The organism is Candidatus Fukatsuia endosymbiont of Tuberolachnus salignus (assembly GCF_964030845.1).
GTDB lineage: Bacteria > Pseudomonadota > Gammaproteobacteria > Enterobacterales > Enterobacteriaceae > Fukatsuia > Fukatsuia symbiotica.
This window is the reverse complement of the sequence record NZ_OZ034983.1, coordinates 2,475,924-2,532,688: the sequence shown is the minus strand read 5'-3', so window position 1 is coordinate 2,532,688 and position 56,765 is coordinate 2,475,924. Positions and strand designations below refer to the sequence as shown.

General features: G+C 44.0%; 59 protein-coding genes and 9 pseudogenes (2 of these 68 cut by a window edge). 35 read left to right on the top strand and 33 right to left on the bottom strand.

The genetic code is table 11. The features are described 5' to 3' along the window. Positions 1–727, bottom strand: partial view of a TcdA/TcdB catalytic glycosyltransferase domain-containing protein gene (locus AAHH42_RS12120; RefSeq protein ID WP_342221244.1) — the 5' portion only. 7,277 nt of this gene lie to the left of the window's left edge; only the first 727 of its 8,004 coding nucleotides appear in the window; its start codon is at positions 725–727; the stop codon falls past the left edge of the window. A 199-nt stretch (positions 728–926) separates the two neighbouring features. Here AAHH42_RS12120 and AAHH42_RS12115 point away from each other — a divergent pair, with 199 nt between their 5' ends. The 3 genes from AAHH42_RS12115 to AAHH42_RS12105 all read left to right on the top strand — a co-directional run bounded on the left by AAHH42_RS12115 (position 927) and on the right by AAHH42_RS12105 (position 3,261). Then, a complete protein-coding gene (locus AAHH42_RS12115; protein ID WP_342221243.1) occupies positions 927–1,292 on the top strand; it encodes a helix-turn-helix domain-containing protein in 366 nt (121 codons plus the stop codon). A gap of 357 nt (positions 1,293–1,649) precedes the next feature. Continuing rightward, positions 1,650–1,832, top strand: a complete 183-nt coding sequence (locus tag AAHH42_RS12110) for a helix-turn-helix transcriptional regulator (protein ID WP_119797068.1) — start codon at positions 1,650–1,652, stop codon at positions 1,830–1,832. Between the two features lie 606 nt (positions 1,833–2,438). Beyond that, positions 2,439–3,261 (top strand): IS5 family transposase gene (locus AAHH42_RS12105; protein WP_342221242.1). Its coding sequence is split into 2 segments (ribosomal slippage): positions 2,439–2,827 and positions 2,826–3,261, totalling 825 coding nucleotides; the frame shifts between segments, so codons are not numbered across the junction. A 1-nt stretch (position 3,262) separates the two neighbouring features. On the opposite strand, the gene AAHH42_RS12100 is transcribed toward AAHH42_RS12105, so the two are convergent. The 8 genes from AAHH42_RS12100 to AAHH42_RS12065 form a co-directional block, all read right to left on the bottom strand. Next, on the bottom strand, positions 3,263–4,093 hold the full coding sequence (locus tag AAHH42_RS12100; RefSeq protein ID WP_342221241.1) for a hypothetical protein: 831 nt from the start codon (positions 4,091–4,093) through the stop codon (positions 3,263–3,265). Between the two features lie 23 nt (positions 4,094–4,116). Next, positions 4,117–4,578 (bottom strand): hypothetical protein, encoded by a 462-nt coding sequence (locus AAHH42_RS12095; protein WP_342221240.1) that lies wholly within the window; start codon positions 4,576–4,578, stop codon positions 4,117–4,119. 311 nt (positions 4,579–4,889) lie between these two features. After that, entirely contained in the window at positions 4,890–8,174 is a 3,285-nt protein-coding gene (locus AAHH42_RS12090; RefSeq protein WP_342221239.1) for a hypothetical protein, read from the bottom strand. Positions 8,175–8,212: 38 nt separating this feature from the next. Continuing rightward, positions 8,213–10,486 carry a TcdA/TcdB pore-forming domain-containing protein gene (locus AAHH42_RS12085; RefSeq protein WP_342221238.1) on the bottom strand — a complete coding sequence of 758 codons (2,274 nt, stop codon included), beginning with the start codon at positions 10,484–10,486 and terminating at the stop codon, positions 8,213–8,215. A 427-nt stretch (positions 10,487–10,913) separates the two neighbouring features. Further along, a complete protein-coding gene (locus tag AAHH42_RS12080) occupies positions 10,914–12,095 on the bottom strand; it encodes an IS91 family transposase (RefSeq protein ID WP_342221137.1) in 1,182 nt (393 codons plus the stop codon). A gap of 15 nt (positions 12,096–12,110) precedes the next feature. Beyond that, entirely contained in the window at positions 12,111–12,359 is a 249-nt protein-coding gene (locus AAHH42_RS12075; RefSeq protein WP_342220947.1) for a hypothetical protein, read from the bottom strand. An 81-nt stretch (positions 12,360–12,440) separates the two neighbouring features. Further along, positions 12,441–14,639 (bottom strand): TcdA/TcdB catalytic glycosyltransferase domain-containing protein, encoded by a 2,199-nt coding sequence (locus AAHH42_RS12070; protein ID WP_342221237.1) that lies wholly within the window; start codon positions 14,637–14,639, stop codon positions 12,441–12,443. Between the two features lie 190 nt (positions 14,640–14,829). Further along, the gene (locus AAHH42_RS12065; protein WP_342221236.1) at positions 14,830–15,900 is read right to left on the bottom strand and encodes a helix-turn-helix domain-containing protein; all 1,071 of its coding nucleotides are present in this window, start codon (positions 15,898–15,900) and stop codon (positions 14,830–14,832) included. A 349-nt stretch (positions 15,901–16,249) separates the two neighbouring features. Here AAHH42_RS12065 and AAHH42_RS12060 point away from each other — a divergent pair, with 349 nt between their 5' ends. Further along, positions 16,250–16,648 carry a helix-turn-helix domain-containing protein gene (locus AAHH42_RS12060; protein WP_342221235.1) on the top strand — a complete coding sequence of 133 codons (399 nt, stop codon included), beginning with the start codon at positions 16,250–16,252 and terminating at the stop codon, positions 16,646–16,648. Positions 16,649–16,807: 159 nt separating this feature from the next. Here AAHH42_RS12060 and AAHH42_RS12055 read toward each other — a convergent pair whose 3' ends face one another. From AAHH42_RS12055 to AAHH42_RS12035, 5 genes are all read right to left on the bottom strand, one after another. Next, positions 16,808–17,053, bottom strand: coding sequence for a hypothetical protein (locus AAHH42_RS12055; protein WP_342221234.1), 246 nt, complete (start codon positions 17,051–17,053; stop codon positions 16,808–16,810). A 10-nt stretch (positions 17,054–17,063) separates the two neighbouring features. Beyond that, entirely contained in the window at positions 17,064–17,324 is a 261-nt protein-coding gene (locus AAHH42_RS12050) for a hypothetical protein (RefSeq protein WP_119797075.1), read from the bottom strand. Positions 17,325–17,435: 111 nt separating this feature from the next. Beyond that, positions 17,436–17,906, bottom strand: a complete 471-nt coding sequence (locus AAHH42_RS12045; protein ID WP_342222075.1) for a transposase — start codon at positions 17,904–17,906, stop codon at positions 17,436–17,438. Next, a complete protein-coding gene (locus AAHH42_RS12040; RefSeq protein ID WP_275887669.1) occupies positions 17,893–18,015 on the bottom strand; it encodes a hypothetical protein in 123 nt (40 codons plus the stop codon). Before AAHH42_RS12040 ends, AAHH42_RS12045 begins: the two co-directional genes overlap by 14 nt. Positions 18,016–18,459: 444 nt before the next feature. Next, positions 18,460–18,789, bottom strand: coding sequence for a hypothetical protein (locus AAHH42_RS12035; protein WP_342221233.1), 330 nt, complete (start codon positions 18,787–18,789; stop codon positions 18,460–18,462). A gap of 165 nt (positions 18,790–18,954) precedes the next feature. On the opposite strand from AAHH42_RS12035, the pseudogene AAHH42_RS14930 reads away from it, so the two are divergent. From AAHH42_RS14930 to AAHH42_RS12010, 4 genes and pseudogenes are all read left to right on the top strand, one after another. Continuing rightward, a pseudogene (locus AAHH42_RS14930) lies at positions 18,955–19,936 on the top strand (IS701 family transposase). A gap of 9 nt (positions 19,937–19,945) precedes the next feature. Then, a pseudogene (locus tag AAHH42_RS12020) lies at positions 19,946–20,176 on the top strand (transposase family protein); the annotation flags it as partial. Between the two features lie 104 nt (positions 20,177–20,280). Beyond that, the gene (locus AAHH42_RS12015; RefSeq protein WP_119797016.1) at positions 20,281–20,952 is read left to right on the top strand and encodes a hypothetical protein; all 672 of its coding nucleotides are present in this window, start codon (positions 20,281–20,283) and stop codon (positions 20,950–20,952) included. A gap of 502 nt (positions 20,953–21,454) precedes the next feature. Continuing rightward, positions 21,455–21,676: a hypothetical protein gene (locus AAHH42_RS12010; RefSeq protein ID WP_119797015.1), complete on the top strand. Its 222-nt coding sequence runs from the start codon at positions 21,455–21,457 to the stop codon at positions 21,674–21,676. A gap of 352 nt (positions 21,677–22,028) precedes the next feature. Here the strand turns inward: AAHH42_RS12010 and AAHH42_RS12005 are convergent, their stop codons facing one another. From AAHH42_RS12005 to AAHH42_RS11975, 7 genes are all read right to left on the bottom strand, one after another. Beyond that, entirely contained in the window at positions 22,029–22,517 is a 489-nt protein-coding gene (locus tag AAHH42_RS12005) for an antiterminator Q family protein (protein WP_342221232.1), read from the bottom strand. After that, complete coding sequence (locus AAHH42_RS12000; RefSeq protein ID WP_342221125.1) at positions 22,514–22,876, bottom strand: RusA family crossover junction endodeoxyribonuclease; 363 nt, start codon at positions 22,874–22,876, stop codon at positions 22,514–22,516. The genes AAHH42_RS12005 and AAHH42_RS12000 overlap by 4 nt, the downstream gene beginning before the upstream one ends. Positions 22,877–22,910: 34 nt before the next feature. Then, positions 22,911–23,876 carry an ATP-binding protein gene (locus AAHH42_RS11995; RefSeq protein ID WP_342221124.1) on the bottom strand — a complete coding sequence of 322 codons (966 nt, stop codon included), beginning with the start codon at positions 23,874–23,876 and terminating at the stop codon, positions 22,911–22,913. Beyond that, positions 23,788–24,666, bottom strand: coding sequence for a helix-turn-helix domain-containing protein (locus tag AAHH42_RS11990; RefSeq protein ID WP_119797011.1), 879 nt, complete (start codon positions 24,664–24,666; stop codon positions 23,788–23,790). The genes AAHH42_RS11995 and AAHH42_RS11990 overlap by 89 nt, the downstream gene beginning before the upstream one ends. Before the next feature lie 10 nt (positions 24,667–24,676). After that, positions 24,677–25,381, bottom strand: coding sequence for a phage antirepressor KilAC domain-containing protein (locus AAHH42_RS11985; RefSeq protein WP_425286325.1), 705 nt, complete (start codon positions 25,379–25,381; stop codon positions 24,677–24,679). A gap of 54 nt (positions 25,382–25,435) precedes the next feature. Continuing rightward, a complete protein-coding gene (locus tag AAHH42_RS11980; protein ID WP_342221230.1) occupies positions 25,436–25,879 on the bottom strand; it encodes a YmfL family putative regulatory protein in 444 nt (147 codons plus the stop codon). 67 nt (positions 25,880–25,946) lie between these two features. Next, positions 25,947–26,174, bottom strand: a complete 228-nt coding sequence (locus AAHH42_RS11975) for a helix-turn-helix domain-containing protein (protein WP_342221229.1) — start codon at positions 26,172–26,174, stop codon at positions 25,947–25,949. A 113-nt stretch (positions 26,175–26,287) separates the two neighbouring features. Here AAHH42_RS11975 and AAHH42_RS11970 point away from each other — a divergent pair, with 113 nt between their 5' ends. The 6 genes and pseudogenes from AAHH42_RS11970 to AAHH42_RS11945 all read left to right on the top strand — a co-directional run. Further along, positions 26,288–26,974, top strand: coding sequence for an XRE family transcriptional regulator (locus tag AAHH42_RS11970; protein ID WP_342221228.1), 687 nt, complete (start codon positions 26,288–26,290; stop codon positions 26,972–26,974). Between the two features lie 551 nt (positions 26,975–27,525). Then, positions 27,526–27,849: a hypothetical protein gene (locus AAHH42_RS11965; protein ID WP_342221227.1), complete on the top strand. Its 324-nt coding sequence runs from the start codon at positions 27,526–27,528 to the stop codon at positions 27,847–27,849. Positions 27,850–28,144: 295 nt separating this feature from the next. Further along, positions 28,145–28,480: a hypothetical protein gene (locus AAHH42_RS11960; protein ID WP_342221226.1), complete on the top strand. Its 336-nt coding sequence runs from the start codon at positions 28,145–28,147 to the stop codon at positions 28,478–28,480. A gap of 21 nt (positions 28,481–28,501) precedes the next feature. Then, entirely contained in the window at positions 28,502–29,185 is a 684-nt protein-coding gene (locus AAHH42_RS11955; RefSeq protein WP_342221225.1) for an ATP-binding protein, read from the top strand. Further along, on the top strand, positions 29,182–29,823 hold the full coding sequence (locus AAHH42_RS11950) for a DUF669 domain-containing protein (protein ID WP_342221224.1): 642 nt from the start codon (positions 29,182–29,184) through the stop codon (positions 29,821–29,823). Before AAHH42_RS11955 ends, AAHH42_RS11950 begins: the two co-directional genes overlap by 4 nt. A gap of 700 nt (positions 29,824–30,523) precedes the next feature. Further along, positions 30,524–31,021: pseudogene (locus AAHH42_RS11945) on the top strand (reverse transcriptase domain-containing protein); the annotation flags it as partial. Here the strand turns inward: AAHH42_RS11945 and AAHH42_RS11940 are convergent. Then, positions 30,938–32,731: a recombinase family protein gene (locus AAHH42_RS11940; protein WP_342221223.1), complete on the bottom strand. Its 1,794-nt coding sequence runs from the start codon at positions 32,729–32,731 to the stop codon at positions 30,938–30,940. The pseudogene AAHH42_RS11945 and the gene AAHH42_RS11940 sit on opposite strands and share 84 nt — an antisense overlap. 175 nt (positions 32,732–32,906) lie before the next feature. Here AAHH42_RS11940 and AAHH42_RS11935 point away from each other — a divergent pair, with 175 nt between their 5' ends. From AAHH42_RS11935 to AAHH42_RS11875, 14 genes are all read left to right on the top strand, one after another. Next, positions 32,907–33,725, top strand: a complete 819-nt coding sequence (locus tag AAHH42_RS11935; protein ID WP_119797158.1) for a group II intron maturase-specific domain-containing protein — start codon at positions 32,907–32,909, stop codon at positions 33,723–33,725. Between the two features lie 151 nt (positions 33,726–33,876). Beyond that, positions 33,877–34,368: a lambda exonuclease family protein gene (locus tag AAHH42_RS11930; RefSeq protein ID WP_342221222.1), complete on the top strand. Its 492-nt coding sequence runs from the start codon at positions 33,877–33,879 to the stop codon at positions 34,366–34,368. Positions 34,369–34,728: 360 nt separating this feature from the next. After that, complete coding sequence (locus AAHH42_RS11925; protein ID WP_342221221.1) at positions 34,729–35,979, top strand: ATP-binding protein; 1,251 nt, start codon at positions 34,729–34,731, stop codon at positions 35,977–35,979. A 193-nt stretch (positions 35,980–36,172) separates the two neighbouring features. After that, positions 36,173–36,475 (top strand): hypothetical protein, encoded by a 303-nt coding sequence (locus AAHH42_RS11920; RefSeq protein ID WP_342221220.1) that lies wholly within the window; start codon positions 36,173–36,175, stop codon positions 36,473–36,475. Further along, positions 36,472–37,245: an SIR2 family protein gene (locus AAHH42_RS11915; RefSeq protein WP_342221219.1), complete on the top strand. Its 774-nt coding sequence runs from the start codon at positions 36,472–36,474 to the stop codon at positions 37,243–37,245. Before AAHH42_RS11920 ends, AAHH42_RS11915 begins: the two co-directional genes overlap by 4 nt. A gap of 621 nt (positions 37,246–37,866) precedes the next feature. Then, positions 37,867–38,757, top strand: a complete 891-nt coding sequence (locus AAHH42_RS11910; RefSeq protein WP_205411477.1) for an Rpn family recombination-promoting nuclease/putative transposase — start codon at positions 37,867–37,869, stop codon at positions 38,755–38,757. Positions 38,758–39,213: 456 nt separating this feature from the next. After that, positions 39,214–39,978, top strand: a complete 765-nt coding sequence (locus tag AAHH42_RS11905) for a Rha family transcriptional regulator (protein ID WP_342221218.1) — start codon at positions 39,214–39,216, stop codon at positions 39,976–39,978. A 160-nt stretch (positions 39,979–40,138) separates the two neighbouring features. Further along, a complete protein-coding gene (locus AAHH42_RS11900; RefSeq protein ID WP_342221025.1) occupies positions 40,139–40,405 on the top strand; it encodes a transcriptional regulator in 267 nt (88 codons plus the stop codon). Positions 40,406–40,558: 153 nt separating this feature from the next. Continuing rightward, on the top strand, positions 40,559–41,245 hold the full coding sequence (locus tag AAHH42_RS11895) for a helix-turn-helix transcriptional regulator (protein WP_342221217.1): 687 nt from the start codon (positions 40,559–40,561) through the stop codon (positions 41,243–41,245). An 11-nt stretch (positions 41,246–41,256) separates the two neighbouring features. Continuing rightward, positions 41,257–41,400 carry a hypothetical protein gene (locus AAHH42_RS11890; protein WP_162920480.1) on the top strand — a complete coding sequence of 48 codons (144 nt, stop codon included), beginning with the start codon at positions 41,257–41,259 and terminating at the stop codon, positions 41,398–41,400. Between the two features lie 104 nt (positions 41,401–41,504). After that, the gene (locus AAHH42_RS11885) at positions 41,505–41,702 is read left to right on the top strand and encodes a hypothetical protein (RefSeq protein WP_342221216.1); all 198 of its coding nucleotides are present in this window, start codon (positions 41,505–41,507) and stop codon (positions 41,700–41,702) included. Between the two features lie 205 nt (positions 41,703–41,907). Continuing rightward, positions 41,908–42,294: a helix-turn-helix domain-containing protein gene (locus tag AAHH42_RS14925; protein ID WP_072551071.1), complete on the top strand. Its 387-nt coding sequence runs from the start codon at positions 41,908–41,910 to the stop codon at positions 42,292–42,294. After that, positions 42,183–43,316, top strand: coding sequence for a tyrosine-type recombinase/integrase (locus AAHH42_RS11880; RefSeq protein WP_425286328.1), 1,134 nt, complete (start codon positions 42,183–42,185; stop codon positions 43,314–43,316). Before AAHH42_RS14925 ends, AAHH42_RS11880 begins: the two co-directional genes overlap by 112 nt. A 217-nt stretch (positions 43,317–43,533) precedes the next feature. Further along, positions 43,534–44,775, top strand: coding sequence for a tyrosine-type recombinase/integrase (locus AAHH42_RS11875; RefSeq protein WP_342221214.1), 1,242 nt, complete (start codon positions 43,534–43,536; stop codon positions 44,773–44,775). Between the two features lie 75 nt (positions 44,776–44,850). Here the strand turns inward: AAHH42_RS11875 and AAHH42_RS11870 are convergent, their stop codons facing one another. From AAHH42_RS11870 to AAHH42_RS11860, 3 genes are read right to left on the bottom strand one after another with little or no spacing between them, the layout of a single operon-like run. Continuing rightward, entirely contained in the window at positions 44,851–45,309 is a 459-nt protein-coding gene (locus AAHH42_RS11870; RefSeq protein ID WP_342221213.1) for a lysis protein, read from the bottom strand. Continuing rightward, a complete protein-coding gene (locus AAHH42_RS11865) occupies positions 45,302–45,820 on the bottom strand; it encodes a lysozyme (protein WP_342221212.1) in 519 nt (172 codons plus the stop codon). The genes AAHH42_RS11870 and AAHH42_RS11865 overlap by 8 nt, the downstream gene beginning before the upstream one ends. Continuing rightward, on the bottom strand, positions 45,820–45,999 hold the full coding sequence (locus AAHH42_RS11860; protein WP_342221211.1) for a phage holin: 180 nt from the start codon (positions 45,997–45,999) through the stop codon (positions 45,820–45,822). Before AAHH42_RS11860 ends, AAHH42_RS11865 begins: the two co-directional genes overlap by 1 nt. A gap of 361 nt (positions 46,000–46,360) precedes the next feature. Here AAHH42_RS11860 and AAHH42_RS14920 point away from each other — a divergent pair. Then, positions 46,361–46,485, top strand: a pseudogene (locus AAHH42_RS14920) (IS200/IS605 family transposase); the annotation flags it as partial. A gap of 151 nt (positions 46,486–46,636) precedes the next feature. Here AAHH42_RS14920 and AAHH42_RS11855 read toward each other — a convergent pair. From AAHH42_RS11855 to AAHH42_RS11840, 4 genes and pseudogenes are all read right to left on the bottom strand, one after another. Beyond that, positions 46,637–46,804 (bottom strand): annotated as a pseudogene (locus tag AAHH42_RS11855) (integrase core domain-containing protein); the annotation flags it as partial. Positions 46,805–46,918: 114 nt separating this feature from the next. After that, on the bottom strand, positions 46,919–47,608 hold the full coding sequence (locus AAHH42_RS11850; protein WP_342222074.1) for an IS4 family transposase: 690 nt from the start codon (positions 47,606–47,608) through the stop codon (positions 46,919–46,921). Beyond that, complete coding sequence (locus tag AAHH42_RS11845) at positions 47,548–48,357, bottom strand: IS4/Tn5 family transposase DNA-binding protein (protein WP_342221210.1); 810 nt, start codon at positions 48,355–48,357, stop codon at positions 47,548–47,550. The genes AAHH42_RS11850 and AAHH42_RS11845 overlap by 61 nt, the downstream gene beginning before the upstream one ends. Beyond that, complete coding sequence (locus AAHH42_RS11840) at positions 48,358–48,738, bottom strand: transposase (RefSeq protein ID WP_342221209.1); 381 nt, start codon at positions 48,736–48,738, stop codon at positions 48,358–48,360. It abuts the gene before it with no gap. An 88-nt stretch (positions 48,739–48,826) separates the two neighbouring features. Between AAHH42_RS11840 and AAHH42_RS14915 the strand changes: the two are divergent. After that, positions 48,827–49,807: pseudogene (locus AAHH42_RS14915) on the top strand (IS701 family transposase). Positions 49,808–49,954: 147 nt separating this feature from the next. On the opposite strand, the pseudogene AAHH42_RS11825 reads toward AAHH42_RS14915, so the two are convergent. Continuing rightward, positions 49,955–50,377 (bottom strand): annotated as a pseudogene (locus AAHH42_RS11825) (transposase); the annotation flags it as partial. Positions 50,378–50,507: 130 nt separating this feature from the next. After that, entirely contained in the window at positions 50,508–51,092 is a 585-nt protein-coding gene (locus AAHH42_RS11820; protein WP_342221207.1) for a hypothetical protein, read from the bottom strand. A 522-nt stretch (positions 51,093–51,614) separates the two neighbouring features. Between AAHH42_RS11820 and AAHH42_RS14910 the strand changes: the two genes are divergently transcribed. The 5 genes and pseudogenes from AAHH42_RS14910 (at position 51,615) to AAHH42_RS11800 (ending at position 54,321) form a co-directional block, all read left to right on the top strand. Beyond that, positions 51,615–51,779, top strand: coding sequence for a hypothetical protein (locus AAHH42_RS14910; protein WP_425286334.1), 165 nt, complete (start codon positions 51,615–51,617; stop codon positions 51,777–51,779). Between the two features lie 320 nt (positions 51,780–52,099). Next, positions 52,100–52,396, top strand: coding sequence for a hypothetical protein (locus AAHH42_RS11815; RefSeq protein WP_342221206.1), 297 nt, complete (start codon positions 52,100–52,102; stop codon positions 52,394–52,396). Between the two features lie 180 nt (positions 52,397–52,576). Beyond that, positions 52,577–52,813 carry a winged helix-turn-helix domain-containing protein gene (locus tag AAHH42_RS11810; RefSeq protein ID WP_342221205.1) on the top strand — a complete coding sequence of 79 codons (237 nt, stop codon included), beginning with the start codon at positions 52,577–52,579 and terminating at the stop codon, positions 52,811–52,813. Between the two features lie 59 nt (positions 52,814–52,872). After that, positions 52,873–53,208 (top strand): annotated as a pseudogene (locus AAHH42_RS11805) (helix-turn-helix domain-containing protein); the annotation flags it as partial. Between the two features lie 138 nt (positions 53,209–53,346). Then, on the top strand, positions 53,347–54,321 hold the full coding sequence (locus AAHH42_RS11800; protein ID WP_342221038.1) for an IS110 family transposase: 975 nt from the start codon (positions 53,347–53,349) through the stop codon (positions 54,319–54,321). 1,231 nt (positions 54,322–55,552) lie between these two features. Here AAHH42_RS11800 and AAHH42_RS11795 read toward each other — a convergent pair. After that, a pseudogene (locus AAHH42_RS11795) lies at positions 55,553–56,227 on the bottom strand (hypothetical protein); the annotation flags it as partial. Beyond that, positions 56,193–56,765: the final stretch of an anthrax toxin-like adenylyl cyclase domain-containing protein gene (locus AAHH42_RS11790; protein WP_342221204.1), read on the bottom strand. The gene runs 5,097 nt beyond the window's last position; 573 of the gene's 5,670 nt are visible here — the last part of the coding sequence; its start codon lies off the right edge, out of view; its stop codon occupies positions 56,193–56,195. The gene AAHH42_RS11790 and the pseudogene AAHH42_RS11795, both read right to left, overlap by 35 nt.

Sequence of the window (56,765 nt, the reverse complement as noted above, 5' to 3'; positions counted from 1 at the left end):
TCGGCTTGTTTGGCTGAGTGGGCGTTCTAACACTCTGAGCAGCGTTAAGCTCAGCAACGGCCCGATTGAAAGCACGCTTATTCTCCGATTTTATTTGCTCTAGTTCATCTAGGGTACTCCACCCTTTGTCCCACAGGAATCGGGTAACACAGTCATCAAACGTTTCATTCGGACTGTTTTTTGCGAGGAGGTAACCTTTGTAAAATTCGTTTTGTAAATCTATGACCGCTCGAATACTCGTTGAGGCGGTGCTGTCTGGCCCCAAATTACCAATACCAATACCGAGTAGCGTGCCTGCGTAGAGCTTAATTTTTTTGCGCAGGACACCGGCAAGCAATGCGTCAGGATCGTGCCATAAATTGATGGCATAATCCGGGTTGTAATAAGTCCAGGCTTTCATGTAAGTGATTTGTACAGAGCCTATCGTGCCAATCCAGACGAAATGGATGTTTTTCTCTACCGGCGTTAATCGGCTGTGTTTTTCTTGTAAAACTTTGTCTAAAATGGTTCGGATTTTAGACATCAGTTGTAGATTAACCAGGTGGTAATCATAAATTAACAGTTTTTCCAGCTCAGTTTGTATACGTGCTAACACACTGAGTTCTTGGTCTCTGCCGACAGTACCCGATCCTTGGTATTCTTTTAGCAACTGATCGATTCGATAAAAAACCGCTTTGTCAGTACTGAGTACGTTCTGTATTTCGTGTATTAATGTTTCTTTGCTCATCGTTAATAATCCATTTAGTTGTTTTGCAAAAAGTCTAATGTTAAAAAATATTCGATAATGCTCCCTGAAGGCTACCTTTCTTAAATTTAGCTTTAACTAAATAATTAAAATTAGAGAAACTTAAGTCAAGGCGGTTTAAGATAACCTAATTATGCAAAATCCTGGTCAAAGAATTAAAAATAGGCGCCTGAAACTACAAATGACACAAAAGGAGTTAGCCAAGAAGGTAGGCGTAGCACAGGTTACTGTCTCGCAATGGGAGCGTAATAACAGGTCACCGCGCGGTGACCGCCTATTTTCTCTCGTAGAAGTTCTCAATTGTGAAGCTTCATGGGTATTACGTGGGGATGTGGTGCCTAGTATACCGTTAAGCAAAACACCTTCAGCAAAAAATGCGCTAACACCAAAAGAAAATGTATTACTTGATTTGTTTTCTGAACTTCCGACAAGTGAACAAGAGCAATTAATTAAAACTCTTAAAGAGAAAGAACAACATTATGCTCGATTTTTGACAGAGTTGTTAGAACCTATTCGAAATCTCTTGTGCTCGCCGTGTTTTGGCTAAGTAATTCGTCAAAAATGCGCTCAACATGCTCATTTACCCCTTTTTCCTCTTCTGATGAGCACAGCGAAAAAGATGTGGAACAGGTTCTAGACGCTAGGGATAAGAAAAGGTATAGAATCGAAAAAAATTGTTGTAGAACTGTCATTTATTATATGAAATCGAGGTGTTCTTATTATATTCAGCGTGTTTTTTATATTAAATTTAGTTTTAGCTAAATTCTGAGTTGACTTTATTTTTAGTTTATCCTAAATTTATGCCCATTAAGGCAAACATTGACTGTCGGCGGATAACAAGACTATCAAGCTGTCAAATATCAAGCATCATGACGGACATGGGAATGAACAACCTGGGATAATTATGACTACCAGATATATCGGACTAAAAGAAATGTGTAAACTCATGGGGAAAAGTCATCCAACGTTATGGCGGATGTACGCGAAAAAAGGAGAGTTTCCCAAGCCAAGCCGCAGTAAAAGCGGCTGTTTTCTTGGCTGGGCAGATAACATTTATGAAGAATGGGTGAAAGATCAAAAACCCTAAAAATTGTATTTAGCTATTCTTGTCTGTCAGCACTAATGCTAAAAGCCCGTAAATTGCTAATTTACATTGTCCACTTCCACTAGCATGTAGTTTCTTAGAACCTGTTCCAAATCTTTTTGAGCGACGCTTAGACGAGGAAAAAATGGGCGAAAAAGCGCAGTTTATTCTTTGTATACAAAAAGGGAGTCAATGCGCATTTTGAGCCCGTTTTTGACGCAGTATCAGCGAGCACAAAAGATTTTTCACAGGTTCCTTATAAGGTAACCAAACCAAGAAGGAAATAAGCATGCTAAGAAGAAAGAACCACAACATGATAAAACAATTCCATCAACGGACATATGTCACAGAATCAGGCTTAAGATCAGGGAAAATATCTTCGGCCTTATCGCGAGGAACACATTGACGCGCGATACCTAATAAATATTTATAACGTTCATTAGACCTCTTCGGAAACTATAGCAGGCGCCATGTAACGTGATCACTTTTGTTAATAAATATTAATTAATATCAATATGTTATTTCTGATTTTCATAATCAACTGATACGGCGCCTGCTATAGCATTCATGTAAGAATGTTGTTAAAAATCTCCTGAACAAGGAGCCCCCATGAAATATGAACAAATAAAGGTATTGGAAGAGGAAAAATTTCGGCGCTTAACCGGAGTTAAACGCAGTACATTTGAAAAGATGATAAAGATATTGAATGAAGCAGATAAATGTAAGCAAGGGAAAGGAGGTCGGAAACCCAAGCTGGGTTTAGAAGATCGCTTATTAATGGCCCTTGAGTATCTACGGGAATATCGCACTTATTTTCATGTTAGCCGAAGCGATGGGGTGAGTGAGAGCACCTGCTATGAAACGATTAAATGGATAGAAAATACGCTAATAAAGCATCCTGATTTTGCACTCTCTGGACGCAAAGCTTTATTAAAAAGTGATAGGGAGTATGAGCTCGTTCTTATTGATGCCACAGAAACGCCGATTGAACGTCCAAAAAAAACAAAAGCAGTTTTACTCAGGAAAAAAGAAACGACCCACCTTAAAAACCCAAGTGATCGTCGATAAAAAAAGCAAAGCAGTCATCTGTACAAGCTTTACTCATGGGAGGCGTCATGATTTTAGGTTGTTCAAAGAGTCTGGCGTGCGAATACATCCTGAAATCAAAACAGTGACAGATACAGGTTACCAAGGGCTTGGCAAGATCCATTCAAACTCGGCGTTGCCTAAGAAAAAGACAAAGAAAAATCCCTTAACAAAAGAAGATAAACGCAACAATCGTGAGTTATCAAGCCAGCGTGTATTAAACGAAAATGTCATTGGTATGATTAAACGATTTAAAATCGTATCAGATCGTTATCGAAACAGGCGAAAACGTTTTGGATTACGATTTAATCTGATTGCAGCAATTTATAACATGGAAATTAGATAAATCAGAGTTTCCGAAGAGGTCTATTATCTTTTTTGTCGGCAACCTTCTCTAAAAAATGCGATACGATTCCAGTTCTTTCTTCATCGCAATCACTTTTATTTGCATTTGTACTGATTGCTAAAACAGACTTAATAAAGAAATGAGAGTAATACTTGTATTCTTCATTCCAAAAACGTTCCCCCAAGCTTTTAACTATATCGTAACGGCCTATATTCATAGCGTGTTCTATGTGTTTGTTCATCCAACGTGACCATTCATGGGAGACAATTCCCATACTGGTAGTGATAGAACCTATTGCATTAGCAATGAATGCCTCATCTCTTGTAGTGTCTTTTTCTTCTGATAAACCCTTGTTTACTAGCTCGACTATCTGAGAACAGTCATGATACTTGACATCTATTTCCTTCAACCGGTCAAGCTCTCCTCTGCCCACTAAATGAGATATTATTCCTTCTTGTATAGGGTTAAGCTGTGAGAGATTGAGATGGTAGTTCCCGGGGGGGTTTCTAAAGAAATTTTTTGCAATAAAGAAGTATTGTTTCTCATGTCCTTCATCGAGAAGCTTTTTCATGAAATCCATGGCTACAGGGCTGCCGTCTACAATATATAGTATTTCTGATAAAACTTTTACTAAAGTACTGTTAGCATCTTTCGGAGTATAGCCTTCTAAATGTGTCTGCATAATTTCGTTGAATGATTTTGCATTACCCTTTATACATGCGTGCCCCATAATATATGAAAAAGGGACGTGAATTTCTGTATCTACATTACCGGTTGGATTGGATATTTTTGTGGATAAATTGGTTGAAAATTTTTTGAACGTAGCTGACATCTCGGTTTTACATAACTCTTTACCTACTTTGTTTCCCCTGCATATCGCAATTTATCTACGCACCAGAGACCATCATGTGAAGACCTTTTCTTCATGAAGAATGTGCTATAAGTCTCCGCCAGCTCGGATATTTCAATTGATGCTGAAAAAGCTGTACTTTCTCCGGGCAAAGCCAGAGTTACTAAAACCTTGTCTACATTCTTAAGATCAGGTTCCAAACTGAGTTTATCTTTGCTGTCGTCTGTAAGAGAAAGCATTAACTCCCACAATGCCTTTGCTTGTTCTGTTTTATCTACTGTTTCATTTTTGAATAGATTATAGAAAGCAACACAAATTTTCTTGCTGTCAGTTCCAGAGAAAAAGTCCTTAATTTTCTCCCATATTTTATGTACATCCCATTCTGATCCGGTTGATCCGGTTTCCAAATCACCTGTCCTGATAGATCTTTGATAATAAGTGCCCTGAAAGGTTAGTGTATTCTCCATAAAATTTAATCGCTCATTGAAAAATAGAAATGCCAACCACCACTTGTAACTGATTGCTATGCAACAAAAACAGAATAGGCGAGTCCGAGTCTAAAATCGCCTTCCATTTTAATATATCTAACAAGATTAGCTTATTGTTAAATAATATATTATTTGTAATAAATTATTATACCCACTGCTCATGGATTCTGCTCAGCCTGTTCGTTAATTTGTTAAAAATCGCCGACCACCGAAGTTATCTAATAGCACAGGTTAAAATATCATCAATCTTGCAGCACTTCGTTATACATGACGTCATTACGACTGTAGTATTAGGCGAGATCGATTAACAGATCATCCAGGAAATAAGTGGGATAGACTAGCTGATCATAAAATTTCTCCGATTTGTTGATTTTCCTGTTATATTCTTCAACCAGTTGACCCAGAGTAAAGGTAATCACATTCTCCGGTCTGACTGTTTTCAGGGTAATATCTTCAGGCACAGGATCTGGATTAAATACCTTGGCAATACACAGGGCAAATTCTCTTCTACGGTGGCTGATCCACAGATCAAGCCCTTCTCTTTGTACCTTATACTCCTCCAGATTGTCATTCTTAACAATCAGCTCAATATCTTCATCAAACTTTCTGCCATGAGCCTGAATGACGAAATTTATCTTTGACCAATCTTGCATGTTGATGCAGAGGGTCTCAGATTTACGCCCCAGATGTAAGGTTTTTATCTCTAGCATGTCTGAGAGAAAATCAGCAGAAAAAGGCTCAATTTTCTGGAATCCTGATGAAGGTGATCTTTTTTCAATAAAGATCAGCTCATCACCAAAGCGTTTGATAAACAAAGGTGTTTCTACCAGCAGCGATGCCTCCGGCCAATCGTCCATTATTTGCCACACCTGTCGCGCCGAAAGTTTATACAGATTTTCTTCGTCAACACTGATATAGATGCTTTTTTCATCTCGACTCATCGCCAAATATTGGCAATGGGCAAGCTTCTGCGCATCGAGAGGGATGATGAATAAGGCGTGAGAATCTGTGTCATACCATCCATATTGGCTAAATTGCAGAAGTCTTTTTTGCTCCAATATAATATTACGTGTACTGCTTCTTTGAACTGTAGTGAAAACTTCTCTTATCATTGTGTGTATGTCGCTGGTACGGAGATGTGCCTTTGGCAGGCGACTAATAAGATCTGCCTTTAAAAAAGCCCACATATTTCCTGGCGTAATAGATTCATCTTGCGGTGTTTTTTGGGCTATTTTTTCTATCAGGATTTTCCGTAGTTGTACTTTTCTTTTGGTAAAATTAATCGCAGATAACCTTTGCACACCAAAAGACGTATTGGGAAGACGGGTTTCCCAACTCAGATAATGATCATAGGTATAGGTATCGTTGCTATCACCAAAAAGAGAGAAAAACTCCCGTTTTAAAGCATGCGCCAGTTGATAAGACAGCAAATAAGGTGAGCTGTATTCTTCGCTGATACCCTGTAGCGCAAAGTGATAGGGAGACTGCTTAAAATCAACGCTAAAGAGCAATTTATTGTTTTTTATATGGATGAGCCCCTCGTTTTTCCAGGCTTGCTGTACGTCACACATCACGATTTCTGAATGTGGCAGCTTAGCTTTAGGGATCAGGGTATCAAACTCCTGTACCTGGTCGATACTCATGCTGCCTACATAAAGGAGAGTTTTGTTGTGGGTATCCCACAGGGCGGCCTTGCCATGCGTATCGTTAGTCAGGTAATCTGGTTTTTGTCCATTAATAGGTCGATGAAAATAAAATCTTTTCAGGCACGTGTCATACCAGGCTTTGAGTGGTTGCGGATCCGCTGAAGGATCATCATCAGTGTATGAAAATCCTTCTATACATAGCACAGGAAGATGAAAACGCTCGTCGGCTTCGTCATCATTGCAGGTCAGTAAGGTGGAAAAAGCGACGGGAAGATCATCTTTGTGGGTTGCTAGCCATGTGCTACCGACAATAGACAAATACGCCCGCCCAGAAACATCGATGGCGTAAGTGTTGCCTTGTATGTCCTCGATATATAGCCGCTCTGGCGTGTGTCCACTGTGTTTGAGCAGACCCAGTTTTGTATAATCAGCATAAGGCTCAGTGTTACGTTTGACGTAAAGCTTTTTCATCCCTGCCTGATCTTCATTCTCTGCTGGCATCCAAAAGCTGGCCTGTTGATAGTCGGTTTTTCCGCTCCATATCGGCTTGATTTTTTCCCGTTTTTCTGTTGGCAATGTGATAGGCGCGAGTATTCCACATGATCGGCTCCACCAATGCTCTTTAGTATTTTCGTTATCAGTAATATGAACTATTTCATCAGTATGGATGTTGCCAGCAGCGGCCTGTGTGTTGCTCCTTGGTAGATCACTAGGTGACAGATCATCACCCAGCAATATGCTGCACAGAAGAGATCGAAGTTGTTCAAGCGTAACCTGTGAAGACAGTGTGCCTGAAAACAAGGCATCCAGAGTGAGAGTATTGAAGATATTTTGGCTAAGCTGGATTTTTCTCAGTAATAACGGTTGATTCGTCGTAGAGTTGATGTTGATCACGTACTGTACCTCTATCGATGAAGCCCCTTTTTTGTAATGTTCGATAAGCATCAATTGCCCTTGCTCTTGTACTATCCCTGTCTTGATCGTTAATCGTGTCGATGAAGAAAAAAAAGGAAGAAAAGAATAATTGATGAACTCCAACAGAGAAAGTCCGTTATGAGTAATCCAGAAAGTGGGCTGAAAAGAATGATCTGCCATGTCTGATTTGGCCTCGGCAACAACCGTGGCATTCAGATCAATGTTGGCATAGAAAAAAGCCTTGCCGGCTTCAATGGTTAATAAGTGTGCATGCTTAGTGACAGATTTAAAGGGTGCCAGTACCGGCGTGCAGAGCACCATGCCATTTTTAACCAGATAATGGGCATTCCCGCGGTAATCATCCTCCTGGTAATTTTTAAGCAACAGATACGGTAACGCCGCAAAATCAGGGTAAGCCTTTGCCTGGCTCTGACATAAAAGACTAAGTTCTGTTTTTATGCTGCTTCCAGGGTAGTCAGAGGCATCGAAGGTCAGTGAGCCAATACTCATTCCGCTTGCAGTAATACGCTGAATGAGGGTTGCTTTCGGATGAATCAGGTATTGAACCTGTAGGCTTTGGTCCGCAGTGAGGGTGGCCTTGACCTGGTGTTCACCGATGTACAATTGATCTCTTTCCCTGCGGAGGGGTGCTATCGTGCCTAGAGCGAGTGCGCTAATTAGCCAGTTGTCCCCTTGTAGCTGCAATTTTAACGGAAAGGCAGTCGGTGGTAAAACCAGGATTTGTTGAGTGCCGGAGCTGTTTTCAATGTGGTAGGTGATCTCACTGGCGTTACTGATAATTTCTTTGCGGAACAGCTGTTCCTGTTCTGTTACTTTCTCCTTAAAATATTGATATTCCATGACTTGCAAATCGGGATTTTCTTTTTTAAAGACATTGTATTCTCTTTTGTAATCCTCCCGGTTTTCTATCCAAGGAAAATGAAGCGCCCATTGATTTTGCGCAATGCTCACCTTGATGTTGGTAGGTATTCTGCTCGTGGTGATCGCTTTCATCTCATGAAAGAAAAATCCAAGTTGCGAAACACCAGGGATCATGCGGCGATGAAAAAAACAAAATCTTTATGATCCTGTTCAAGCGCCCTAACAGTGGCAAAGATTGCATCAAATTCATAATTTGCAGTTTCAGATGCACTCCCTGTATAAGAAAAATCATAGCTGTTCTGTGCTATGCAAGGTAAAACCAGATTATGACTCAATGCCTCCTCAGTATCGCTGCCAGCTGGTAGCGCAGTGAGTACCACACCAGCACTGTTAAATTCCCGTAATATATTTAATTTACCGAATTTAGCTTGAAAACGTCCGGGGAACTTACTGCCATACGTTTGGTATTTTTGCGATCCAAAAGTAATCTTGCAATGTGTCGCCAACTCTATCTTTGTGATACAGGCGGGACCTTCATGGACAAAACAGCCATTTTTCAGTACATAACCCGTCTGGCGGCTTTCTTTCAGTGTTTTGAAAAATAGGGCGCAGGCTTTAACTTCACTCGCTTCTTTTTGAAAAGATTCCAGTAACAAAATCACCAACACCGCGGTTACGGCAATAATCAAGGCAAGTACGCCAAGTGCCAATGCCAGGCTCGCTGCGCCGGCCAGTGCGGCAGCAATAGCGCCCAGCTGTATGCCAAAACCCACTACACTAAAACCAAGTTGTGTACCTAGGATCATTTGTGAGTCGCTATCCGGGGCATTTAAAAATGCCTCGGTGGTCAGTGCTACATCCGCGGCGCTGAAAATCAGTCCTAGCCCCATCGCACTCTTGCTAATACCACTGGTGACTTTTTTTAGCGCATATTTGATTTGGTTTTTTTCCAAAATACCTTTGGCTAACACCGCATAACGACGGGTGCTCGTCGTACCTGAAAGCAACTCGGAGGAAAAATACGCCATTCTGCGCAAAGAGAATTCCACCGCTTGTATATTCAAAACCTTGCTTACGGTGAAATAGGACAATCTGGCAAGATCATCTGCCAGATCATTGGCCATTCCCAGGATGCCGACATAATGTTGTAGTACCAGGGCTTGCCCTAATCCATCGGAGAGGCTTTGTGTATCAGGTGCGGCGAACAGACCTTTGCCTGCTTTAATTTGCTCGATGAGAAAACGCGCCACAAAGATTTTATTAAAAATCCAGCTCGAGAGATCGGCCGCCATTTTGATTGAATAGCCGCCTCTTGACGTCGCCATTAAACCGTCATCAGGCAGGGGGATAAGGTAACTTTTTGCCAATAGATCGCGTGCTTGCCTGAAGACCCTTTTGTTGGTATCGATATGCGTCACCTGACCGGTTCGAGGATCCAGAAAAGGCACTCTGGATTTATTTTGACCACGAATCGGAATGATTTTTTGCAATAGCGCCAAGGAACCTTCAGGAACCGAACTCCCCAAAAGGGCGATTTCCTTGGTCAAATTTTCAAAAATTAAGGCACTGGCAAGATAAGATTCGGCCAGAGGCGAAGCGTTTTTTCGAGGACGTATTAGCAGCAAATCGGTAGCCATCTCAGAAATATCTGATTGAAACGTCTCAGTAGAAACGGCTTTTTTACCGGTGTTGTGAATAGAATAAAGCAACTCTGTCTGATCGCTGCTCAATTTTAAGACATTTTCTTCAAAAAAACCCAATGATAAGGTTTTTGCGGGTAAGTCTAACTCTTTTTTTCTTATTAAGGCGTGTAGACGTTTCTCCATATCGCCCAAATAAATCACTTTAATGCTCTGAGATTCTGCTCCCAGATGGTTGATGATCGGATAATAGGCGTTTTTTTTGGCGAAATCGATATAATAAAAATCAAAAAGATCTTCATCTGCTGATGCTCTGAGCTGAGCATAGTAGCGCGGATGGTCTGTTAACAGTTGTCGCAGTTTTTGATGGATTTTATCAGAGACCAGTTTGGAAGACGCTAGCCAGGCAAGCCATTGCTCCTGATGTTCATTGAATGTTACCTGTCGTAAGACATCTCGCAGTATACGCAGTTGATCGGCTCGCTCATCGACAATGGCAGTACGTACCTTTTTCCCGCCAACCCATTCCTTTTTTTTCATCCCAGAAAACAACACCATCACATCAGCCATCAAAATACGGTGTCCCACAGATTTATCGAATTTGTCAGCAAACAGGGTAAAATCTTCCTCACTAAAAGTATCACGCATTTTGGAAGGAATTATCCCATCTCTAAATGCATAGCGACTAAAGAGGCTAAATCTGCCGTGCTTATTGATATCGATCCACGGGCGTACCTGTGTTAAAACGTCTTTTTCCAACCAGGTTTTGGTAAACTTGACTTCTTGACTACCAGGATTTAGCACTCCGATCCATTTATAAGCAGATTGGGAAGCATGCCAAAGGATGGTTGCACTCAGTGCATCCCAATTCCCTGTCCATTTTCGTCCAACAGCATCGACACCGATGATAGCATCACGTACGGAAACCCCTGAGGAGATGCTAATATGAGCGTCTCGAAGATGAGTCAGTAGCTGGTAAGTAAATCCATAATTGAGTGAGAAACGCGTGCCGGAGCTGGTACCTGGTACCTCTCCACCAAATTGTTCATAGATAGGAATTTTAATAATTTGGTTTTATTGTCAAAAACAGAATTGGATCAAAAAATAAACGATATTATTTTCAAACTTTAGGGTTATTCTCCTTAACGTAGAGAGTCCCGGGTGATAATAGGGTCATTTTCGTTTAAAAAACCAGCATTTTCGAACGCGAGGCGCCCCTTCCCTGCAGAGGCTAAATCCCCTTCATTTTTGCCAGAGATTCATGGTGAAGCATTAACTGATGCCACGGCAAGCCTGATGTGATACCGCTTAGCACCAAACGAGAGCCACACAGGATGCACTCATGAGGGTCAATACGACTTAGGCGTTTTAACATTGCCGCATAAGTGATGTTGACGGTTTTTTCTTTTTCCTGCCCCAACAAAGCATCTATAATCGGCAGCAGTGTAGTCCGACGGCGGGGCGCTAAAAAACCATAATAGCGGACCATCCTAAAATGTTTATCCGGAATGTGGCTAATAAAACGCTGAATAAACTCGTCCATACTGAGGTTAAGTTTTTCTTGCTCTCGGGTTTTATGACTGAGGTAGCGATAGGTCACTTCCTGGCCGTTATAATGTTCCAGCCGGGATAACGACACCGGAGGCTTTTTTAAATAACGGCCTAAATAATTGAGCGTTTGCTGGGCATTGTCTGTCGGCTTTGCCAGGTCGATATTCCAATGCCGTTGGTAATGGAAATCCAGAAACTGCTCCCGTTGACCCGGCCTCGTGAGGGTTTGTGATAACTCCGGTGGTAATTGCAAGGTATCCCACTGTTGACGAAGTAGTGTGATAATCTGATAACGCCACTGTTTCATCAACGTTTTTCCGCTAAACGTGATTTTTTTCCATTTTTCGGCATTGTCATCGAGTCCGCCACAGGTCACCGAAAGATGCACATGAGGATGCCAATTCAGCGCTCGCCCATGCGTATGCAACGCCGTGAATAGGCCAGGCAATAGGTTTTTTGGCTGGCAAAAATCTAAAATAACCTTGGCAGCGAGACGACTGAGATGCGTTAACAGCGCACGATTTAGCTCAAACAACGGCCAGAACTCACGGGGAAAAGTGAACGTAATGTGTTGCCATTTTGTGATGGGAAGCACCGTGCGCTGTTTGGCCACCCACCGCTCTGTGGCTTTCTTACCACAGGAAGGGCATGAACGGCTGTGGCAGGTAAAGCAAATCCGTTTGGTGTGCGTACAGCCTGCCTTTTGACAGCGCCAGCTGGCAAACCCCAGCGCCGATGTTCCGCAGGAAAACAGTTTAATCAGATTATCGACCACCACCGGCCGTATTTTATCCGCATGAGCACAATAGTAATTCCACCACGCATGACCGACCTGAAAAGGATGACGCAGTTTACGGTTCATCTTTCAGCTCAAGCATCACGGGTGTTCTAGATCAAACGACCGACACTCCGGGCAAAAATAGACCGCATTCATTGCAGACTCTGCGGGAAAGCGAGCCCAGAATATTTCCCAAAACGTCTCTGTAATGAAAAGATTATCTCCGCCAGTAAAGGCCTGATGCGTTTTCTGATAAGGCATGGCTAAGGCTTTAGCAACCTCTTTCAAGGTCTGCTTCACCATTTTGGTATGCGCTGTTTGATGTGAGTGACAGATATTTTTAGGCATAACACCTTAGCTGAACGAGTAACGGGACCGGCTAATAGATAACACCGTTTCTTAAAAAAAATCAAGAGATAACAGACTACTTCACGTCGCCGACCTTAGGAGGCAGCCTTGAATACCACTGGAGACCACGCTAATACGAGAGATGACATCAGCGGATTGATCGCTTGGTGAAAAACGTGGATCGATGTGGCTTTTTACCTCTTGACTGCTCAACACCCTTAAGATTTTTTTTGCGATTTCTTTGCCGTTGAAGCCGCTTAATTGCCTATTTTCACCACGCCCCACCAGCAGGATACGGGCTTTTTCGTCTGCGCCATCATCGTAAAATTTAAAATTCGCTGGAATATCGCCATGGATCCTGATGCGCTCTCTTCCCCCTGAGAGAATGATTTTCACCCACAGGCTGTTTTCTTTCCTTTTGTTATACAGCCAACGTGCTGCGGCTTCCGTTGCAGGGTCACTGTCAAATTGCAGAACTAACTGACTTTGGTAACTGGAAGGTTTTTCGTAGTAGCTATCCCGGGTCATCATGGCCGATCCGATCCAGGTGGATTTCATGTCCTCTTCGGTGTCTCTACTGATGTTTGAAAAAATAAAGAATTGCTGCTTAAACACCTCAAAATGCGCAGCTAACCTGGGATGACTGGCGACATAATTGGCGAGCCAGTCCGTTATGATCTTCGGTCCTGAACTATAGACGGTAGCGACAGAGCCTGCTATCCAGCCATCATAGCGGTACATCATTAAATTAACGTCTAACGTTGAGTGTCTGCGAGTGGGTGTGGGTGGATTGGAAACATCAAGCCTATCCAAATGATTTTCTGCTATTTTTACATCCCTTTGAAAAACCAAATCCAGCATTTGCAACATGGCAGAACTGTCTTTAGGGGCAAACAGATAAGAGTTGGTGATCCGTCCTTCCACATAAGGATGCTCCATGTAGCCTAGCCCATCTTGCAGCATGCGCAGCTCACCTAAGGGATCCATTAATATCTCTTTAGGCAGGGTCGCAATGATCTGATCAATCTCAGCAAACAGCGGCTGGACCGCATCGAAAAAGGGATCTGGATTGCCTTGACTGATATCGTGGGCAAGCTGGTGATAATCAGGTTTCGGCGGTTGACCGTCGCCATTACAGGCACGTAACAGGCTGTTCATCAAAACTATTTCTACATACGCACGTCGACGATAAACGTTGGTATCAAAGGCGATAGATCTACCCGTAAAAATGGATCTTAGCACATCGACTAAATGCATCCAGAATACCCCGGTCATGTAAGAGGAGTCACTTTGTAAATAAGCCGCGTTGATGATTTTTCTTTTGTTGAGATTGCTCAGTAACTCTATTTCTATCTTCTGCCAAACTGCACTGTGAGGATGTGGCAACAGGTCGGCATCAAGATAAACACCCCCCTTTTTATAAAGGATCATGTAACGAGCCTTGTCAGAAGCTGAGGCCAGATTTTGGCGCAAACCCAGTTCCTTAAGGTAATATTGATAATAATCTTTTCCGGTCGCGTTCTGAAACAGGGTAGCGTTTATCTCGCACAAACGGATAGGTTTTTTCGACTGAGCTTTTGTCCCTGTTCTCTGGGCAGTCTGAAGCTCAGTGATGGCTGTATTGAAAGAGTGCGCATGTGCCGATTTTATTTGGTTTAGTTCCTCCAGGGTATTCCATCCTTTTGCTAACAGGAATCGGGTGGCGCAGTCATCAAAAGTTTGTTTGTGGCCGATCCCAGGAAGGAAATAATCTTTGTAAAATTCGTTTTGTAAATCGATGATGGCTCTAATATTCGTTGATGCCGTACTGTCTGGCCCCATATTGTTGCCGATGCCCAGTAGTGTACCCGCGTACAGCTTGATTTTTTTGCGCAAAACATCGGCAAGTAACGCATTAGGATCGTGCCACAACTGAATCTCATAATCCGGGTTGTAACACGCCCAGGCTTTCATATAAGCAATTTGCGCAGAACCTATTGCACCGATCCAGACAAAATGGATATTTTTCTCTATCGGTGTTAATAAGCTGTGCTTTTGTTGTAGTACTTTGTCCAAAACAGTTTGAATTTTTGTCGTCTGGTGTGGACTGATCAAGCGATCTTCATGGTTTAACAGTTGTTCAAGCTCCGTTTGCATACGTGCCAACACGCTGAGTTCTTGATCACTGCCAGAAGCAGCAAATTCCTGGTATTCATTCAGCAAGAGAGAGACTCGATGAAAAATCATTATGTCTGTACTCAGTGTGTCCTGTATTTCACGTATTAATGTTTCTTTGTTCATGTTTATAATCCATTTAGTTGAATACTAAGCTTTAAAGAAGTAAGCGAGCATTGAGCTATTCGCAGGCTCTATACCCTTCGTCTTTCAAGTTGCGGCGGCGTTGGCTGCTCGCATTCATCCCAGTCATGTATTACCTGGATTCGATTGATTGCTGCCTTGCCGTAACTCGAAATTCATTGGGTATAACATGTCACCCACAAGATGTTTTTATGTGATCATTTTGTGGGTACTCACTCACCTGTAGCTGTGCTTGCACCCAAATACTTTTCCAGGTTATCCGTCCTGTCACTTCGTTCATCCTGCCTAACCCAATCCTGTTAGCGGCGGCAAGCGCTAATTTTTCCACTGCGTTTCGTGGTTCTCTGCGTTGCGCGACCAGTCGGGTAAAAGCATCATCACGGCTCGCAATATCCACTTTGGCGACGTTCGGTAAATCATTTGCCCGCCCTTCTCTGACGGTCAGATAGCATTTTTCGGTGATCAGATAATCGAAATTTTTGCGCCGCCAGGTTGTTCCCGTGACTGTATTAGGGCGTTCCTGTAACATCCAACGACACTTTTTAGCAATGTAATACAGATAGTTAAGCCATTTATCCTGGTTGAAGTCGAATTTTTTCCATAGTTGATGCAGTTTGATTTTGCGCTCGATCGTCATATCCAGTACCTGTGGCATTTCCGGCAGAATACGGTGATACGCCTCCAGTACGGTGAGGTAATCAATTTTTGACCCATCGGGCTGCTGCCGATCGTCTGTCGCAGGGGATTGACTAACAGTCTTTTTGTCTGATGGATCCTGTTTTGAAGTTACTGACGGATCGCCCCCAGATTTTGGCGGGTGAAACCCATTAATTTTGCTGAGTTCCGAGGTATCAAATTCTGATATATCACATTTTGCGGTATCAGGTTTTGGAGTATCAAACTCGGAAATATTACATTTTGAAATATCACGTTTTGCGGTATCTGATACTTGCGCCGCCTCGCGGAGTTTTTCAACATTAATCCGATAAACATTGCTGGCATTACGATTACCCACCCGCCGATTTTTTTTCATAATCCAACCGGTACGCTCTAATTCACCCAGGGCCGTACGGACAGTACTTTCACCGGCACCAATTTGACGGGCAATGGTCGCCACTGAGGGCCAACAGATCCCCTGATCGTTAGCAAAATCAGCCAAGCGAGCCATAATTGCCACTTTAGCTATTTTCATACCGCTTGCCGCACAGCCATCCCACACATAGCTCGATAACTTTACGCTCATAACAACAGGCCCCTAAAATTTAAGCCTAATACCCGATAGCCAAGCCCTAAAGAGAATGTTGAAATTATGTCAGTAGTACTTAATGATCGAGAGAATATGCCAGGTGACATTAGTGATGTCGTCTTAAAACCATTTAAGATGAATGGGTATATGCTTCTCTTATTTGCGAATTCTGAAAGTGGTAACATTGTTTTATCCAAGGGATTTACTAAGCTCTTTGTGGAAGGTTTAATCAACACGCTAAGGCCCGCCATTTTTTGATACCGCGGTGGCGCGCTTTTAATTTAGGTTTAGCTAAATAATGACAATTAGATAAACCTAAGTCAAGGCGATTTAAGATAACTTAATTATGAAAAATCCAGGTCAAAGAATTAAAAATAGGCGCTTAGAGCTAAAAATCACGCAAAAAGAGCTAGCCAGTAGGGTGGGGGTGGCGCATGTGACGATCTCGCAATGGGAACGTAACGATACATCACCGCGTGGTGACCGCTTGCTTTCTCTCTCGGAGGCGCTCCATTGTGAGGCTTCGTGGGTATTACGTGGGGATGTGGTGCCTAATACACCGTTAAGTGCAACATCTTCGGCAAGAGATTTGCTGACACCAAAAGAAAACGTATTGCTTGATTTATTTTCTGGCCTTCCGGCAAGCGAACAAGAGCAATTGATTGCAATGCTTAAAGAGAAAAAACGCCATTATACTCAACTTTTAACGGAGTTGTTACATGTTAGAGATAAAAAAAAGGCGTAGATTAGTTGTATATGAAATTTCTTTTTAGCTAAATTTTGATGCGCACTTTATTTTTAACTTATCCTAAATCAATCCACACTAAAAACCTGTTTAACAAATCTACGACAATTAAACTTTTATCGATTATTCCCCCCTCTTCCTTTACTCAAGATACGCTTTTTAAAGCAATGGCAGGAGATTGTTGGAATGAGATAAATGTAAAGCCGTATTTTCTTTCCAGCTTGCTAAGGTTGCTGCATTTTGTATTTGCAATAACGACTGTATCGCATCGTTATCGTTACTATCCACCAGCAGATGAGAAATTTGTACGGGGCGTGCACTGTAACCTGTTCCCATGAGTGCCGCCTGGGCGCGCAGCACGCCCCGACCACGGTCATCCAGGCTAATAGTATCCCTGTCCGGCAAGCGATTTAATTCACTGATAAAAAGGTTGAGTAAACAATTTTTGCAGTGTTAATGCCGCCAGTCTTATTGTTTCGAGGGGTTTTATGCCTTTATCCGATAAATAGACGCGCTGATCACTGTGTCTGGCGATGATCTTTTTTTGCTCCCGTTGGATCTCTATCGGCACCGAACCTACTACAGCTGTCGTAACAGGTGCGACACGGATTGCCCAAGTCTCACTCGTATCGCGTCCTCTCTTTTGCCACCACAATAGAGCATCCTGTTTTATCACCTGATCTCCATCTCACAGAGGATAATATGGGTTAAATGTAGGAAAAGTAATGCAACGTGTTGATTTGCTAGGCAGAAAGTATATCGATATAGCTGAGCAACATAATAATGATTATGCACTATATTGAGAGAATAAGGCGTCAAGGCTGCAATTTAAGTCCCTTCTTTTGCTTTTGGCTTGTGCCCATTTATGTTCAATGGGATTGAGAGCAGGTGAGTAGGGAGTGAGATATTCAATCCGATGCCCGGTTTTACTAATAGCCTGCTGAATGTCGAGACGTTTGTGGAAACTGGTGTTATCCATCACGATGACACAATGAGGAGGAAGAGTAGGCAAAAGGCGCTGGGTAACCCAAGCGTAAAAAACATCACTGTTAATGGAACAAAAAAATAATCCGACCGCCATCAGGACGGTTCCCAGTAACGCGCCAATGACATTTGTTCGGCCCTTAGGCTGCCAATCCTGGGTACCCCAACAGCGTTGACCTTGTGCAGCATAACCGTGGGTTCGTGGCATATCGTGTGCGAAACCGCTTTCATCCAGATAAACGACCGGTTTTCCCTGCTTTTTATAGCAGGCTATCGTGTCCTGGAAGGCGCGCCGTATCTCTTCGTCTGCCTTGGGATGACGCAGGGTTTTCTTTCTCTCGAATACCCAGAACTTTACGGCGAAAATCGACAGAGTGGCTCATCGCTAACTCCCTGCTAAATAATTTAGCTATACATTGTAATCAAAATTAATACGTTACGCTATATTCCAGATCACCGCGATAACGGAAGATTTTTCCTACCCACTTTTCTGCCTCTACCGCAGTCATATCAGTGCTAAGCTTTTTTACGGTGTTGATGACCACAGGCTTCAGCAACATGTTAGCAGGGGATAGCGTTGGTCAATATCATCCACATAGATCACCGTCCGTTTTAGTGTCTCAGTAGACAGAGGCTGCATTTTTTTCATCCGAGCCAGACAGAGTATAATCTCTAATTTTCTTCGCATCCATTGATAACTACTGTACGCCAACGAGAAAACCTTTCTACCTCTTTGATAAAATGGGACTAGAAAACCCACCGGATTCGTGGCGTCAAGGAGACCAATAACTAACGTTTTGCCGGCTTTTTTGATGTCAAGACGAATTTTAAGGTACTGAGCGACCTTGAAGTAACGACGATTTTATTGGACAGCAGCGCAGCTTTGATACCTGCTTTGCCGCCAGACCACATGGCAACAAAAAGCTGGCCAGTTCGATAAGACCGAATACCACACCGGCAAAAGTCAATTGACCATCCTGGTAATCACGTGCGGTGCGTCTGGTCATTGCTTTTATGCAATAATTGTGCCAATATTTCGCTATTACGGTTTCTTTTTGTTCGTCGGTTGCCCAGTCAAAATCATCGCTAGTAGCGAGTTCACACAGGGCATCGAAAGAGAGGGTTCTTGACGAGCCGGGTTGAATCATCTCGGCCATGGCGACGCCGTGCCGCAAATCGACCGAAGTCATTGTGAAGCTATAGGGCAATGTCGTCAACACCGCACTCAGCGCGGTAGCGGTTTTCTCATCCCTGCACGAGTTTCGCACTGTACTAAATGATGGTAAAAGGAGAGTAGGAAAAAAGATAAGAATGGTAATGAGATGTCAGACTATCCCTGTACGAAAGACCTTTATAAAGCATTTTTACAAGCGAGTAGTGTCAGATATTCTGGTCTAGCGTTGTCAGAAGTGAGCCCGTCGAGGGTATCGCATGATAGCGTAAGCCGGTGGTTAAAGAGCCGGTGTTTTCGTCCCAAAGAGTTGTGGCAACTTGTCGCCCCCTCGATAGACCGGGAAGCACCTTGTTTTCTGATTGCGGATGATAGAGTGCTAGCCAAAAAACGGAGTAAGAAGATAGAGCGAGTTCATTATCACTATTCTGGTAATGAACATGATGTGATAGCCGGTATTGGTTTGGTTAATCTGTTGTGGCAGGGTCTTGAAAAGGGAGAGTCAGTGCCTATTGACTACCGAATTGACGACAAAGAGACCGACGGAAAAACAAAAAACTCGCATTTTTGCGACATGCTCAAACTGGCAAAAGCGAGGGGTATAGCCCCTGAAGCGGTGGTAATGGATGCGTGGTATTCGGTATTCAAGTTTAGATAATCTCAACGCCATTCGTTCTCCTGGCTGGATTGGGGTCACCACCTTGAGAAAGAACCGGATAGTTAATCGCAACGTCACATTAGCCTCACTTGATATTCCAGAAGAAGGGCTTTCAGTACACCTGCGGGGCGATGGTTGGGTGACAGTCTTCAAGTTTGTGACCAAACACGGTCGCATTGATTATGTTGCAACGAACAAAGAGAACCCCACCCGGGAACAGATGAAGGCTGTCACCGAGGCCCGTTGGTCTGTTGAAGTTTATCATCGGGAAATCAAACAAACTTGTGGTATAGAACGCTGTCAGGCCCGCACGGGCCGGGCGCAAAGAAATCATATTTTTCTAGCCATGGCTGCCTGGTTTGAACAACATAAACGCCGTCTGTCCGAAAAAATAACCCTTTACCAACAAAATTGGGCTGTCATTAAAAACGCTATTACTACACACATCAGAGCACTATTGGCTGCACCAGGTTAGATTCGTGCGAAACTCGTGTCAAACTTGGCATTGCCTAAGAAAAAGACAAAGAAAAATCCCTTAACAAAAGAAGATAAACGCAACAATCGTGAGTTATCAAGCCTGCGTGTATTAAACGAAAATGTCATTGGTATGATTAAACGATTTAAAATCGTATCAGATCGTTATCGAAACAGGCGAAAACGTTTTGGATTACGATTTAATCTGATTGCTGCAATTTATAATATGGAAATTAGATAAATGATAGTTCCCGAAGAGGTCTAGTGTATCCGCTCCAACTGCAGGCAGCCAGCAAAATGCATTTAATGATGTACCCCCCCCCAATAATTAGTACCAGCAATACGATGTTACAACCCACAGAAAATACGCAACCACAGAACAACCCAGAGAGCTTGGCGAGGTTGTCATTTCAATCGTTTCTAGGGAGAGAAACAACAGATGCCGCTAGTCTTAGCATTAAATTAAACGAGGTGCTAAATAAAATTCCAAAAAATGGGTTTTTGAGCGCGGGTGTCAATGGAGAAGTATTCGAGCTTTGCAAAGAAAAAATACAAGAATCACCACTTAATCTAAAAAGTAGTGGGGAATTAATTACATATCTCATGACGAATGGAATAGATGTTAATGATACATTCACTACCGCCGTTTTTCTTATCGCAAATAACCTTGATTTCGTCTTACAAAATACTAAAGATGAAATAAGTAAAAATATTGCAACATACCTAGATAACATTGGATTAAATCTCCCAGAGGAGAGTGTCTCTTTAGTGAACCATATAATGATTGCCTTCTTTTATAAAGAGAATATGCTAAAACAGGTCACGCCGGAAAAATATCTTTCAGCATATGAAGAAGCTCGTGATCGAGGAAATATAACGCAGGAAACATATGCCATTGAGACCGAGGGCCTATCTCTCTTGAAGCAAGGTATTCCCTTCAAAGAAGTTGCTACCAGGCTTGAGATAAAAGAGTCTGACATGGCAGAATACTTCCGTAAGAAGATGCTATTGATATAGAAGAGGCTCACTCTCTTTATGCTTAATACTTACTTAGCGTGATGGCAAGATTCGTTATAGCAGAACGATTCTATTTTGATTACACCATAAAGATGAGCAATGCCGTATATGGATACCGAATGGTATCCATTATGTAATCAAAATTACACCGTACCGCTATATCATCTTTCTGGGTTTATTTTGTACATCGATGAATAAAGTCGCTGTAATCAATTGAATTGATTACAATAATTTTTGTAGAAAGGTGAGGGATTTGTGACTAAGAGACAGACACCCTACAACGCCTTGATGTGATGATGTAAAGAAAAAAGGACGTAAGATCAGCTCATGGTTGAAGTCACATGATACGCAGTCCTTGAAACAAGGAGTAAGCAATTAGTTTAAATGATTAACCATCAAGAAAAATTAACGACGAAAATGATTGTTGTTTTGATTACCCTTAATGAGCGATAACAAACTCGTCTATATCCAATAACATCAATCTAAACTATAAGGTAATCAAATGAAACATATAAATATTTTCTTAAAAATATTACCCATTCTATTACTGCCAACACTTGTTTGGGCTTCTGGAAAATATCCTTCATCCCCTGAGGATTGTAATCGTTGGTGGGAGCCTCAAACTCCTTTCATGCCCAGTCCACCTAAAATATGCACTGAGAAAAAACCTGCCGTACAGCAAACTACACCTTCTGAGCCAAAAAAAGATGAAATCAACAACTAGAGACCCACTCCTCCCTTATGGTGGAGAACGGGGTTAGTGTTACTGGCTACAAAGGAACCCGGTTAACCTCCTTTCGGTTGATCCATCCTACTCATCATTGACTGTTCTACAAGGTTTACACGTAAAAAACCACGTCTAGCGTGATGTGTGCCTTTGTAGATATTCGGAGTTCCAATCCCTGCTGCCAATTTTACGGCTATGGGCGGGATAATCCCAAATATCTTTTTCGTCAAATGCAAAAACAAAAACCCCGACAGCGAAGGTCAGGGTTTTACGGTTGTTCGTTATCAATACATAGACACGGCAGGGTACCCTGCAATCATTGCTCATTTGCTCTTTTCAGTCAATAGCATTACGCCACTTTTTTAATTTTATCGACACGTTTACGACTTTTAAATGCCTGTTCGATGGAAGGATGGAGTAGATACAGACTTTCTTCGAGTATTTGATCAATTTCCCTACGGCAGGTAGCCAGTGAGGGGGTTTTAAATCGGTTGCCCCCTCGTGTGCTGATATTGCGCGGTATAGCGGCTTTCTGGCTATAAACCGCTATCGAATAACGGGAAAGGCGTTGTACGTAGTAACTGAGCAGGATGCCAAAAGCCTGGTTATCCACCGGTATCACCGTATCCACCACCCGAGAAATCAACAACCCGTCATCATCATTACACATTGGCCTGGTAGGATTTTCTTGCTGCTTTTTTGTCGCCATACAGTGGGCGATGAGGCTACTCTGTGGCTTCTCCAATCGACCGCTGTATACCCAGGCTCCCCAGCGTTCCAGCCAGCTGTTAACCCAGTGATACTGCTCATTATTGAGCCTAAGTTGTGTGACGTTCATGCTGCCTCCTGTTCCGTTATGATTATCTCCCTCCTGCCGCCTTGCACCTGTTCACCCCGAATGATGTGCAGGTCATCAATCACACTGTCATCGGCAATCATGCCCGCGTGTACCAAGGCATCCAACGGTGCCTTTAGCAGATTATCTAAATCGCGTTTCCTGCGGTATGGGACATGAACTCGTACCTTGACACGAAGTTTGCTTTTTAGGCACAGGGTAAGCCCCTTACGTGCAATTAACGCAATAACCTCGGTACGGTACTGCCTGCCCTGTTTGCTGATGTAATGTCGGCCTCTGGCATGTCGCCAATAGGTATTCACTGTCGGCGGGTAAGGCAGCACTATTCGATATTCATTCATGTTTCATCTGTCTCTACTGGCGCCGGTTGATGTGTTATGCCGTCCTGACCCGATAGCTCTCCCAGGTAAACGCCAAAGTACAACCGCCACCTTCGTTCATTCTGTCCAGTACTCGCTCACCGAGGTAAGTCGTTAAGTCTTCTTTCGGCAAATTGCTCAGCAGCAGCGTCGGTTTCATGTTTTCATAGCGGGTGTTGATGATTTCAAATAAAATCAGCTTTTCGGCCTCACTGCCAAACTGCACACCGATTTCATCGATAATCAACATGTCGACACCGGTGTAGTGCTTAATCACCTCGGATTCGGTTTGGGTGGCGTCTTTCGCCCAGGTGCTCTTGACCTCTCGAGTAATACGTAGCGCGGATGTCAGAACAACCGAGGCGTGGTGTGTCGTAATGATGTGTTTAGCAATCGCAACCGCCAGATGATTTTTTCCTGTCCCGGGTTTGCCGCACATCACCAACCCACCGCCTTGCGCTAAACGCTCATGCCATTTTTGTGCATAGGCCTGGCATACCTTCTGGCAACGCAAGGATTCAGCATTAATCGGCTGATAAGACTCAAAACTGGCAGTGGTAAAGCGCGCAGGGATACCCGTCTGGCTCAGCAAATTTTTAATCAATTGGGCCTGATTTCGCTGCTGGTCTGAGGCGATATTCTTTTTCAATACGGTGATTTTTTCGTGTAAACACGCCGGACAGTCCGTTTTCTGTTGCACGTTGGCAAAGCCCTGCAGGGTTCGACAGCGTTGTTCAAAAGCCCCGTGTTGTGGGCAGAGGACCTCTGCTACATCAACCCGAACCCCTGCTATTTCCTTCAGCGGGGCACGGGCACTTTTCAACCGGTCTTCAAGAAAAGTGAGGTCTTGCTGCTGACGCGAATTTTCTATTTTTTCAATGACATTCATCACATTACCCTTCCATCCACGCCGGAAATACCGTGGTGCCGTAGTCTTTTTTGGCGAAGCGGTCGCCAGAAACCCGTTTGAAGGTGGTGCCATCCACTGCCCGTTTGTTCTGGTAATTCAGTTTCTGACTGGCGGTGCAAAACCAGCTTTTAGGCGTGTCGTGACGAAACTCTAAATCCAATCGTGTCAGCTCGTAGACCAAGTCCAAATGCGGGAATAGCGTTTGCCAGCTGTCGAAATCTTGCGGGGTCAGGCGGATTATCTTCCCTTCGAAGGCGTAACGGCTCGCTAGGCTGGTCTGAGTGTCAACGTGAGGGGAATTACGCTGAGCAGGAAAACAGTCAGGGTGGGGGATGGGGTCTTCTCGCTTGGCAGGACACTCATCGACTTTGATTGCACAAATTTTGCTCGCAGTTGGGGTGTTAGGTTCTATGACAGGTTCTATGACTGGTTCAAAAGAATGACTGATTCTGGGTGTTCCTGATTCACCCCTTCCTGGTGTTCCAGATGCGCTACCCCGTGTGCCAGATACTCCACCCAGCGTTCTTGATTCACCAGGAGGTGAACCTGTATCCTCCCCGGGTGACTTATTTTCACCCTTCACTTTTGGGGCATTGTTTAACGTCAAATGATAAACATTCGATTTATTCACGCCCTGCTCATTTTTACGATATTCAATCCACAGCAAGCCGTCTACTGCCAACTGGTGAAGATGTTTTTGTACCGAGCGATCTGTCATTTCACACTGATGAGCGATATAGGGCACTGACGGCCAGCATTCGCCTTGGTCGTTGGCATTATCAGCCAATTTGAGTAAAATCAGTTTTCTCAGCGGATTCCCCACTTTGATACTCATGGCGTGTGTCATTAATTTCATACTCATTGTCTATTCCCTATGCCGCGTTTGTGATCGTTTTCAATAAGCCTGCTTCACATAGCTTTTTTGTTAGCCACGCTTGGCCCTTGCCGGTCAGTAGCGGGGTGAAGGTGATTTTCATCCCGTGCTCCGTCTCGATGGGCGTTTCTCTGAAGGTGAAATAGTCCCGCTCCAGGTACTCCTGTCGAGGCACATTTCTGCGAGAAGGAATACCCATTAGCACGTGATTTTTGCGTAACCAAACAAACAATTTGTTGGGACGAAGGCCCATCAGCTTGGCAAAATTGCCCACCAGAATGCCACTGGCTTCGCTCACACGGTCGGCGAAATCTATCTTAGGGGCAGCCCGTGCTAACGGGTTTTCTAGCCGTTGGCGTCGCTCAACCTCTTGCGTTAATGTTTTCAAGGCTGATAAATAATCGACCGGTAAAAACGAGTAGGCCGCTTTCTCTTCCAGTTGCTGCCAACGATCGACTACGCGGGCGGTAAATTCAGGGGAGAGTTGGGCGACCACCACATAGCTATCACGTTTACCTACCCTGTATTCAAAAACGTATTGGTCTGATTGATTTTTAACCTCCTCCATTGGAGGAAGTCTGATAATCCCCTTTTCAACCAAGCGCTCAATGGCTCTTTTCACATTGTCGTGACGAGACTCCACTAAACCGGCTATCTCTCGACTCCCCATGCTGGGGTTGACTGCGTTTGATAATGGGTTCACCATCACTCCGTATGTTTGTGTAGGGCGACTGCCTGGTCCGCCGCCGCAATGTCTTTACTTACCGTAAACCTGCAGCGTGGCACGAACTTCACCGTCTCGTGTTGCGATGTGTTTACGGTGGGCATCCAGAATCTTTTGTTGGGCTTGTTCATTAATCTCCCCGTGCTCCCTAATCGCATCAAGAATTAACTGGTCGACAGCACTGCGTTTGACTGCTGTGTTCAGGCTCATGTGGTGCAGTTCCACGGTGTCCACCTCCGCAGAAGGTGCAGGTACGACGATGGCATTCGATCGTGCAGCAAAATATTCCGCAACCCAGGTTGACTCACTCAGTGTTTGCAGTGCTACCAATTCATCGACGCTGAAAAATCGAGCACCTTTGTTCTCATACAAGTGATTGTTAAATTTAGATTCAGACATCCCTAAATACGCCGTAGCAACGGCGCGTCCGCCTGTCACTCGCTCACACATCCGGTTAATTAATGCGCGTTTGTCCATAATTTATCCTATTCCTTATTGGGTTATACTTTTGTTTGCGTTATGAGAGCATGGCGTCACGATGAGATCAGGCCGCTTCGTCTGGATGTGGAAAAAGGTCGGGCAAATCCGGGCGAATTTGGTAAGCCTGAATGACACCCTGAGTGGCCTCTACCAAAGGTTTAACATTTTTAGGGGCCACTTTTGACTTACCATACAACCACTTCTGTACCGCAGATTGAGTCACACCACAGGCTTTAGCGAGTCTCGTTTGAGTCCCTACAAGGGTAATTGCGGTTTTAATTACTACGTTCATATGAATCACCTTTATTGTTTTCAATGACTAATATAATACCCTGGTTATACAAAAGCAACCTCTTTAGTTGTTTGACGGTTAATGACTGAAGTTGTATTTTTAATGGTATGAAAATGACGTTTGCACAACGAGTTAAACATGCGATGAATGTGGAAGGGTTAACCCAAGCCTCTCTCGCCGTGAAGGCGGGTCTTTCACAAGCCGCCATCCAAAAAATTACATCAGGAAAGAGCCAGCGCTCGAGAAAGCTGCTGGATATTTCGCGTGTGCTTAGAGTTCGCCCTGAATGGTTAGGCGACGGTGTGGAGCCTATGAAGGATAAATGGGTTCAAGAAGGAATAAGGTTTGAAAGGATACACATTGATGACCCAACGAGTCCAGTTAGCGAAAATGAGTATGAATTTCCTCTTTATGGTCGCATGGAGCGGCTGCTGATCCCCAGAGATAAGGGACGAGAGGATATGCTAAAAATGATTCGATTACCTATGGACATCGCTGTAAAAACTAAAACCACCCTGACTAATTCCGTCGCTATACTGGCACCTGATTCAAGTATGTGTCCTACCATTCAAGAAGGCGCAATTGTTGCTGTTGACGAGAGCATCACGGAGATCAAGAACGGCAAAATATATGCCGTATCTGTCGGTGGTCTCTGCATGTTGAGGATACTCTATGCTTTACCCAATAATATGGTGAAGATGCGCGGCCTAAATCAAAATGAATATCCAGATGATACGGTGTTGCTTAGTGACGTTAAAATCTTGGGAAAAGTTTTTTACACTGCCAGCATAATTGATTAATCAGAGGATACCCTGCCTATTTGTGCAGGGTTTTTCATTGGCAGTCTATCAAACATTCACACACTCCGTCGCTAAACCTTTAACACATTGTCGATCGGTTCTTTTCCACTGACGATCTATGAATTCACCCCGACCTTTCCTCGATAGATACTCTTCATTCTACACTTTTATACCTGATTACTCGGTATGATCAGTTATAGCTCAATATTTTTAAAATAAAAAACTACTTTAAAAACAACTACATATTACTTTAATCACTCAAATTAACACTTTGGTGATTGACATTTATATAACCAGGGTATTAAATACTGTATATCAACACGGCAAACACTAACGCGAAGCAGGCAAGGAAAGCCCATGAAGTAGCCGTCCGAGGCGTATGAAAATCGGAATGATTCGCGAAATAGAATACCCGCTTTACCCCGCTCAAGCGGATGCTCTTTAACAATTTGGGATTTGGTAGCACTGACAAAGTGCACCCTGGCGTTTACCCGTTGGTTTCTGAATAGGTTGTGTCACCAGCTTATCCAGAAATCAATCGGAGGTAAGTTATGGCAACGATTATTTACCCGCCATCGAAACGCAAGGCAACGTATGGCGGTAATGCCAAATACCGCAGACATCAACGCCGTAAAGCACAGGCTATCTCTCGCGAAGCGATCGAAAACAGCCTTGGTCGGAGAGTGGGCCATCACGCAAAAATAGCGCGTGCTCAACCTCGCTCAGAGGTAGATCGGGCGATTGCTCTAGCGACGACCTTTCCTTTACGTAAAAAGCCGCAGGACAGCCTGTACAACCGGCTAATGCCAAGAGCCTGGTTATTTTCGGTTCGAGGAACCCGCAGGACAAACAAAGTTATCACCGCTTCTGCTTAGCAGGGGCGTTATTGAATTAACCCACAAAGGTGAACAATGAACGATTTTTTAAGCGAACACCGTATCACCCTATGGCCTTATAGCACGCCTACGGAGAAACACAGACGCAATCGATTAATCGACCTTTTTATTTGGCTAAAAAAAATACTCAACCAACGAGGTGAACCATGATTTTTACCATCAAAGACCACGCATTAATCATCATGATCAACGGTGTGAAGCGAGTTTTCCTTAACAGTGAGCGAGGCTATACACGCATGTCTCAAGCGTATTGTAAAAGCAGAGGGCGACTGGCATGACACCCGATACTCTTATTGAAGCACGAAAAATAATGAACACGTTCAGTGATCAAGATTGGCACAACATTAATGAACAGGCGGAAGAGTGGGATAAATACTTCACTTTTGAGCACATCGCTCAGCTCTTTAAAAAATTGCCCCATTTTGATAGTGAGGCCTTGACACTCGCCTTGGATGAGACCGAACCCGATGACATCGATAAGGCATTTTTCAGCATTTTTATCTCAAAAGCGAAGTGGATATTAGCCAAAGAACGGCTCTACCACGGTGATGAATACAATGAGGTCTATTATGGATACTGCACAAACGACCCTCACGGCGGGTCAGACTGAACAACAACCAAGGAAAAAACCATGGGTACTGCCACATTAATACTGGGGGAATCGGGTACCGGCAAATCCGCCAGTTTGCGCAACCTCAATCCCAAAGCATGCTTACTTATTCAACCCATTAATAAACCCCTGCCTTTTCGTTCTTCAGGGTGGCTGCCCTGGGATAAAAAAAATCCCGACACCGCGCTCTATGTCGTCGACATTTGGCACACCATTATGACCGCGATTGGGAAGGCGCACGCTTACGGCAAAAAAATCGTGATTATCGATGACTTTCAATATGTCATGGCACATGAATTTATGCGCCGGGCGGATGAGAAGTCCTATGATAAGTTTACCGAAATTGGCGGACACGCCTGGAATATTATCTACAGTGCGATCCACAATACCCCGCCTGAGCTGCGTATTTACTTTTTATCGCACACCGAAGAAACCGCATCAGGCAAAACCAAGATTAAAACCATTGGCAAAATGCTGGATGAAAAAATCACCCTAGAAGGCATGTTTACCCTGGTGTTACGGACCTGCGTGAAAGACGGCAGGTACGTGTTTACCACACAAAATGACGGCGCAGACACGGTTAAATCCCCGATGGGGATGTTCGACAGTCATGAAATTGATAACGACCTCGCCGGGGTGGATGCCACAGTTTGCCACTATTACCACCTTGATACGGGTCACAACACAGAAGGACATGCAGCATGAATGAGGTCATCTTTACGTATCATCAAGAAGCGGCGCTCGCCGCCGGCCAAAGCGGGTTTATCAGTGAGTCAGGCGCGTATATTGTCACTCTCACTGAAGCGAAATACATGACCAGTCCCAGTGGGGCCAAATCGATTGAATTTTCTGTCGAAACGGAGGATGGACGCAAAGCCCACTACCTGAACCTGTATTATGAAAAGAAAGACAGCACGCCCAACCCCTACGGCGTCAACCTGATCAACGCCATGATGGGCTGTACCGGCATTAAGCAACTCACCCGTGTCGTGAAAGACATCAACGCCCCTCTGGCTCCCGAATTAATCGGTAAGAAAATTGGACTTGTGTTGCAAAAAACACTGAAGACCAAAAGCGATGGCAAGGACACCTACAGCTTGGATATCCAGTTGCCTTTTTTCGCCCAAACCCGTCAGACATTACAAGAGAAAATGGCAGGCAAACCCGCCACCACCCTGAATAAAATCGTGGCTAACCTGAAGGATAAAGATGAACGCCAACCGAGGGCAAATCTGTCTCCGTCGTCACCCGGTAAGCCGTTATACATGCCCTCTTCACTGCCACAAAGCAACCTGACGCCGTCTACCGATTTTAATGACGACGGGGATGACATCCCGTTTTGAGCGGTTCGCTAAGCTGCTCAGTTTCTTGCAGGTGCGAGTCCTGCTGCAATAATTGGTTAGTTTGATTGCGTAGCTATGGCGTACATGTGGAAGGCGACTGAAACATGGAAGCAACGCCGGATAAACGTTGCCCCTGACCCAGTCCGTGGGCGCGCGCAAGCACACAGCCCGTAACGAAAGTGAACCTGAACAAGCCTCGTAAATGTCAGCCACACGGCAATGCTGGGAGAGTGTGGTGTAGGGTGGTTCCGCCGAGCCTTTGGAATGGGGGCGAAGGTCATCGAGTTCTAGTGGATTAACTAACCACTTGAAGCTAGAACGGGAACTCGGGGTATTGAGGATGGGATGTGCGCATAGAACTGAGCGGAACGAACGAGACCTCTACCCGTCGTGGTTTAACCCACCGCGTAATTGAAGATATAAGGTAACCGCCGAAGTTCGAATAGACGCGGGATAGAGGAGTCGGAGGAGGCCATAGTACTGTTGATGATGAGGACAACATAACCTCGTCGGAGAGAAGGGCCTCTGCTTCTGTCATGCTATTTTTTGTAGGAGGCATTACGTGATTGCGAAAGCTGAAAACACGTCGCTAGAAAGAGTGCGAGTACTGCAACGAAAGTTATACCTAGCAGCCAAGACGAATCCAACACGGAAATTCGGCGTGCTGTATGACAAGGTGTGTCAGATCGATGTGTTATGGATGGCCTACAAGCAAGTCCGAGCCAACAAAGGTGCCCCAGGCATCGACCAGCAGACTTCTGAAGTCATTGAAAAGGAAGTTGGAGTTGGGTCATTCTTGGCTGAAATCCAAACAAAACTCATGGAAAAGAGGTACACGCCTCTGCCGGTCAAACGGGTGTACATCCCCAAGGCTGACGGAACGCAAAGACCTCTAGGCATTCCCGTTATCGCAGATCGTGTTGTTCAGGCAGCGGTGAAAATTGTTATCGAACCTCTTTTTGAGGCTACCTTCAAGGATTGCTCGTATGGCTTCCGGCCTCGGAAGAATGCACAACAAGCATTGCGGGAAATCTACAAGTGGCTGAATTTCAAGTGCCACTGGGTGGTAGATGCGGATTTGAAGTCGTACTTTGACACAATTCCGCACGATAAATTACTGCTGTCCGTTCGAACCAGAGTCATTGATCGCTCGGTTGTAAAGCTGATCGAGATGTGGCTTAAAGCTGGAGCGATGGAAGAGATGAAAATCCGGAAGGAGACGACCGGTACGCCGCAAGGGGGAGTGATTACTCCGCAAACAATCTGGCAAACTTCTGCCATATGTTTTGTCTGATCCTGCTTCCAGGCTGGTATCATTCCCGGGATTCACCCGAAAAACCACCACAATTTCATCACGATAAATTTCTATCCGTTTCACCAGCGCACGCAGAATTTCTCGCTTCATCAGAAAATCGTCCGTACTCAGGCGTTCCGTGACCGCAGCAGCAAAATCCTCCACCCGGTTAACCAGTAGCAGCAACTCATGCTGGTTCTCTGTGGCCTGTTTCACCTTCACTCTCTGGCGCGCAAGTTCCGCCAGCCTGAGCGTCATCACTCTGATCCGTGGTTCAAAGTCTGTTTTGCCAATCAGCCCTTCGGCAAAACTATCAATCAATCGGGACCGCCCCACGTTTAGCTGATTTTCTTGCTTTTTCAGACGCTCAGCATCTGCGGTCTGTCCACTGTGCTCTGACGCCTGCGTTAGACGCTGCTCATATTCTTTTTTCAGCCGTTCCGGCTCAGACAGCAGCGCAATGACCTGTGCCCAGACCGTTTCATCCAGCATGGATGTCCTGACCTGTTTATTGTCACACACCCGAATGCCCCCAAAGCGGTAAGCATCCGTCCCAGTACAGTGGTAATAAGAATACTGCGCCCCCCCTTTTGCCGCAGATTTACTGACTTTTTTGCCATAATACGCATAGCGACAGTGGCCGCACACAGTCAGCCCCTGTAAGAGATAAGCGGCTCCCCGGCGCCCCTGTCGTGCATGTCGGCGGTTTTCTTCCAGCTGTTCGTTGACCGTCAAGAAAAGAGCGCTGTTGATGATGGCAGGCACAGGGATCCCGATGCCGTCATCCGGCTTACTTCGTATTACTGAATAACCGTTCTTGAGGATATCTGCACTGTTGCGCGCTGCTCTCACCCGGGGACGGGGGGCGCAGTTTTTCGTTTTTCCGAACACAGCAAGTCCTTTGTAAGCGGGGTTCTTTAACATGCCCCATACCGTACTGCGGTCCCAGCCGGGTTTGCCGGTGGCGCTTTCTATGCCTTTCTCAGCCAGACGTCTGACCACACCGCCTAGACTCAGGCGCTCTATGCCAGCCCAACTAAATATCTTCCTGACCACGGAGGCTTCATGAAGGTTGACAATATACTGTGCGGGTGTCCCGTCCGGCTGCCTGCGGATATACCGATAACCGTAAGGTGCACCGGAAAGGACACCGACATTACCACAGCGTGCACCGTGAAGCTTACCACGCCGGTTGCGCTCCATAATCTTTGCCCGCTCATATTCAGCAAACATCCCCTGCATCTGCAGAAGCATCATGTCTTCCAGCGTGTCGCCGGGGGTGTGACAGATAAAGATAACCTCCACGCCGCAGGCGCTGAACTCTTCCATCAGCAGAGCCTGATAGGCGTATTTACGGGCTAGCCTGTCGGGCGACAGGATGTACAGGCATTCAATATCGCCTGCCGCCGCGTAGTCCCTCAGGCGCTCTAGTTGCGGGCGGATAAGTGTAGCACCGCTGACACCATCATCGATAAAGAGCATGGCGTCAGGCAACACGTGGCCGTCCTCACGGATGCGGTCCTTGATTGCTGCAAGCTGACTGCCGATGGTGCCATTTTTTACCTGTTGCCCGGAAGAAACGCGGGCGTAGAGTGCGACCAGTGCCTTGTTCATAACATTTTGCTCCGTCTAGCGGTTGAGCGGGCAGGAGCCCGGTGAGGTTTGGCCTGGGCCTGGTCGTGAGGGGTAAGCACGTGGTGGTTAACGGGAGTCAGCTGTTCATAAACATCCGTCAGCTGGTCGTCAGAAAACCGGCTGGGCTCGAAAGTGATACGTACGTGTTGTGAAAATGGCTTCGGTTTCATTGCTGAGGGTCACTCCGTGTGCCGTTATCAGTCTCAATAACGAGGGAAAACTCAGTGATGCTCCCATCCGGATGACCAGACTTGAGGCAGCGCCGGTGAAAACGCAGGCCCCAGCTTACGCGAAAGTTTGCACTATTGTTTGCGGAGTAATTTCTCCCTTGCTCGCTAATCTCTACCTGCACTGGCTTGATTCGACGTGGGAGAAAAAGGCGTTCGGTAAACGTCCGCATGATGCTCATATCGTGCGATATGCCGACGATTTTGTGATTTTGTGCAGCAAGCGCCCGGAGTTTTATCTGGATCAGGCCAAGAAAGTCTTAGACCGACTTGGGTTGACGCTTAATGCCAAGAAAACGCGGATAGTTAATGCCATGAAAGAGCCGTTTGACTTTCTAGGTCACAGGTTCGCAGTTCAACCATCGAAAGTGACGGGCGAGTTGAAGACCTTTTACTATCCGACTCCCAAGGCTATGAAGTCTGTTAAGCAGAAAATCCGTGATGTTGTCCGAAAAGGGCAGCACTGGGATTGGCCCACATTGGTGAAAGAAAAGGTAAACCCGATTCTTCGCGGATGGGGGAATTACTTCAAGACAGGTAATTCAAGGAAGCATTTCTTGAGCATAGCGAATTACACGATATGGACACTCTGCATCATGTTGCGGAAGAAGCACAAGAAACGGGGTAAGGGGTGGAGGGACCACCCGCCGTCCTGGTTCTACGATTACCACGGGCTGTTTAAGCTGTACAGCCTGTCCGTAACCGGAGATGAAGGGAGTCGGTATGCCCGACCTGTGCCGTCGTAACGCTGTGGAAAGAAGACAGTCGGAAAGCCGTGTGCGGGAAAACTGCAAGCACGGTTTGACGAGAGGTCGCTGGGGAGATGATGTCAAACCAGAGACCTACTCTACGAGGGGTTCTCCGTTTTGATGACAAGACAATTTATCGAGGTAAAAAATGGAACAACGAACAGAAGCCTGGTTTGCTGCAAGATGCGGCAAGGTCACAGCCAGCAAATTGGCAGAAGTGATGGCAAAAGTCAAAACAGGCGACGCAGCAACGCGAAAAAAATACAGGGCCGAGCTGATTTGCCAGCGTCTGACGGGGAAACGGGGAGACACCTTTGTCACACCTGAAATGAAGCACGGGACGGCACTGGAACCCGTCGCCCGTGAGGCTTACATCTTGCGTGAATTTGCAGTAGAGGTCACGGAGGTCGGTCTCGTCGACCACCCCACTATTGAGGGGTTTGCCGCCAGTCCCGACGGATTGGTTAATGAGGATGGCCTGATCGAGATTAAATGCCCCAAAACCTGGACGCATCTGAAAACGATAAGAACAGGTGAACCAGAAAAAAATACCGCCTGCAAATGCACGCACAAATGCTGTGTACGGGGCGTCGATGGTGTGACTTTGTCAGTTATGATAATCGACTGCCTGACACATTAGCCTACTTCAAAAAGCGCATTCACTTTGATGAGGCACTGGGCAAGGAAATTGAAACCGAAGTGCGAAAATTTCTGCAGGAACTTGAAGATGAAATCGAACAGATTAAAACGTATGCCAGAGTAGCATAAGGATAAATTTCCTACCGGAAAAACATTTCTTTTCTATTATGATAGTCTTGATAGAGAAGACTGTTTATCGTTTACGTTTTGATAAATGTCTTTCATTGCATTGAAAAAGGAGATGATATGATCCACGATGGAATAAAGTCTGAAATATTTTTTACTAAGTTAAATAAAGTGCTGCGCCCCACAGGACCCGTTGCCACCCTTAAGCTGCTTTTTGGTCGAGAAAGACAAATCGATGATCTGGAACACGCTTTATACGCAACCGGACGTCATGCGTTTATTTATGGTGACCGGGGGGGGCAAAAGTTCTTTGGCTCAAACCGTGGCCGGAAAGTTACAGGAAGGAAAAGAATGTATATTAGTGGGGTGTGAAACGACATCAACATTACAGTCAGTGATAAGTGATATTATGTTAAACGCCTTACCAAAAGATAAACAATCAGGACATGAGCACAGGTGGAATATTGGGGTTCAACTGGGAGGCTACGGGGCTAACATAGCGAGAACGCATAAGAATTCATCACAACATACTGATATAAGCACTGTCTCCTCTGCGGTACATGCATTACGAACGTTAGAAAAAAAACACTCAAAGCGCCCTTTCATTGTTATTGATGAATTTGATCAAATTGGATCTCAAGAAGAACGCGCCCAATTTGGTGCTCTTGTTAAACAACTCGGAGACCGCGCTTCTGAAGTAAAGCTTATCTTCACGGGAATAGGCGAGTCGTTAATGTCATTAATCGGGGGACATAAATCGAGTGAGCGTCAACTACACCAAATTAAACTTGAGAATTTATCCTGGAACGGCCGATTTGCTATCATTGATAACGCCTTTTCAGAGTTTAATGTAACCGTTGATGAAACGGTGAGATTTAAATTGGCCGGCTTGAGTGATGGCTTCCCGAGCTATATTCATTTGATGTGTGAAAAAATATTAACAGTAGCCCACTTATCAAAGAAAAAACATAAGGTCATCGATTTTCCGCTTTTTATTGCCGGTTTGAATGATGCGATTAAGTCTGTGGCTGAAACATTACGTCACGACTATGCTTGGGCAACCGAAGGGAGAGAAGAGTCATGTAAACATATTCTTTGGGCTATCGCAGATACGGCAGATCTCATTAGACATAAAGCGCATATTATCGAGTCCTATCACACTGTGTGCCAAAATATTCCGACAGACAGGGTTACAGAAGAGAACTTTAATCGAAAATTTTTAGCCTTGCGTAGGGAAAGTCACGGTCAAATCATCATCCCAGGCTTAGGTAAACGTCCCTCCTGGTATCGTTTCAGAGAAAATATGCTGCGGGGATACATAAGAATGCTGGCGGAAGCGCACGGTGTCCCGTTAGATTTTCAACGTTACCGTGTGGCAGGAGAACATTCCGCCTTCGCTATGGGTAAATACAGTCGTTACACACCGTTAACCTCTACTGAAGATAAAGTTGCACACCTGCGGGGTGATGATGAAAAAAGTGAATAATACTGAGGTACAAGTTGCTAGTTACAAAATGAGGCGGCTCCCGCTGGGTAAACACCTAATATGACGCCAAGGCACCTTAAAACCTTACGCAAGAGGTAACCATTGTCTGAAAGGTCATTAAACGACAACCCAAATAGGTGTTTAGCGAAAATTTCGCTAATAAATATTCCCTCTGTCAACGCTAAAAATCGACATGAATATTCAAGAATTTATCAGTCATTATAAAAACCACCCCGTTCTGTTTATAGGTACCGGCTTTAGCTTACGTTACCTTAAAAATGCCTATAGCTGGGATGGGCTATTATCAAAGATTTCCTTGGAGTTAACCGACAATGCTGAATTCTATTATGATCTCAAAGCGTCCTGTATGCTATCTGGTGTTTGTCACTTTGATCGCCTGGCGACAAAATTAGAAAAAGAATTTAATCAACGTTTATCTAAAGAGAGAGAGACGGTAAATTTAAAGAGATTAATACTGTTTTTTATGAAAACATGAAAAAAAATATTAAATTAAGTCGATTTAAAATATACATTTCATCCCTATTCTCTCAATTGAAGATAAGAGAAGAGCGGCAGGAAGAAATCAGTGACCTGATTAAAGCAAGGAAAAATATGGGTTCTGTTATAACAACCCACTACGATGGATTGATAGAGAAGTTTTTTAATTTTACCCCATTAATAGGAAATGACATATTACTCAGTAATCCCTACAGGTCAGTTTACAAAATTCACGGGTGTGCCCAAGACCCTTGCAATATCATCATAACGCATGAAGACTATGCCCATTTTAATAATAAATACGAATTAATCAGGTCTCACCTGCTTTCTTTATTTATCCATAATCCCATAGTATTTATAGGTTATAGCATAAGCGACCAAAATATTAAATATTTACTTAAAACGGTGTTTTCCTATGTGAATGTGAACACTGAATTAGCGAAGAGAATTCGTGATAATTTTTTATTGATTGAATATCAGAAAGGGACCGACTCGATAGACATCACTGAACATGACATAGAAATAGAAGGTATGGCAACGATACGGATCAATAAAATCAAAACGGATAACTATAAAGCAATTTATGACGCCCTGTCTCGTCTTGTTCTTCCTGTCTCAGCAAGGGATATCAGGAAAGTACAAAAAGTGTGGAACACAATAATAAGCGGCGGAGAAATTAAGGTAAAAATAACGGAAAACATCGACGATCTAAAAAATGAGGAGAGGGTTATTGCTGTTGGTTCAGAAAAAACCCTCTCCTATGAATGAGAACGAAATCTGAGATGAGGCAAAATTATTTCAGTATCATTGATGAGGCGAAGGGTAAAATGGTAGAGTCATTGAATAAATAAAAAATGCAATCTAACCCGTTTTTTTCTGTTTTTGCATTTAGCGCTATTTGTTCTTTTCTGGATAATGTTGACTGTTTAAAAGCACAACAACTTAAAAAAGTCAATGAACATTTTCAACGTATAGAGCAAATCTGTAAAAATAGCCCTACCTCCCTACGCGCCATTTTATGTGATAACGCTATCTCTGACGCTAGAAAAGAAAATTGTATCATTTATAGCGTATATCGTGACCAGATCCCACTCAACGAAGTGAGAGAACATTTATTATCCTAAAAAAAATGAGACGCCTTACCGTAGATTACTGTGTCTTTATGATTATAAGATATCAAGTCAAATCCAAAGCGCCCGTTGAGCATTAAAACCCTATGGAAAAGTGGCATGAAGATAACGCCACTGAAAAAAAGTGATCGTTTAGCGGATGAAATACGCGTAGAGTTGCCTGTCGATAATATCGACGCCACATTGTAGAGAATAATCACAGGGAGATTGCGCCGTGCCTCAGGTACCGAACCCACATGATGCAACATTTAGGAAGTGCATGAGCAATGTTAACGTTGCCCGTGATTTCCTACAGTTCCACTTACCGCCTGAAATCAAGGAGCAATGCGATTTTTCTACGTTGAAGATCGAACCGGGTTCATTCATTGAGCCGAATTTGAGACAACATTATTCTGACATTGTTTATTCACTCAAAACGAAGGAGGGTAAGCGTTGCTACATTCATTGTCTCATCGAACATCAAAGCACGCCAAAAAAATTAATGGCTTTCCGCTTGTTCCGCTACAGTATTCCCATCATGCAACAGCATCTTGACCAAGGCCATGACGAGTTGCCGGTGGTAATACCGATCCTCTTTTATCATGGAGAAACAAGCCCTTATCCCTACAGTATGGATTGGCTGGATTGTTTTGCTGACAGAGACTTAGCACAAAGAGTCTATTCTCAGCCTTTTCCTTTGGTGGATGTGACCACGATACCCGATGAAGAAATCTTGACTCACCGCAGTGTTGCTCTTCTTGAATTAGTACAAAAGCACATTTATGCGCGTGATATCATAGTGATAAGTCAGTCTATTGCACATTTACTGAATACGGGTTATACAGAGAGTGAACTGGTTAAGACATTAATGTATTATATTGCTCAGAGAGGAAAAACAGCGGATACACCGCAATTTTTCAAAACGATTGTGGAGCACGCACCGACTTACAGTGAGGACATCATGACGATTGCACAAGACTTGAGAAGAGAGGGCCGTGAGGAAGGCATGCAACAGGGCATGCAACAGGGCATGCAACAGGGCATGCAACAGGGGAAAAAACAAGCTGCCCTAGAATTTGCTAAAAAACTTCGTGATGACGGAGCGGATAGAGATACGATTAAAAAATATACTGGTCTTTCTGACCAGGATCTTGGCACCTCGCTACATTAACTGTGTTGTAGTGCCCGTTACTTGAACAGGCTGAACAATGCTCCAGCCACAGGGAATGTTCATTGTAGATGTTGAACACGCCTAACCAATACCGCATACGCAAGTAGTGCGGTTTTTTTACGCCCATAGCGTGTAATGGTCAGATAGTGAACAACTATACGCCTTCAATAAAACTATAACAGGGGCCGTATAAGTTGATTGTAAAAATTTACACTAATATATTGATATTAAATAATATTTACTGGTCAAGTAAATCATGTTACATGGCTCCTGCTATAAATTCACCTTTAGCCTGCCGTCTTTGTGACTGTTTCAAAGATGGGATGGTATTCGTTAATTTTGTTAATAGAAGCAAAGCCCAACCTCCCGCTGCCGCAACATCAAAGCTTAATTAATCTTCTGCTCCGGTAACGTACCGGAGGTCATTAATCGCAATTCACTTGCAAGGAATTCTCCATGTCAAATGTCATCACTATCTATCAACAGGTAAAAATATCTAGCCGTGAAATTGCTCAACTAACGGGTAAACAACATAAACATGTTCTCGATGATTGTCGCAAAATGTTCACATCGATCAACATTCAATCGGCCGAGTTTTCGGCTGATTATAAAGACACCAGTGGTCGCACCTATCAAGAGTATTTGCTTGACCAGGATTTAACCATGACACTGGTCATGGGTTACAGTATTCCACTTCGCCATAGAGTTGCCACGCGCTGGCGAGAGCTGGAAGAGAAAGCAACGCGGCCTGTCTGCATATTACCTAATTTCGAAGACCCCCCTGTTGCGGCTATGGCATGGGCAGAGCAGTTTCGTGAAAAAACCAAGTTGGCTTTAGTAAACAAAGAACAGGAAGCGGAATTACAGGAGTTGAAAAACCTGTTTAAGGAAGGAATAACGACGACTCAGTTTTGCAAAATGCTCAACGGTATTAACACACAACAGATTAATCACTGTTTAGCGGACAGAAATTGGCTTTATAACGAAAGTAAATCCCATATCCGCTGGCGTGCAACCTCTTATGCACGTGACCGATATCTGACGGAACATCAACATAAAATCAGCATTCATAGCGGTGATGACTTTATCAAGTATCAACCCGTTTTACTGCGCAAAGGGGCAATCCGATTATTTGACCTCTACCGCAAAAATAAGTTGCCAATGAAAACCCATTGGGACGGGCACTTCACCCACGAAAAAGAACTTAGCATCGCATCATAAACCCACGGAGTCACTCACCATGAAAACATAAATAGCTACAACAAGTTGCAAATAGCGACGGTGACGCAATCACCGTTTACATCACTTAACCCTAGCGCTAACAGCGGTGGCGTGAACCACCCCTGTCAGCTAACCACCATAACCTCTCTCGGAGGCTACAATGGCTAACATCGATATTACCCAATTTCCTGAATTACGGGAAGTGTTTCCTGAATTAACACCGGTGCAATTTGAAACGGCGATGCTTTTCGCGTTAGGCGTGTCACAAAAAGACATCGCCTTATTACGTTCTGTGTCCTATCCCGCAGTGAAACAGACGTTGGCAAGTGCAAAACTCAAATTTGAACCGTATTCGCTGCATGGTCTGTTTACCGTATTTCATGTCCGCCTTGCGCTTTTTGCTTTGAAGGGATGTAGAAAGCGATAGCGTCTAGCATGATAAAAATAGAAAAGAGAGTCTCTCTCGTGGAGACTATTCCATTTTATTTTTCTAATTAGACTTTCACACTGACTAAGTAATTTACCCTCATCCTAGATGGGCGTCATCCACGATGAAAGGGACTGAATAGGGTTAGGACAGATGATGAAAAAAATAACAAAGGTATCACGTTCATTACCTCTGACATCTATGATGGAAAATAGTCAAGATGTTTGGGGAATAAAAGACTGTGACTCACGTTTTATTTATACCAATCGTGCTTTTCTTGACTTTTTAAATTTGCCACAAGGATTTGATGTGATAGGGCGGCGTGATGATGAACTTCCTACGTGTATTTTAGAATTTACTTTAATCATTCAAAAACTGGAAAGAGAGGTTATAAAAAGCGGGCAAAAAATCACCCTCATTAAAACGCATTTCTTTGGTCGTGAACAGAAACTGCAACCTTATTTATACGAAACCTTTCCGTTGCATAATAAAAGAAACAAGTGCATCGGCACAGTTTTTTATGGCAGAAAACTGGCTATTATTTCACTGTCCCACTACGTAGATAAGCTAACTGCCACGCTATTATTGGACCCTCCCTCGACTCTATTTACGCAATCTGAACTGAGGATAATCTTTTATTTATTACGCACGATGAGTGCCAAGGAAATAGGTAAAAAATTGGCACGCTCCCATCGCACAATAGAAAACAGAATTCGTATTCTATACCAAAAAGCGAAAGTGCATTCATTGCGAGACTTTAAACACTTTTGTCATCAAACCGGATTTGATCGCATTGTTCCCCAAGCGTTTATACGCCCCGGGATACAGTTTATTGAGTAGGAGGTTTTCTTATGAGCAACAGACAGAGCAGAGCGAGAAAACGTGCGCTTCGTGAGCGGGAACGGGAAGCGAAAAGAAATGAAAAGAAAAATTGGTTTAACCGATTAAGAAGCTGGTTCAAGAAGAGAAAAAAGCCTAAACATCGATTGCCATAAAACCATTTTATTGCTTCTTCGAAAAACAATGCGTTTAACGTAGGGCTTCGTCTTATCAATACAAGTGGAGTACTTACATATTATCTCTAAAAAAAGGAAGCGTTATGTTACAAGACGTGATGAAAGAACCGTCAGAGAGGATTTATATTGGCGCAACCCTCTACCAAGCACTTGACACCTTTGCCGCTTCTATCAGTGCTCACTCTGAGTATAAAATCACTGCATCTCATTTTGCTCAATACCTTATCGACCACTATGGTGAAATAGCCAAAGACACAATTATTGCCACATTGAAAAATTAACAAGGTATTGACCGTCATCATGATGTTGTAATAATAGGTTTTCTAAGAACCCCAACGCGTTATAATTTTTATTATCCGCGTTTATTTATATTTATTATCCCTTCCTTTATTTTCATCACTGACAGCTTTCTCTTAGCAGAGAGAGCCTGTCATTATTTTTTATGCTTGAAATGACTTTATCTCACGCCCCCATGTGGACGGCGTGATGACGTTTTTAACCAATAAGAAGAGAGCCAGGATGAGTGAAGAAATCTTCACACTGAAAGAAGCCTGCAGATTCATGAAACTCAGTGAAAACACGCTAAAAGAGTGGATTAGAGCGGGCAGGCTGCCCTGTAACAGGACAGGCCACGATGGAAAAAGTGGGGGTTACAGAATATTAAAAACAGCGTGTATTGAATCAGTCCGTCGCAGGAATAACGACATAATCGTGAAGGCGACTGGCACACACAATGAGGAACAACGGGTATGTCAATCAAAATGCGGCACGGTGGGTGGCACTGTGATTTCGTTACGCCGGACGGTAAAAGAATTAGGCAATCTCTTGGAACAACGGACAAGCGGAAAGCACAGGAGCTGTACGATAGCTTAAAAGCTAACGCATGGAGAGAGAGTAAACTGGGCGAAATGCCACACAAAACATTTGAGGAGGCTTGTGTAAGGTGGATCAACGAAAAACAACATAAGCGATCGCTTGACGATGATAAAACGAAAATCGGGTTTTTCTTGCTGCATTTTTCAGGAAGAAATCTATCGAGTATCAATGAAGAGGAGGTGATAGAGGTGGTTTCAACCATGAAAAACCGGCGACACCGGCAACGGTGGGAATTAACCCAGAAAGCGTCATTAAAAAAGGGGAATGAGACCCCTGATTTCAAAGAAAAGCCGCCCTCGCAAGCCACCCGTAGCCAATACCTTTCTTTTATACGAGGTCTGATGCGGATTGCAGCAAATGAATGGGGATGGTTAGAAAAGCCTCTGAATTTGAAAGCCCGCAAGCCGAATGACAAGCGTGTTCGCTGGTTATCTCACGAAGAAGCCAACCGTCTGATTGCCGTGATGCATGAAAATTTCAGGCCGATAGTGGTGTTTGCGTTAGCAACCGGATTACGTCGGTCGAATATTATTAATTTAGAGTGGGACCAAATAGATATGGCAAGACAGGTTGCCTGGATCCCCCCTGAAAAGGCCAAGGCAGGCAAAGCGATAGGGGTGGCACTGAATGAAACAGCCTGTGCTGTTCTACGGGAACAGCGGGAGAGACATTCACGCTGGGTCTTCGTCAGGAGAAAAAAAGTGCCAGGTAGTGAGGGGAAAGACACGGCGATAATAACCAAATTTAGAGTCGATGATAATCGCGCGTGGCAAACTGGCTTAAAGCGCGCGGGGATCAGTGATTTCCGTTTTCATGATTTGCGGCACACCTGGGCCAGTTGGTTGGTTCAATCGGGTGTTCCCCTGTCAGCACTCCAGGAAATGGGAGGCTGGGAAAGTGTCGAGATGGTGCGTCGTTATGCTCATTTATCTCCCACTCATTTAACGGAACATGCTAAAAAGTTGGATGAGGTGATCACAATGCATGGCACGTTTCTGGCACGTGGCAAAAATAGGTAAGAAAAAAAAGGGTGCTAACCTATTGATTTACTTGGTGCGCCCTACAGGATTCGAACCTGTGACCTACGGCTTAGAAGGCCGTAGATAGTTGGTTTTATTAGGTGTCAGCATGTTTCAGTTGATTTCAACTTGCTGTTATTAAAAGATTTTACATGTTGTTTTATTTCGTCCTATATCATAGTATTTCATCACTACAACACCCGTTAGAGCACCTATTATGGCTGGTATGTTGCTTACCGACAGTAAAATTAAAGGCCTCAAAGCTAAGGACCAAGCCTATTATGTGTGGCAAGCATCTGCTACCAGAGGTACCGGACGACTTGGATTAAAAATATATCCGTCCGGCCGTAAGGTCTTTGTTTATAAGTATCACCAGGATGGTGGCAGGAAGTTTCTTTTTCTCGGCAATTATCCTTCCCTTTCTCTCGCTGATGCTACCGTTAAGTGTCATGAGGCCACTACAAGTTTGTCCGAGTTTCTTAGTATTGCACGCCATCGTGCTACCATTAAACAGTTGTTTGATGCCTATATAAAAAATCAAGCACTCAGTGGTAAGCGTTCCCATGAAAAAACATTTAATCGATTAAAGCAGGTTTTAATGAGTCCACATGTTAATCCTGATATGTTGGCCAGCGAAGTGACGCCCAGTCATGTTAAGTTAATCCTCGCCGAATTTATTCAACGTGATGCTGTCGCCGGGTCTAATAAGATTAGATCCGTGCTCCATGCTGTGTTTAATTTTGCTTTGTATGCCGATCATGATCCCGTTAATGTTAATGGAAAAATTATTTACGGGCTGGATAGAAATCCCGTGAGTGTAGTGCCCAGGCAAGCCGGTGTCGATAGGGCGCTTGATCGCTTTTTGTCTTGGGATGAAATCAGTCTATTGATGAGCACGTGCCAAAAATCAGCACCAGAATGTTTTTTCCATCCCGATTTCGCGCAGCTTCTTCTGCTTTGCCTTTTTACTGGTGGTCAGCGTCCGTGGGAACTGATGACCAATGTTTGGCAAAATGTCGATCTACGTAACTGTACGCTTACCGTTCCTCCCTTTATTTCAAAAAATGGTGATTATCATATTGTCCCCCTGTGTGCTTCTGCTCTGTTGATCTTGGAAGAAATCGCAAACCGTCATAGCAATCAAGGTTTTATTTTCCCTGCCAAAACGAAGACAGGTCATTTGCTGCCCAGCGAATTTGCGAAACAGGTGAAGAAATTTTGTGATCACACAGGTTTTGCCAAGTTTACCCCCAGAGATGTACGTCGGACGTTTAAAACCTTGGCTGGTGAGATGGGGATCAGTTCTGAATTGCGTGATCAGGTGCAAAATCATAAGAAACCAGGCGTTTCAAGCAAGCATTATGATCGCTACGATTATCTAAGAGAAAAGCACCAAGTGATCACCCTGTGGGAAAGTAAGCTACTTTCTATGGTTGAAATTTATCCAAAATCGTCGTAAGCACCGCTTAAAATAAGCATATTGTACCCATTTTTGATGACCTGGCGGTGGGTCTAATAGATTTCAAACAGGCGTTTAGTTAGTCATACATACTTGAATGATGTAATCCTGCAAGCCGGTTATTTGGCTACTGGCGATTGCGATGTGTTCTCGGAGACGGAAATAATCTTCGAGAGCGGAGTCGTTAAGCCGGGGGCTGGTAGCATCATCCAGGCAGGAGGCAGTGGCGGTTTTGGGCAGGGTTTTACAACTGGTATTGAGCTGCAACCGTTTAATGCCATCAGCAACGTTAGCACGTAGCCGGTTATTTTCAGATTTGGCATCGGCTAATTCTCTTGTGTGTTTGCTGTCGATAGCGGCTATTTTCTGACGCTGTTTTTCCATCGTCTGAAGCGTGGCGAGTGCGTTGTCACGTTCAGCCGTCACTTTTTTAATAATTTGCTCTTTTTTTGCCACTTTACTCTGGTGATAAAACACCATCAGATTCGATCCTATACAGAGCACAATAAGGATAAAAGTTGTGGGGCTAAACATCTAACCCCCAGCAGGCCAATGCACTTTCCTGTGCCCGTCTAAGAGGCTGACCCGCACAGTTATTAGCTCGAATGCGGCAATCTTTACCGCCATCAAATATCCAGCGTTTGATTTCTGCACAGGCACCTCGGTAGTCACCGGCATTGAGTTTGCGGTAAAAGGTGGAAGAGAGGCATTTAGTGGTACCAATATTATACGGACAAAATGAAGCAATACCGGCTTTCTGGGCGTCGGTTAACGGTACTTGAACATGACGTTCTACCCAGGCGATCGCCTTATCCACCTCAAATTTGTTAACCTGCTCGCATTTCTCTGCACTGAGTTGTATGCCTTGTATCACCGGCTTGCCATCAACATGGGTAGCACCACGACAAATTGTCCACACGTTAGCGCCATCCCTGTAGGCCGTCAGCCGGTTGCCTTCTTTTTCATCTAAAAATTGTGAGAGGATCACCGTTGCTGCCGCACCAGAAATGATAATTCCTATTACCGTTTTGCTTAATTTTTTCATTATTTAGCTCCACTTTTGTGCCTATCCTTTTTTATTTTGAAATATAGATCGGTCAGATAACTAATAATGGCGATCGTCAACCCAGCCAGAACGCCAAGTATACTCCACTGCTCAGGGCTAAAAATATTAAGTAATCCATTCAGGATACTATAACTAAATAAATTTAATTTGCTTAACATGATAAAATGGCAACCGTTGGTAAAAACATGTCATTTCATTAGTAGCCTCTTCGAAATCGTCATGAATGATGCTCAAACGAGGAAAGAATGTGCGAAAAAGTGCAATAGTGTTCGAATAAGCTCTAATAGGATTTTTAATACCATACTATTTAATAGACGATTGATTTTGATATATTTTGCTGACTTAATGCAATAGAAATTTATATCAATCATTGAACACCTAAATTATAAATCTTAACCATTGAGTCAGTTTCATACCGAATTCGAGAATCTTGATATTGATGTGAACCATACCGCTGTGAGATATATGGAAGTTTTACCTAAGGCTTGACTCTGTGGTGCAGTCATCTGAATAGGTCAGAAAGAATGCAAAATTATTGAGAGATATTTGATGATTGATCATTTTCATATTTGCATAAATATTCAGTGTCATGTGTAATAGGTTTCCTAAAAGGAAAAAGTACAATTTCAATCGCACGACAGTTTATGGATAAGCTAGGAATGTAGTAGCTTAAACTTAACCTGACAAACACAAATCAAAGCACCGAGTTTGTTAGGGTAGTCTGACTGTCCGATGGTTCAAATAGGTTATCGAGTTGTTTTTTTACCAACCTCTTTGATACTAGCTAGGTTTCCCAGGGGTTTTACCATAACAATCCCTGCCTGACTGAGGGCGCTCTCTGTTGTAGAATACGAGCCATTTATCGATGTCTTGCTGAATGTCTTCCAATGATGAATAAATTTTACGCCGAAACATGACATCATAGCATTCGTTTTGCATCGTTTTATTAAACCGCTCACAGATATAGCGGTACGGTATGATTTTGATTACATAATTTGGCTTGAACCCATTTGTGTTCGACAGGATGAAGGTCTCACTTTTACCCACAATTTTTGTTATTAAGAATAATGAACAATCTCACATTTTCTTGCAGGATCTCATACCCTCGGCACGTCGGTTAAGAAATCCTCCCAATTGACCCAGCCATGTTATTGCCTGAAGCACTGTGGGGGGATGCTCGGGAAGGCGGCTTGTTGTCTGTATTCTGCAATACAGCGTTTGCCATTCTATCTTTGACAACACATCGGTGCAGGTAGCCTCAGGACACAACGCTGCCATTTTGGTCATATACATCAGTTTGAAGGCGATAATGCTTTTGAGGGTGATCATTTTCGTTAGTTTGGTTGCCGTATTTAAACGACATTGTTCAACACAACATCCTGATTTCAGTGTGTTGAAGAACTCTTCTATCTTCCATCTCAGTCTATACCCATTCACTTTCTCTTCTGCTTCAAAGACGTCAGTGGCCGTCAAATTGGTCAATAATACCCATTCGACAGGCGCTACTCCTTCTGGAGGAGGCTGTTCTTTAACACTGATGGCAGATACGTGAACCTTTTCATGGATATGCCGTGAAGCGTCTTTATTGGTAGGCCCATAAACTAGATTATTTCTAATGGGGAGCCAGCCTGAAATGGAGCGAATATCCACATAAGCCGTTCTTGCTACCCTTTGCTGATTTTTGGGCAGGGTGAGTGCTATGGTTTTTAAAATCGGCGTCTTTGACAAGGCGGTTTGCACCGTTGTTTTTTTCCCCTTTTCATCGATAAATTTTCTGTCTTTCCGGTTGCGGATAATAAAAAAGTTTTTAGTGAGCTTGCAACCCGAAAAAGTTCGAAAATATCCGCTTCTCTGTCTCCCAGCGTGATTAAGCAGGTATCTTTGGGTATCAGCGCCGCTGTCTCGTAGAGGGTCTCTATCCACTTAATACTTTCTTTCTCTTTCATTGTCGATTGATAAAGCCGCCGCTGTTTTTCCTGAGGCGTTTCCTCTCGGGAAACACGTGACCAGCATTTAAGCGAGGATAACCCAAGCGGCAAGCCCTCCTGAGTTACCATCAAACTTGCATGAAGCATCAACCCCATTTTATGTTTGTGATAGGCTTTAGATATACTTCCCAACCCCTCTGTCTTTTTATGTGAGTCAAAGTTCAACTCTGATGTGTCCTGAAGAGAAAAAACCAGTGAATGCCCCTCCAGACGTTTTTGTGTTTGCACACAATGTGTACGGAATAGCGCGCTCTCGCTCACTCTCTCATTGCTAAAAAATCGATAAGCTCCTTTGGCCTGTGACCAGGAGCCATGACAGCTTGGGTAAATTGAACCTGACGCTTTTGATGATAATAAGCCCGCTGTTTCAAAAAAACGCTCTTTAAGGCGTTTATCTCCGAAATCAATTTGATGAAATTCTTCCCGGATCCACTCATTCCCATTACCCGTTACTGTTTTCATGTGCCTGTTTCCTGATTTAACTATTGACTCTACCAATAATCCAATTTCACCTGAATCATTTTTCATTCAACGTTGTGGGTAAAAGTGAGGATGAAGGTCCGGAGAATAAGCGGGAAGGTACTCAAGGGTCAAGCCAGTTTTTTGTATTGCATGGTGAATATCCTGGCGTTTATGGAAACACACATTATCCATAACAATGACGGCCTTCTGAGGTGCTTTAGGTATTAAATCTTGAGTTATCCAGGCATAGAAAACATCGCCGTTAATATTGCAATCGGAAACGCCAACGGTGAGCCATTTCCCATTAAGTCGTGCACCAATGACGTTGGTACGCGTCCTGGCTTGCCAATCATGCAGTCCTTTAAGGGCATAGCCGTAAGGACGAGGCATATCATGAGCAAAACCGCTTTCATCGACGTAAATAATGGGGGGTCTGTGCCGCTTCATAGGCTTGTATCTTTGTCTGACACGAGTTTCGCACTGTACTAAATGATGGTAAAAGGAGAGTAGGAAAAAAGATAAGAATGGTAATGAGATGTCAGACTATCCCTGTACGAAAGACCTTTATAAAGCATTTTTACAAGCGAGTAGTGTCAGATATTCTGGTCTAGCGTTGTCAGAAGTGAGCCCGTCGAGGGTATCGCATGATAGCGTAAGCCGGTGGTTAAAGAGCCGGTGTTTTCGTCCCAAAGAGTTGTGGCAACTTGTCGCCCCCTCGATAGACCGGGAAGCACCTTGTTTTCTGATTGCGGATGATAGAGTGCTAGCCAAAAAACGGAGTAAGAAGATAGAGCGAGTTCATTATCACTATTCTGGTAATGAACATGATGTGATAGCCGGTATTGGTTTGGTTAATCTGTTGTGGCAGGGTCTTGAAAAGGGAGAGTCAGTGCCTATTGACTACCGAATTGACGACAAAGAGACCGACGGAAAAACAAAAAACTCGCATTTTTGCGACATGCTCAAACTGGCAAAAGCGAGGGGTATAGCCCCTGAAGCGGTGGTAATGGATGCGTGGTATTCGGTATTCAAGTTTAGATAATCTCAACGCCATTCGTTCTCCTGGCTGGATTGGGGTCACCACCTTGAGAAAGAACCGGATAGTTAATCGCAACGTCACATTAGCCTCACTTGATATTCCAGAAGAAGGGCTTTCAGTACACCTGCGGGGCGATGGTTGGGTGACAGTCTTCAAGTTTGTGACCAAACACGGTCGCATTGATTATGTTGCAGCGAACAAAGAGAACCCCACCCGGGAACAGATGAAGGCTGTCACCGAGGCCCGTTGGTCTGTTGAAGTTTATCATCGGGAAATCAAACAAACTTGTGGTATAGAACGCTGTCAGGCCCGCACGGGCCGGCGCAAAGAAATCATATTTTTCTAGCCATGGCTGCCTGGTTTGAACAACATAAACGCCGTCTGTCCGAAAAAATAACCCTTTACCAACAAAATTGGGCTGTCATTAAAAACGCTATTACTACACACATCAGAGCACTATTGGCTGCACCAGGTTAGATTCGTGCGAAACTCGTGTCTGAAACTCTTTTCGGGCTTGAGGAACGGCTTTGGGATGCTGAAATGTTTTTTTTATAGCGAAATCCGGCACGCTTTAAAGCATGGCAGATACCCCGAGTACTCACCCCTAGGCGTCGAGCACGCTCCTTGGTGAACTTTAACCACAATACAATCGATATAAACAATAGGATACCGATTATCTAATGGGCGATTACGCCAAGTCGTTACTTGGTCAATTACCGCATCTGTTACCTTAGATATCAAGCTCGGTAACACCTCAGCATCAGAGATTTTTTTAAAGGTTTCAGTGCGTTCCCGGGTGGTCATGCCTTGAGCGTAAAAAGCCAGAATTTGATCGTCAAAATGGGTCAATCGAGTTTGACCTTTTTTAACGATTATTGGGGCAAATTCGCCGTTACGGTCGCGGGGCGTTTCTAACGTCATTTTAACTAATTCATTGAGCACTTTGTTCAGGTCAGATTCGGTTTTGATGTCTTTTACTAGCGCCTGAGCTACCTGCCGCAACTGAGCTTGTCCCCGTGTATCTGGTAATCTATTTTTTTTTGCCATTGCCTCTATCCTTTTTAAATTCACAAACTAGCGCAATATAAGCAATTACACAATTTTAAGGACTGGCTCTTGCGTCGTATTTTTCACGACATACCCAACAAATTGTTGAATTTTCTATCCTGCACTCAGACTATAAAATTAGGTGAGTATTTTGAAAATATTTACTACTACAGTATCTTAAATAGGTCAGTATTCCAATCACAGCAAAAGGCATCAATCCGCAAGTCACACTCCCAACACTTACGCATACCTCTTTACATATTGGCGAACACTTGTCAGATTTTGGATTCAATTTCGCATAAAGCTCTGGATTACATTTCTTTAGTAGTTCCATGTAGAGATGTTTTTCATGTCGTTTCAGGCTTCCTTCTGAATAGTTGTTAGCTTTCAAACCTTCTATCATCTCTCTCTCTGAACGCAGTACTAATCTTATTCCACTGTTTGTAAGAGTGAATGTATTATAGTCACGTAGGTTTAGCCCAGAGGCAAGGATTTCAACAACATGAGGCTGAAAAATTTCAGCAATGAAAGGAGCGCCCATGTCAACAACACAACATGCAGACTGTCGCCTACTATCAGGATGAGACCGAGAAGCTTTAGAGGTAAAAGAAGAATTTGTTATGTGTGTAATACCGATCCAAGGTGGGTACTCGTCTCTAGCAGTGTGAGTATACACTCCAGTGATACCCAGCGGCACGTTGGAAGTAGTCAACATAATTATTTCTCCTAATTATTAATTGTACTAGCTCAAACCCGACCTCTAGATTATAGTGCAACCAAACGGAACATGCTCACTACCCTGAGATAAAAACTCCTTCTTCTTTAATACAAACAGTCCAGTCTAGGTGCTAAATATAGGTGTGGGATAACCACAAATACGTTTATGACAGGCTCGGTCAGTGAACAGTGCCCAATAAAGTCATTATGTATTCCATGCTTATCTTGACGAGCGATATTTTATATCAGTCCATTCTTATCTCCGCAATTTGTATGGTTATTTGTCATTTATTTTTATATATTAAATATGAACTTTAATTTTAGTTACAATATAAAAAATAATCCAAATGAGCTAAAGATGAGTTATTCATTTGATTTTCGGCGAAAAGTCTTCTGTGTTCGGGAACAAGAAGGACTGAGCATAAGATAAACAGCTAAGCGTTTTCACCTTGGCCAGGATTCGTTAACTCGTTGGCTAAGGCGAATAGAGCCGCAATAGTCGAGCCCGCGTCGGCGCAAGATAGATAAGGAAGCATTAATCAAAGATGTTGAGCTTTATCCGGCTGCTTACCAACAGGAACGCGCGGCCTGTTTTGGGGGCGGTAATTGTCAATGTAGTTATCGCGCGGAACATAAAATTCTAGGCCGCTTTTTGGGACTGAATATCGCCTTTTTTTTCATGTAATTTTTGTGGATTTAAATGCACTTCGTTTACATACTGCCATTTACGTAGTTGACCTGACCCGCGAGTTGGGTTTGCAGCCCGCGCGTTGGTATAGACGCGGCGGCGCTGAGCTAATAGGGCCTGATCCAATCCCAGGGCGGGATCCCACTTCCCCCCCCCCGCTTTTTACACTTGATGATTTTTCGCGCAAGGGGACAGTTATTGCCACGAGTCCGAGTCCGAGTCCGAGTCCGAGTCCGAGTCCGAGTCCGACACGAGTTTCGCACTGTAATAAATGAGGGTAAAAGGAGCGTAGAAAAAAAGATAAGAATGGTAATGAGATGTCAGGTTATCCCTGTACGAAAGACCTTTATAAAGCATTTTTACAAGCGAGTCGTGTGAGATATTCAGGTCTGGTGTTGTCAGAAGTGAGCCCGTCGAGAGTATCCCATGATAGCGTAATTCGCAGGTTAAAGAGCCGCTGTTTTCGTCCCAAAGAGTTGTGGCAACTTGTCGCGCCCTCGATTGAGCGGGGAGCGCCTTGTTTAGTGATTGCGGCTGATACTGTGCTAGCAAAAAAACGGAGTAAGAAGATATACCCATCGCCATTAAAACCACTGGAAAATTTGCTCAACTAGATTAAAAATAAGGTCATGAAAATAAACTCACTGACAGCCTCTCAAAAACAAGATTTGGAACGCCTTCATCGTTACGAACACGATGGCCGTGTTCGAGATCGAATCAAAGCCGTGTTGTTGAAAAATGAAGGCTAGAATAACAAAGCGATTGCCCAAGCATTACGTATTCATGAAGAAACAGTGAGGCAACATGTAACAGATTGGCTTTCAGACGAAAAATTAAAGCCTGAAAATGGCGGCTCGTATAGTAAATTGAGCGTGCATGAATCTTTATTGCTTGAAAAACACATTGAAAGCACGATTGATACCCGTGTCATCGATATCTGTGCTTATGTGGAAACCCAATTTGGCGTCTGTTACACCGTATCTGGCATGACAAAATGGCTGCAAGCGTATTGTTTTAGCTATAAGCTGTAAAAGTTTGAATTTAATCTGACATTTCAATATATTTAATATGAAATGAAGGCGTGTTAGAAATGAATCAAACAGCAAAAATAATCAAACCGAAACTCGGCTTACTTGACCTGGCAAAACAGCTGTGTAATGTTCAGTCAGCGTGTAAAGTCATGGGCTACAGCAGAGACAGTTATTACCGTTTTAAAAAGCTGTATGAGCAGGGAGGTGAGCCAGCCTTGGTGGAAATAAGCCGTAAAAAACCACTCGAAAAAAATCGAGTGGAGCCGCATATAGAACAAGCGGTGGTGAATATGGCTTACGACTATTCTGCTTATGGTCAGCACCGTGTGGCGAATGAACTTAACCGACAGGGGATAATGATTTCCGGCAGTGGTGTTCGCTCGGTTTGTTTGCGCCCTTAGGCTTAAAGCTTGTGCAGTCAGATAAAACCCCGGTGACATATTTATCGTCGCCTGTAAGACCGAACGGTATCTTGTGCTAAGAGCACGTATTTATAAGGAAGGTCGGGGCGATCATTTAATTATCTGTTTTTCATGGGAGAATCAGCCATGGACAAGACCGCAGTGGGTATTGATGTTGCCAAATTAAAATTCGATGTTGCAGTGTGGGTAGAGAGAAAAAAGTATAAAACAAAAGCATTCCCGAATACCCCCTCTGGATTTAGCCAACTACTGAAATGGCTTATCCCTTACGGGGATTGTCATATTTGTCTCGAAGCCACAGGGAGTTACAGTGTTCCACTGGCTATGTTCTTAGTTGATAATGGCATTGACGTCAGCCTAGAAAACCCATCACGTATTCATGCCTTTGGTGAGAGTGAACTGAGTCGGAACAAGACGGATCAGGGGGATGCAAAAATGATAGTGCGCTACTGCGCACTGCATACACCTGTCCTCTGGACTCCTCCTCCCTTGAGCGAACGTCAATTAACCGCGCTAGTACGCCATCTAAAGAGTTTAGAGGAAATGAGGCAAATGCAAGAAAATCGGCAATCAGTGGCTGACGATGTCGTTCAATCCTCACTGCTTGAAATCATTTCTGCACTTAAACAACAAATCCAGGCCACCAAAGAAAAAATAAAAAACCATATCGATAACGATCCTGACTTAAAGAAAAATAAAGCGTTGCTGGAGAGTATTCCTGGTATCGGTGAAATACTAAGTGCCAGTTTGCTGGCGTATGTGGGTAATGTGTCAAAATTCACTAACAGTAAGGCAGTGGTGGCCTATGCCGGGCTTAACCCAAAACTTTGTGAATCAGGTTTATTTAAAGGACGGAGCCGCCTATCAAAACGGGGTCATACCGAGCTCAGGAAAGCGTTGTATATGCCCGCTCTGGCTGCCCTTTCTTGTAATCCGATAGTGAAAGCACAGTGGCAACGACTCGTATCACGCCATAAAGGGGGTAAAATGGGCGTCTGTGCGGCAATGCGCAAATTACTCCAACTGGCGTATGGTGTGCTGAAATCAGGCATCCCATTCGATACAAAAATAGCACTTGCATCATGATGGGCAAGACGGTATCCTTACCGGCTAGGGCACGGAAAGTATTCTCTAGTAATAGGGCCGCATTGGATAATGTCACCCTGTCATCGCCAGAGGTGGCCTGTGTTTGCAGGTTATCTTGTCGTTCTCCTCGTTTAAATTCACCGCTGGGCTGATCAAAGTACGCAGGATAGATATGTGCCTTGTCGTCTTCTCCTTTTTCTACAAGATAGTAATCGCCAGTTTTATCGAGGATAACCGCATGTTGATAACGCTTATCCTGCATAAAGTGACGCAAACGGAGTTCAAGGATCCCCACCGCGAGGTTGGGGATCGTCGCACCTAACACCAGATCACCCTCGTTCTGGTGGATCACGGTATTCAATTGGTCCATGGAAACAGAATGCAGGATAATAACGTCTATCGCTGGGTTGGTTGTGAGATCTTCGTTATCAATGGTGAGGGTTTTGCTTATGTTGGGGGTATGGTAGAGATGATAGACATCGCTGCCTGCTTTTCCTTTTAGGTGGTCATTACCCTGAACGCTGGATAAGGCGTTGTTGCTGTCATCGCCCTCTATGGTATCCTTATACGCTGTGTCTCCCAATACTAATGTCATCGATTTCGGTAGTACCGTTTTTTGACCACCGACCGTTATCTCGCTCTGTCCTTGCGCATTTTTCTGTATGAGTTCAATCATACTTTGCTCCGCTGCCGCACTACCAAGAAAGGCGCTTCTTTTACTGTCAAAGATCGGTACATATTGTGCCGACAGCACCGGCAGTGACCAGGTACACAATCCGCTTTCATTGGTCGTTTTGTCATCAACCTGAAGCGTTTTTGGCCAACTGTTCGTATCGATTTGCAGGCCATCACGGGTGGTTAAGCTATAACGGTTGTGCAATTTAAGCTGTTTGCCATCCGCAGAGCGCTGATAGGCATCTTCTAAATCAAGTTGGGTAGTGGTACCGTTGTCGTTAGCGAGCAGGATACGTAGCGTATAATTGTCTCTGTTTTGCCATCCTCCGTTTACCCACGCGTGGTTTTTTATCATTAATATGATGGATTGGATTTGCTGTGCATCCTGTTTTAATACCAGGTGGTTGTTTTCTGCTACGGCACTGCCTGTGTCTATAATCGTTATCTCCGCGTTTTCCGTACGGATATTCTGCAAAATAATATAGCTATCTTCTTCTGTCCCGCCGTCAGCCCAACCCTGTTCCAGGGTGAGAATGTCATTGCCACCCATGCCATAGAGCACACTGTACCCACCTTGACCATTGAGTTGATTGTTAGCCTCATCACCCTGTATCCAATCACCCAGTGTAGCGTCCCCGATAACCGTATTAATCTTAGCAATATCGGCTTTCAATGCTGGCAAAGCATCCGCATCGATCTCTCTTGAAAGATCAAAAGAACGATTGGACGGTTTTCGATTATCCAAAAGCACCACATATTGCGCCGACAGCACCGGCAATGACCAGCTTTCTACCCCTCTCACTGTCTTTTTATCGGCTACGGTTAAGGTTTCTGGCCAGCTCGTTGTATCGATCTGTATACCGTCACCGGTGGTTAAGCTATAGCGATTCTGTGCCTGCAGTTGCCTACTATCCACAGAGCGCTGATAGGCGTCTTCTAAATCGAGTTGGGTGCTGGTGCCGTTGTCGTTAGCGAGCAGGATACGTAGCGTATAATTGTCTCTGTTTACCCACTTTTCGTTTACCCAGGCGCGGTCTTTTTTTACTAAGGTGATGGATTGAATTTGCGGCGCAGAGTGTTTTAATAGCACATGGTTGTTCTCTGCAGAGGCACTGCCGGTATCTATAATCGCTATCTCGGCGTTTTCTGCGCTGGCATTTTGCAAAATAATGTAGCTATCTTCTTCCGTTCCGCCGTCAGCCCGACCCTGTTCCAGCGTGAGAATGTGCATCACCCACCATGCGATCAACAAGTGTCGCGTGCCCCATAATGTGTTCAATATCCCTAATTATTGCTACCCGATTAGTCGCGACCCCCCTGTTGTAGTAACAAACTAATTCTTCTCTAAGATCAATTGAATAACCGCTAATCCCTGAAGGTGTTGCTGCAATAATTAGGGTATCCTCGCCAGCTTTTCCGTAAAAGCGACTCCCCTCGAAGTCGCTGGTAGCAGAGCCTTGATTGTCATTACCTAAATAAAATAGATCATTTAAGGTATCACCCACGTAGTGCTTCTTCCCTTTCCCGCCGAGGAAGGTATTCTTTCTTCCTTTATATCCGAATGCACTGTCGTTACCGTCCCCGAGATTAAACAGAACGATGCCATCTGCCGCTCCATTTGCCAGATTATCGAAGCGCACCGCGTTTTTTATAGATCCCGAGGCGGCGACAACATAATCATCCACTTCCTTAAAAACCGGGGTGTAATAGTATTCTCCGGTTTTTGTGGCCTCAAAATCACCGATTTCTAATGCGTATTCACGTCCTAA

Coding starts and splice junctions, on each gene's coding strand:
- AAHH42_RS12115 (WP_342221243.1), top strand. CDS start 927: ATGACACAAAAGGAGTTAGCCAAGAAGGTAGGCGTAGCACAGGTTACT.
- AAHH42_RS12110 (WP_119797068.1), top strand. CDS start 1,650: ATGACTACCAGATATATCGGACTAAAAGAAATGTGTAAACTCATGGGG.
- AAHH42_RS12100 (WP_342221241.1), bottom strand. CDS start 4,093: ATGTCAGCTACGTTCAAAAAATTTTCAACCAATTTATCCACAAAAATA.
- AAHH42_RS12095 (WP_342221240.1), bottom strand. CDS start 4,578: ATGGAGAATACACTAACCTTTCAGGGCACTTATTATCAAAGATCTATC.
- AAHH42_RS12090 (WP_342221239.1), bottom strand. CDS start 8,174: ATGAAAGCGATCACCACGAGCAGAATACCTACCAACATCAAGGTGAGC.
- AAHH42_RS12080 (WP_342221137.1), bottom strand. CDS start 12,095: ATGAACCGTAAACTGCGTCATCCTTTTCAGGTCGGTCATGCGTGGTGG.
- AAHH42_RS12075 (WP_342220947.1), bottom strand. CDS start 12,359: ATGCCTAAAAATATCTGTCACTCACATCAAACAGCGCATACCAAAATG.
- AAHH42_RS12070 (WP_342221237.1), bottom strand. CDS start 14,639: ATGAACAAAGAAACATTAATACGTGAAATACAGGACACACTGAGTACA.
- AAHH42_RS12065 (WP_342221236.1), bottom strand. CDS start 15,900: ATGAGCGTAAAGTTATCGAGCTATGTGTGGGATGGCTGTGCGGCAAGC.
- AAHH42_RS12060 (WP_342221235.1), top strand. CDS start 16,250: ATGAAAAATCCAGGTCAAAGAATTAAAAATAGGCGCTTAGAGCTAAAA.
- AAHH42_RS12040 (WP_275887669.1), bottom strand. CDS start 18,015: ATGAGCCACTCTGTCGATTTTCGCCGTAAAGTTCTGGGTATTCGAGAG.
- AAHH42_RS12035 (WP_342221233.1), bottom strand. CDS start 18,789: ATGGCCGAGATGATTCAACCCGGCTCGTCAAGAACCCTCTCTTTCGAT.
- AAHH42_RS12015 (WP_119797016.1), top strand. CDS start 20,281: ATGTTACAACCCACAGAAAATACGCAACCACAGAACAACCCAGAGAGC.
- AAHH42_RS12010 (WP_119797015.1), top strand. CDS start 21,455: ATGAAACATATAAATATTTTCTTAAAAATATTACCCATTCTATTACTG.
- AAHH42_RS12005 (WP_342221232.1), bottom strand. CDS start 22,517: ATGAACGTCACACAACTTAGGCTCAATAATGAGCAGTATCACTGGGTT.
- AAHH42_RS12000 (WP_342221125.1), bottom strand. CDS start 22,876: ATGAATGAATATCGAATAGTGCTGCCTTACCCGCCGACAGTGAATACC.
- AAHH42_RS11995 (WP_342221124.1), bottom strand. CDS start 23,876: ATGGCACCACCTTCAAACGGGTTTCTGGCGACCGCTTCGCCAAAAAAG.
- AAHH42_RS11990 (WP_119797011.1), bottom strand. CDS start 24,666: ATGAGTATGAAATTAATGACACACGCCATGAGTATCAAAGTGGGGAAT.
- AAHH42_RS11980 (WP_342221230.1), bottom strand. CDS start 25,879: ATGGACAAACGCGCATTAATTAACCGGATGTGTGAGCGAGTGACAGGC.
- AAHH42_RS11975 (WP_342221229.1), bottom strand. CDS start 26,174: ATGAACGTAGTAATTAAAACCGCAATTACCCTTGTAGGGACTCAAACG.
- AAHH42_RS11970 (WP_342221228.1), top strand. CDS start 26,288: ATGACGTTTGCACAACGAGTTAAACATGCGATGAATGTGGAAGGGTTA.
- AAHH42_RS11965 (WP_342221227.1), top strand. CDS start 27,526: ATGGCAACGATTATTTACCCGCCATCGAAACGCAAGGCAACGTATGGC.
- AAHH42_RS11960 (WP_342221226.1), top strand. CDS start 28,145: ATGACACCCGATACTCTTATTGAAGCACGAAAAATAATGAACACGTTC.
- AAHH42_RS11955 (WP_342221225.1), top strand. CDS start 28,502: ATGGGTACTGCCACATTAATACTGGGGGAATCGGGTACCGGCAAATCC.
- AAHH42_RS11950 (WP_342221224.1), top strand. CDS start 29,182: ATGAATGAGGTCATCTTTACGTATCATCAAGAAGCGGCGCTCGCCGCC.
- AAHH42_RS11940 (WP_342221223.1), bottom strand. CDS start 32,731: ATGAACAAGGCACTGGTCGCACTCTACGCCCGCGTTTCTTCCGGGCAA.
- AAHH42_RS11935 (WP_119797158.1), top strand. CDS start 32,907: ATGGCTTCGGTTTCATTGCTGAGGGTCACTCCGTGTGCCGTTATCAGT.
- AAHH42_RS11930 (WP_342221222.1), top strand. CDS start 33,877: ATGGAACAACGAACAGAAGCCTGGTTTGCTGCAAGATGCGGCAAGGTC.
- AAHH42_RS11925 (WP_342221221.1), top strand. CDS start 34,729: ATGATCTGGAACACGCTTTATACGCAACCGGACGTCATGCGTTTATTT.
- AAHH42_RS11920 (WP_342221220.1), top strand. CDS start 36,173: ATGAATATTCAAGAATTTATCAGTCATTATAAAAACCACCCCGTTCTG.
- AAHH42_RS11915 (WP_342221219.1), top strand. CDS start 36,472: ATGAAAAAAAATATTAAATTAAGTCGATTTAAAATATACATTTCATCC.
- AAHH42_RS11910 (WP_205411477.1), top strand. CDS start 37,867: ATGAGCAATGTTAACGTTGCCCGTGATTTCCTACAGTTCCACTTACCG.
- AAHH42_RS11905 (WP_342221218.1), top strand. CDS start 39,214: ATGTCAAATGTCATCACTATCTATCAACAGGTAAAAATATCTAGCCGT.
- AAHH42_RS11900 (WP_342221025.1), top strand. CDS start 40,139: ATGGCTAACATCGATATTACCCAATTTCCTGAATTACGGGAAGTGTTT.
- AAHH42_RS11895 (WP_342221217.1), top strand. CDS start 40,559: ATGATGAAAAAAATAACAAAGGTATCACGTTCATTACCTCTGACATCT.
- AAHH42_RS11890 (WP_162920480.1), top strand. CDS start 41,257: ATGAGCAACAGACAGAGCAGAGCGAGAAAACGTGCGCTTCGTGAGCGG.
- AAHH42_RS11885 (WP_342221216.1), top strand. CDS start 41,505: ATGTTACAAGACGTGATGAAAGAACCGTCAGAGAGGATTTATATTGGC.
- AAHH42_RS14925 (WP_072551071.1), top strand. CDS start 41,908: ATGACGTTTTTAACCAATAAGAAGAGAGCCAGGATGAGTGAAGAAATC.
- AAHH42_RS11880 (WP_425286328.1), top strand. CDS start 42,183: ATGCGGCACGGTGGGTGGCACTGTGATTTCGTTACGCCGGACGGTAAA.
- AAHH42_RS11875 (WP_342221214.1), top strand. CDS start 43,534: ATGGCTGGTATGTTGCTTACCGACAGTAAAATTAAAGGCCTCAAAGCT.
- AAHH42_RS11870 (WP_342221213.1), bottom strand. CDS start 45,309: ATGTTTAGCCCCACAACTTTTATCCTTATTGTGCTCTGTATAGGATCG.
- AAHH42_RS11865 (WP_342221212.1), bottom strand. CDS start 45,820: ATGAAAAAATTAAGCAAAACGGTAATAGGAATTATCATTTCTGGTGCG.
- AAHH42_RS11860 (WP_342221211.1), bottom strand. CDS start 45,999: ATGTTAAGCAAATTAAATTTATTTAGTTATAGTATCCTGAATGGATTA.
- AAHH42_RS11845 (WP_342221210.1), bottom strand. CDS start 48,357: ATGAAAAATGATTCAGGTGAAATTGGATTATTGGTAGAGTCAATAGTT.
- AAHH42_RS11840 (WP_342221209.1), bottom strand. CDS start 48,738: ATGAAGCGGCACAGACCCCCCATTATTTACGTCGATGAAAGCGGTTTT.
- AAHH42_RS11820 (WP_342221207.1), bottom strand. CDS start 51,092: ATGTTGACTACTTCCAACGTGCCGCTGGGTATCACTGGAGTGTATACT.
- AAHH42_RS11815 (WP_342221206.1), top strand. CDS start 52,100: ATGTCAGGTTATCCCTGTACGAAAGACCTTTATAAAGCATTTTTACAA.
- AAHH42_RS11800 (WP_342221038.1), top strand. CDS start 53,347: ATGGGAGAATCAGCCATGGACAAGACCGCAGTGGGTATTGATGTTGCC.